This is a genomic window from Dysgonomonas massiliensis, assembly GCF_900240225.1.
GTDB classification, from domain to species: domain Bacteria; phylum Bacteroidota; class Bacteroidia; order Bacteroidales; family Dysgonomonadaceae; genus Dysgonomonas; species Dysgonomonas massiliensis.
This window is the reverse complement of the sequence record NZ_OEPV01000002.1, coordinates 173,015-230,685: the sequence shown is the minus strand read 5'-3', so window position 1 is coordinate 230,685 and position 57,671 is coordinate 173,015. Positions and strand designations below refer to the sequence as shown.

The 57,671-nt window shown below is 38.5% G+C and carries 53 protein-coding genes and 1 tRNA gene (2 of these 54 running past the window's edge); 22 read left to right on the top strand and 32 right to left on the bottom strand.

All coding sequences use genetic code 11. The annotated features are described in order from the left end of the window. From pyk to C1A06_RS03205, 3 genes are all read right to left on the bottom strand, one after another. Positions 1-209 carry the 5' end (the start) of a pyruvate kinase gene (gene pyk, locus C1A06_RS03215; protein WP_101688783.1) on the bottom strand. The gene continues 1,258 nt to the left of window position 1, outside the view, so 209 of the gene's 1,467 nt are visible here — the first part of the coding sequence; its start codon is at positions 207-209; its stop codon lies beyond the left edge, outside the window. Positions 210-235: 26 nt separating this feature from the next. Next, the gene (aroQ, locus tag C1A06_RS03210; protein ID WP_101688782.1) at positions 236-664 is read right to left on the bottom strand and encodes a type II 3-dehydroquinate dehydratase; all 429 of its coding nucleotides are present in this window, start codon (positions 662-664) and stop codon (positions 236-238) included. A gap of 112 nt (positions 665-776) precedes the next feature. After that, positions 777-2,042, bottom strand: a complete 1,266-nt coding sequence (locus tag C1A06_RS03205; protein ID WP_185116808.1) for a PLP-dependent transferase — start codon at positions 2,040-2,042, stop codon at positions 777-779. 191 nt (positions 2,043-2,233) lie between these two features. On the opposite strand from C1A06_RS03205, the gene clpB reads away from it, so the two are divergent. Then, positions 2,234-4,822, top strand: a complete 2,589-nt coding sequence (gene clpB, locus C1A06_RS03200) for an ATP-dependent chaperone ClpB (RefSeq protein ID WP_101688780.1) — start codon at positions 2,234-2,236, stop codon at positions 4,820-4,822. 72 nt (positions 4,823-4,894) lie between these two features. On the opposite strand, the gene C1A06_RS03195 is transcribed toward clpB, so the two are convergent. Continuing rightward, the gene (locus C1A06_RS03195) at positions 4,895-5,287 is read right to left on the bottom strand and encodes a DUF805 domain-containing protein (RefSeq protein WP_101688779.1); all 393 of its coding nucleotides are present in this window, start codon (positions 5,285-5,287) and stop codon (positions 4,895-4,897) included. A gap of 354 nt (positions 5,288-5,641) precedes the next feature. On the opposite strand from C1A06_RS03195, the gene aspA reads away from it, so the two are divergent. Both aspA and C1A06_RS03185 read left to right on the top strand, forming a co-directional pair. Further along, complete coding sequence (aspA, locus tag C1A06_RS03190; RefSeq protein WP_101688778.1) at positions 5,642-7,030, top strand: aspartate ammonia-lyase; 1,389 nt, start codon at positions 5,642-5,644, stop codon at positions 7,028-7,030. A gap of 284 nt (positions 7,031-7,314) precedes the next feature. Next, entirely contained in the window at positions 7,315-8,646 is a 1,332-nt protein-coding gene (locus C1A06_RS03185; RefSeq protein WP_101688777.1) for a DUF4026 domain-containing protein, read from the top strand. Between the two features lie 10 nt (positions 8,647-8,656). On the opposite strand, the gene C1A06_RS03180 is transcribed toward C1A06_RS03185, so the two are convergent. Continuing rightward, a complete protein-coding gene (locus tag C1A06_RS03180; RefSeq protein WP_101688776.1) occupies positions 8,657-8,884 on the bottom strand; it encodes a DUF4834 family protein in 228 nt (75 codons plus the stop codon). 407 nt (positions 8,885-9,291) lie between these two features. Here C1A06_RS03180 and C1A06_RS03175 point away from each other — a divergent pair, with 407 nt between their 5' ends. The 8 genes from C1A06_RS03175 to C1A06_RS03140 all read left to right on the top strand — a co-directional run bounded on the left by C1A06_RS03175 (position 9,292) and on the right by C1A06_RS03140 (position 18,354). Then, the gene (locus tag C1A06_RS03175; RefSeq protein ID WP_101688775.1) at positions 9,292-10,239 is read left to right on the top strand and encodes an ABC transporter substrate-binding protein; all 948 of its coding nucleotides are present in this window, start codon (positions 9,292-9,294) and stop codon (positions 10,237-10,239) included. After that, positions 10,239-10,961, top strand: coding sequence for an ABC transporter ATP-binding protein (locus C1A06_RS03170; RefSeq protein WP_101688774.1), 723 nt, complete (start codon positions 10,239-10,241; stop codon positions 10,959-10,961). Before C1A06_RS03175 ends, C1A06_RS03170 begins: the two co-directional genes overlap by 1 nt. After that, positions 10,958-11,722, top strand: a complete 765-nt coding sequence (locus tag C1A06_RS03165; RefSeq protein WP_101688773.1) for an ABC transporter permease — start codon at positions 10,958-10,960, stop codon at positions 11,720-11,722. The genes C1A06_RS03170 and C1A06_RS03165 overlap by 4 nt, the downstream gene beginning before the upstream one ends. Before the next feature lie 170 nt (positions 11,723-11,892). After that, positions 11,893-13,851, top strand: a complete 1,959-nt coding sequence (dxs, locus tag C1A06_RS03160; protein ID WP_101688772.1) for a 1-deoxy-D-xylulose-5-phosphate synthase — start codon at positions 11,893-11,895, stop codon at positions 13,849-13,851. Positions 13,852-13,871: 20 nt separating this feature from the next. Next, positions 13,872-15,209: a Trk system potassium transporter TrkA gene (gene trkA, locus C1A06_RS03155; RefSeq protein WP_101688771.1), complete on the top strand. Its 1,338-nt coding sequence runs from the start codon at positions 13,872-13,874 to the stop codon at positions 15,207-15,209. Between the two features lie 13 nt (positions 15,210-15,222). Beyond that, positions 15,223-16,689, top strand: a complete 1,467-nt coding sequence (locus C1A06_RS03150; RefSeq protein ID WP_245871992.1) for a TrkH family potassium uptake protein — start codon at positions 15,223-15,225, stop codon at positions 16,687-16,689. 72 nt (positions 16,690-16,761) lie between these two features. Further along, on the top strand, positions 16,762-17,847 hold the full coding sequence (locus C1A06_RS03145; protein WP_101688769.1) for a CapA family protein: 1,086 nt from the start codon (positions 16,762-16,764) through the stop codon (positions 17,845-17,847). 12 nt (positions 17,848-17,859) lie between these two features. Continuing rightward, positions 17,860-18,354 carry a hypothetical protein gene (locus tag C1A06_RS03140; RefSeq protein ID WP_101688768.1) on the top strand — a complete coding sequence of 165 codons (495 nt, stop codon included), beginning with the start codon at positions 17,860-17,862 and terminating at the stop codon, positions 18,352-18,354. A gap of 248 nt (positions 18,355-18,602) precedes the next feature. Here C1A06_RS03140 and C1A06_RS03135 read toward each other — a convergent pair whose 3' ends face one another. The 12 genes from C1A06_RS03135 to C1A06_RS03080 all read right to left on the bottom strand — a co-directional run bounded on the left by C1A06_RS03135 (position 18,603) and on the right by C1A06_RS03080 (position 31,358). After that, positions 18,603-18,977, bottom strand: a complete 375-nt coding sequence (locus C1A06_RS03135) for a hypothetical protein (RefSeq protein ID WP_101688767.1) — start codon at positions 18,975-18,977, stop codon at positions 18,603-18,605. 379 nt (positions 18,978-19,356) lie between these two features. Further along, entirely contained in the window at positions 19,357-20,304 is a 948-nt protein-coding gene (gene cysK, locus C1A06_RS03130) for a cysteine synthase A (protein ID WP_101688874.1), read from the bottom strand. 93 nt (positions 20,305-20,397) lie between these two features. After that, positions 20,398-20,895, bottom strand: coding sequence for a thioredoxin (gene trxA / locus C1A06_RS03125; RefSeq protein ID WP_101688766.1), 498 nt, complete (start codon positions 20,893-20,895; stop codon positions 20,398-20,400). A 131-nt stretch (positions 20,896-21,026) separates the two neighbouring features. Continuing rightward, complete coding sequence (locus tag C1A06_RS03120) at positions 21,027-21,518, bottom strand: GNAT family N-acetyltransferase (protein ID WP_101688765.1); 492 nt, start codon at positions 21,516-21,518, stop codon at positions 21,027-21,029. 11 nt (positions 21,519-21,529) lie between these two features. Further along, positions 21,530-23,851: a cation:proton antiporter domain-containing protein gene (locus C1A06_RS03115; protein ID WP_101688764.1), complete on the bottom strand. Its 2,322-nt coding sequence runs from the start codon at positions 23,849-23,851 to the stop codon at positions 21,530-21,532. 225 nt (positions 23,852-24,076) lie between these two features. After that, positions 24,077-24,862 (bottom strand): acyl-ACP--UDP-N-acetylglucosamine O-acyltransferase, encoded by a 786-nt coding sequence (gene lpxA, locus C1A06_RS03110; RefSeq protein ID WP_101688763.1) that lies wholly within the window; start codon positions 24,860-24,862, stop codon positions 24,077-24,079. A gap of 8 nt (positions 24,863-24,870) precedes the next feature. Continuing rightward, positions 24,871-26,256, bottom strand: coding sequence for a bifunctional UDP-3-O-[3-hydroxymyristoyl] N-acetylglucosamine deacetylase/3-hydroxyacyl-ACP dehydratase (locus C1A06_RS03105; RefSeq protein ID WP_101688762.1), 1,386 nt, complete (start codon positions 26,254-26,256; stop codon positions 24,871-24,873). Positions 26,257-26,279: 23 nt separating this feature from the next. Next, on the bottom strand, positions 26,280-27,320 hold the full coding sequence (lpxD, locus tag C1A06_RS03100) for a UDP-3-O-(3-hydroxymyristoyl)glucosamine N-acyltransferase (protein ID WP_185116810.1): 1,041 nt from the start codon (positions 27,318-27,320) through the stop codon (positions 26,280-26,282). A 120-nt stretch (positions 27,321-27,440) separates the two neighbouring features. After that, entirely contained in the window at positions 27,441-28,448 is a 1,008-nt protein-coding gene (locus C1A06_RS03095; protein ID WP_101688760.1) for a hypothetical protein, read from the bottom strand. A gap of 8 nt (positions 28,449-28,456) precedes the next feature. Next, positions 28,457-29,728, bottom strand: coding sequence for a phosphoribosylamine--glycine ligase (gene purD / locus C1A06_RS03090; RefSeq protein WP_101688759.1), 1,272 nt, complete (start codon positions 29,726-29,728; stop codon positions 28,457-28,459). A 227-nt stretch (positions 29,729-29,955) separates the two neighbouring features. After that, positions 29,956-30,471, bottom strand: a complete 516-nt coding sequence (locus C1A06_RS03085; RefSeq protein WP_101688758.1) for a hypothetical protein — start codon at positions 30,469-30,471, stop codon at positions 29,956-29,958. Next, complete coding sequence (locus tag C1A06_RS03080) at positions 30,468-31,358, bottom strand: LysR substrate-binding domain-containing protein (RefSeq protein WP_101688757.1); 891 nt, start codon at positions 31,356-31,358, stop codon at positions 30,468-30,470. The genes C1A06_RS03085 and C1A06_RS03080 overlap by 4 nt, the downstream gene beginning before the upstream one ends. A 231-nt stretch (positions 31,359-31,589) precedes the next feature. Here C1A06_RS03080 and C1A06_RS03075 point away from each other — a divergent pair, with 231 nt between their 5' ends. Next, entirely contained in the window at positions 31,590-32,615 is a 1,026-nt protein-coding gene (locus C1A06_RS03075) for a YeiH family protein (protein ID WP_101688756.1), read from the top strand. Between the two features lie 69 nt (positions 32,616-32,684). Here C1A06_RS03075 and C1A06_RS03070 read toward each other — a convergent pair whose 3' ends face one another. The 7 genes from C1A06_RS03070 to C1A06_RS03040 form a co-directional block, all read right to left on the bottom strand. Then, complete coding sequence (locus C1A06_RS03070; protein ID WP_101688755.1) at positions 32,685-33,365, bottom strand: YiaD family glycine zipper/OmpA-like lipoprotein; 681 nt, start codon at positions 33,363-33,365, stop codon at positions 32,685-32,687. Between the two features lie 57 nt (positions 33,366-33,422). Then, on the bottom strand, positions 33,423-33,752 hold the full coding sequence (locus C1A06_RS03065; RefSeq protein ID WP_101688754.1) for a hypothetical protein: 330 nt from the start codon (positions 33,750-33,752) through the stop codon (positions 33,423-33,425). 101 nt (positions 33,753-33,853) lie between these two features. After that, on the bottom strand, positions 33,854-34,519 hold the full coding sequence (locus C1A06_RS03060) for a rhomboid family intramembrane serine protease (protein ID WP_101688753.1): 666 nt from the start codon (positions 34,517-34,519) through the stop codon (positions 33,854-33,856). Positions 34,520-34,531: 12 nt separating this feature from the next. Continuing rightward, entirely contained in the window at positions 34,532-35,305 is a 774-nt protein-coding gene (locus C1A06_RS03055; RefSeq protein ID WP_101688752.1) for an SDR family NAD(P)-dependent oxidoreductase, read from the bottom strand. A gap of 174 nt (positions 35,306-35,479) precedes the next feature. Further along, positions 35,480-36,652, bottom strand: coding sequence for a mannonate dehydratase (uxuA, locus tag C1A06_RS03050; RefSeq protein WP_101688751.1), 1,173 nt, complete (start codon positions 36,650-36,652; stop codon positions 35,480-35,482). Between the two features lie 33 nt (positions 36,653-36,685). Continuing rightward, positions 36,686-37,501, bottom strand: coding sequence for an SDR family oxidoreductase (locus tag C1A06_RS03045; RefSeq protein ID WP_101688750.1), 816 nt, complete (start codon positions 37,499-37,501; stop codon positions 36,686-36,688). Positions 37,502-37,524: 23 nt separating this feature from the next. Next, positions 37,525-38,577: a LacI family DNA-binding transcriptional regulator gene (locus C1A06_RS03040; protein ID WP_101688749.1), complete on the bottom strand. Its 1,053-nt coding sequence runs from the start codon at positions 38,575-38,577 to the stop codon at positions 37,525-37,527. Between the two features lie 183 nt (positions 38,578-38,760). Between C1A06_RS03040 and C1A06_RS03035 the strand changes: the two genes are divergently transcribed. The 5 genes from C1A06_RS03035 (at position 38,761) to C1A06_RS03015 (ending at position 45,279) form a co-directional block, all read left to right on the top strand. Beyond that, positions 38,761-39,318: an NUDIX hydrolase gene (locus C1A06_RS03035; protein WP_101688873.1), complete on the top strand. Its 558-nt coding sequence runs from the start codon at positions 38,761-38,763 to the stop codon at positions 39,316-39,318. A gap of 75 nt (positions 39,319-39,393) precedes the next feature. Further along, a complete protein-coding gene (ffh, locus tag C1A06_RS03030; RefSeq protein WP_101688748.1) occupies positions 39,394-40,710 on the top strand; it encodes a signal recognition particle protein in 1,317 nt (438 codons plus the stop codon). A gap of 293 nt (positions 40,711-41,003) precedes the next feature. After that, a complete protein-coding gene (gene uvrA, locus C1A06_RS03025; RefSeq protein ID WP_101688747.1) occupies positions 41,004-43,796 on the top strand; it encodes an excinuclease ABC subunit UvrA in 2,793 nt (930 codons plus the stop codon). Between the two features lie 2 nt (positions 43,797-43,798). Beyond that, positions 43,799-44,143, top strand: a complete 345-nt coding sequence (locus C1A06_RS03020; protein WP_101688746.1) for an MGMT family protein — start codon at positions 43,799-43,801, stop codon at positions 44,141-44,143. A gap of 344 nt (positions 44,144-44,487) precedes the next feature. Continuing rightward, on the top strand, positions 44,488-45,279 hold the full coding sequence (locus tag C1A06_RS03015) for a peptidylprolyl isomerase (RefSeq protein WP_245871991.1): 792 nt from the start codon (positions 44,488-44,490) through the stop codon (positions 45,277-45,279). A 94-nt stretch (positions 45,280-45,373) separates the two neighbouring features. On the opposite strand, the gene C1A06_RS03010 is transcribed toward C1A06_RS03015, so the two are convergent. After that, positions 45,374-45,895, bottom strand: coding sequence for a hypothetical protein (locus tag C1A06_RS03010; RefSeq protein ID WP_101688745.1), 522 nt, complete (start codon positions 45,893-45,895; stop codon positions 45,374-45,376). 7 nt (positions 45,896-45,902) lie between these two features. After that, a complete protein-coding gene (locus C1A06_RS03005; protein ID WP_185116807.1) occupies positions 45,903-46,988 on the bottom strand; it encodes a mannose-1-phosphate guanylyltransferase in 1,086 nt (361 codons plus the stop codon). Between the two features lie 152 nt (positions 46,989-47,140). On the opposite strand from C1A06_RS03005, the gene C1A06_RS03000 reads away from it, so the two are divergent. Then, positions 47,141-47,224, top strand: a tRNA-Leu gene (locus C1A06_RS03000). Between the two features lie 444 nt (positions 47,225-47,668). On the opposite strand, the gene C1A06_RS02995 is transcribed toward C1A06_RS03000, so the two are convergent. Both C1A06_RS02995 and C1A06_RS02990 read right to left on the bottom strand, forming a co-directional pair. After that, positions 47,669-48,025, bottom strand: a complete 357-nt coding sequence (locus C1A06_RS02995; protein WP_101688744.1) for a hypothetical protein — start codon at positions 48,023-48,025, stop codon at positions 47,669-47,671. 102 nt (positions 48,026-48,127) lie between these two features. Next, positions 48,128-48,478, bottom strand: coding sequence for a hypothetical protein (locus C1A06_RS02990; protein ID WP_101688743.1), 351 nt, complete (start codon positions 48,476-48,478; stop codon positions 48,128-48,130). A 272-nt stretch (positions 48,479-48,750) separates the two neighbouring features. Here C1A06_RS02990 and C1A06_RS02985 point away from each other — a divergent pair, with 272 nt between their 5' ends. Genes C1A06_RS02985 through C1A06_RS02975 form a run of 3 tightly spaced genes read left to right on the top strand, consistent with a single transcriptional unit; the run spans position 48,751 to position 51,143 of the window. Next, positions 48,751-49,539, top strand: coding sequence for a prolipoprotein diacylglyceryl transferase (locus tag C1A06_RS02985; protein WP_185116806.1), 789 nt, complete (start codon positions 48,751-48,753; stop codon positions 49,537-49,539). Then, positions 49,529-50,884: a radical SAM protein gene (locus C1A06_RS02980; protein WP_101688742.1), complete on the top strand. Its 1,356-nt coding sequence runs from the start codon at positions 49,529-49,531 to the stop codon at positions 50,882-50,884. Before C1A06_RS02985 ends, C1A06_RS02980 begins: the two co-directional genes overlap by 11 nt. Positions 50,885-50,897: 13 nt before the next feature. Further along, the gene (locus C1A06_RS02975) at positions 50,898-51,143 is read left to right on the top strand and encodes a hypothetical protein (RefSeq protein ID WP_101688741.1); all 246 of its coding nucleotides are present in this window, start codon (positions 50,898-50,900) and stop codon (positions 51,141-51,143) included. A gap of 63 nt (positions 51,144-51,206) precedes the next feature. On the opposite strand, the gene fbp is transcribed toward C1A06_RS02975, so the two are convergent. From fbp to C1A06_RS02960, 3 genes are all read right to left on the bottom strand, one after another. After that, a complete protein-coding gene (gene fbp, locus C1A06_RS02970) occupies positions 51,207-52,265 on the bottom strand; it encodes a class 1 fructose-bisphosphatase (protein WP_245871990.1) in 1,059 nt (352 codons plus the stop codon). 125 nt (positions 52,266-52,390) lie between these two features. Then, on the bottom strand, positions 52,391-53,767 hold the full coding sequence (tnaA, locus tag C1A06_RS02965; RefSeq protein WP_101688740.1) for a tryptophanase TnaA: 1,377 nt from the start codon (positions 53,765-53,767) through the stop codon (positions 52,391-52,393). Between the two features lie 360 nt (positions 53,768-54,127). Further along, positions 54,128-55,588, bottom strand: a complete 1,461-nt coding sequence (locus tag C1A06_RS02960; RefSeq protein ID WP_101688739.1) for a POT-type proton-dependent oligopeptide transporter — start codon at positions 55,586-55,588, stop codon at positions 54,128-54,130. Between the two features lie 300 nt (positions 55,589-55,888). Here C1A06_RS02960 and C1A06_RS02955 point away from each other — a divergent pair, with 300 nt between their 5' ends. Beyond that, positions 55,889-56,572, top strand: a complete 684-nt coding sequence (locus C1A06_RS02955; protein ID WP_101688738.1) for a DUF4145 domain-containing protein — start codon at positions 55,889-55,891, stop codon at positions 56,570-56,572. A 4-nt stretch (positions 56,573-56,576) separates the two neighbouring features. On the opposite strand, the gene C1A06_RS02950 is transcribed toward C1A06_RS02955, so the two are convergent. After that, positions 56,577-57,671: the 3' portion of a sensor histidine kinase gene (locus C1A06_RS02950; protein ID WP_101688737.1), read on the bottom strand. It continues 51 nt past the right edge of the window; the window shows 1,095 of its 1,146 coding nt (coding positions 52-1,146); its start codon lies beyond the right edge, outside the window; the stop codon is at positions 56,577-56,579.

The window sequence follows — 57,671 nt, the reverse complement described above, 5'->3', positions numbered from 1 at the left end:
ATTTCAGGACCTTTAGTATCCATAATGATACCAATATGTTTTGAAACTGAACGTACATTGTTGATTACTTTAACAAAGCCCTCTTCTGTCATGTGGGCAGAGTTCATACGCACTACGTTAATTCCTTCGTTATACAATGAACGGATGAAATCAACATCACAACGCAAGTCTGAAATTGTAGCTACAATTTTCGTCTTTTTCTGAATCATAAATTTTAGAATCTTAATTTATATGGTTATTTAATCTCATTTTTTACAAAATAGTCTATTGCCAGTCGATACGAATCCATTCCGAATCCAACAACAGAACCTTTGCATGCTGCTGCAATCACAGACTTATGCCTAAACTCTTCGCGAGCATGTATATTGGACATATGAACCTCTATTACAGGAGTTTTAATTGCTTTGATAGCGTCTAGCAATGCTATCGATGTATGTGTATATGCGCCTGCGTTTATTACAATCCCATCGTAACTGAAGCCAGTCTCATGTATTTTATCGATCAGATTTCCCTCGTGATTTGATTGATAATATGATAATTCACAGCCTTCGAAAATAACTTTTAGTTGTTCAAAATATTCTTCAAACGAGTAATTTCCATATATAGACGGTTCTCTTTTTCCCAGCAAATTGAGGTTCGGACCGTTTATTATCTGTATTTTCATATATACCAAACTGTTATGAGCAGCAACTGCTATTTTTAATAACGAGTGCAAAGGTAGAATTTTTTACCATATACCGAAAGCTTTTAAGTACAATAATTGTGAAAAAGTAAGTCTAAATAATAGATTTAAATCCTTTTATCAAATCGGCCTTCAAATCCTCAAAATCTTCTAATCCGACCGACATGCGCAGCAGATTATCTTCGATGCCCATAATTTTCTTCATTTCGGGCGTAAATGTGCCATATATTGTCGATTCGGGATGAATAATCAGACTTTTATTGTCAAAAAGGTTTGTAGCTAACCTCACTAGTTGCAAATTATTCACGAAACGATAGCAAGCCTCCTTACTCTCAAGATTGAACGTTAACATAGCCCCAGGATTCCCCTTGAATAATTGATCCGAGATTTGTTTATAAGGCGAACTTTCAAGCCTTGTATATTCAACTTTGACAACATGTGGTTGATCTTCCAAAAATTTAGCCAGCTCGTATGCTGTTTGAGAAGCTCTATTGTATCGCAACTCCAGAGTCTCCATACCTAAGGCCTGCTGATAGGCAGTATCTGCATCCATGCAAGCACCCAGATTACGAGCGACTTCTCGTTTGATCTTAAACATGAAAGGCGACAATTCTGCATTTCCTTGCACTTTACCTAAACGTTTGTGAGTCGACCAATCAAATGAACCATAATCCAGAATAGCACCTCCTATACTGGTTGCACCACCCGAAACGTATTTTGTGGTAGACATTACCTCAATATCTACTCCTGCTTTTCGTGCATCGAATCCGCACCAAGGAATTATCGTGGTATCCACTATCATCGGGACACGACGTGCCTTCAATATTTCCGAAATCTCCAAAAGATTAGCAACCTCCATATGAGGATTAGTGATCAACTCGCAGAAAAAAGCACAGGTATTTTCATCAATAGCCGAAGCAATCTCCTCAAGATTATCCGTATTTACAAATCTTGTTTCTACGCCAAATTCAGCTAAAGTAAATTTTAAAACTGAAAAAGTGTTTCCGAATAAATGGGGCGATGTTACAATATTAGCTCCAGCCGAAGCAATAGCCATAAATGTATTTGTTATGGCAGCCATACCCGAAGCTACACACTGCACATTATCGGCACCCGAAGCAACTTTTATCTTTTGTTCAAGGTTATCGACCGTCGGGTTCGTAATTCTGGAGTATGTATGCGAAGTAACCGACTCTCTATTCTGAAAAGCTGAAGCAATGCTTTCTGCATCTGCAAACTCAAATGCCGCGTTGCGATAAATAGGCATCGTTATAGCCCCATGAATATCTGGTTTGGTAAACTTTTTATCAATTATTCGCGTAGTAAAACACGCAGAATCTTCATTGTTTTTTGCTGCCATATCAATAATAATATAGAATAAAGAAACAAATATATGAATATTAAAAGAAAATAAAAGAACTTTATTTAAAAATACGCAGCAAATAATTCAAGTAAAAATGCAGCATGACAAATTGGCACAAAATTCAAGTTTGGCAAATACTTTGAAGTATTCAATATACAATTAACAATGAAAGAAAGGAGACCTAACATATGAATTTCAACAACTTTACTATTAAATCTCAAGAAGCTTTACAGAAAGCGATAGAGATAGCAAAAGAAAAAAATCAACAGTCAATAGAACCGGCACACATCTTATTAGGTGTATTTCTGGTTGGAGAGAATGTTGTGAATTTTCTTTTTCAAAAACTCGGAATCAATTCGAGACAATTAAATGATATACTCAATAGAGAAATAGATTCATTTCCGCGAGTTTCGGGTGGCGAACCCTATTTGAGTCGCGAGAGCAATGCCGATCTAGACAAAGCCGTAGATATAAGCAAAAAAATGGGTGATCAGTTCGTATCGCTCGAACACCTATTATTAGCTATTCTTGGCGGAAAGAGTTCTGCATCGCGCATCATGAAAGATGCAGGCGTAACTGAAAAAGAGCTGGAAGCTGCTATTGTCGAACTCAGAAAAGGAAATAAAGTAGACAGCCAATCGGCTGAAGATACCTATCAATCGCTCGAAAAATATGCGATAAACCTTACTCAACGTGCTCGTGACGGTAAACTCGACCCGGTAATTGGACGTGACGAAGAAATTCGTCGTGTACTACAAATTTTGAGTAGACGTACTAAAAACAATCCGATTCTTATCGGTGAACCAGGTACCGGTAAAACAGCCATAGCCGAAGGATTGGCACATCGTATAGTTCGTGGCGATGTTCCTGAGAACCTGAGGAGCAAGCAAATATACTCGCTTGATATGGGAGCTCTGATTGCCGGAGCCAAATATAAAGGAGAGTTCGAAGAACGACTAAAATCTGTCGTAAACGAAGTAACTAAAGCCGAAGGCGAGATCATTCTGTTTATCGACGAAATACACACATTGGTTGGCGCCGGAAAAAGCGAAGGTGCTATGGATGCTGCCAACATCTTGAAACCAGCATTAGCACGTGGCGAACTTCGTTCGATAGGAGCTACAACTTTGGATGAATATCAAAAATATTTCGAAAAAGACAAAGCGCTCGAACGTCGTTTCCAGATCGTGATGGTTGACGAACCTAGCGAAGTAGATGCTATATCTATTCTTCGTGGATTGAAAGAAAAATACGAAAACCATCACAAGGTTCGTATTCTAGACGAAGCAATCGTTGCAGCAGTACAATTATCATCACGTTATATTACCGATCGTTTCTTGCCCGACAAGGCAATTGACTTGATGGACGAAGCAGCAGCCAAACTCAGAATGGAAGTTGATTCTGTCCCAGAAGAGTTGGACGAAAAGAGTCGTCGTATTGCACAACTCGAAATAGAACGCGAAGCCATCAAACGTGAAAATGATAAAGATAAAGAAGCTCTGCTTTCGAAAGAAATCAGCGATCTGAAAGAGGAAGAAAAAGCCTTGAAAGCAAAATGGCAAGCCGAAAAAGAAGTTGTAAACAAAATACAGCAGAACAAAGTCGAAATAGAAGAAGCCAAATTTCAAGCTGAAAAAGCCGAACGTGAAGGCGATTACGGAAAAGTAGCCGAATTGCGTTACGGAAAGATCAAATCGCTTGAAGAAGGTATTGCTGCGCTTCAAAAAGAATTGCACGAAATGCAAGGCGGTTCGGCAATGATAAAAGAAGAAGTAGACGCCGTAGATATCGCTGATGTAGTATCACGTTGGACTGGGATTCCGGTCAATAAGATGATGCAGAGCGAACGTGAAAAGCTATTGAATTTGGAAGACGAACTTCACAAACGTGTGGTTGGTCAGGACGAAGCTATAGTTGCTATTTCGAATGCTATTCGTCGTAGTCGTGCCGGTCTGCAAGACCCTAAACGACCTATCGGTTCGTTCATTTTCTTGGGAACAACGGGAGTCGGTAAAACCGAATTAGCGAAAGCTTTGGCCGAATTCTTATTCGATGACGAAAATATGATGACTCGTATCGACATGAGCGAATATCAGGAAAAATTCAGTGCAACCCGTCTAATCGGAGCACCTCCGGGATATGTTGGCTACGATGAAGGCGGTCAGTTGACCGAAGCCATCAGACGCAAACCATATTCTGTTGTGCTGTTCGATGAAATCGAAAAAGCGCATCCTGATGTATTCAACATTTTGTTGCAAGTGCTAGACGATGGACGATTGACCGACAACAAAGGACGTGTCGTAAACTTCAAAAATACGATCATCATCATGACTTCGAACATGGGATCGAATGTTATCCGCGAGAACTTCGCACAGATGACACCCGACAATCATGGGGAAGTAGTTGAGATGACAAAACTGCAAGTTCTGAACATGCTGAAATCGACAATACGACCAGAATTCTTGAATCGTATCGACGAAATAATCATGTTCGAACCATTGAAAGAATCGGAAATTGAAAGCGTAGTTCGTATCCAATTGAATGGCATTAAGAAACTGCTCGAAGGTAATGGATTCAAGCTTGAATTTACCGAAGAAGCTATCAAATTGATTGCCCGATTGGGATACGATCCTGAATTCGGAGCTCGTCCGGTGAAACGTGTTATACAACGTACTGTTCTTGATTCATTATCGAAGAAACTATTAGCCGGAACAGTAGATCGTTCTCATCCGATTGTGGTAGATGCAAAAGATGGCGAACTAGAGTTCAAAAACTAACAAAACCTCAAATAATAGAAAAGCTCAGGAAAATAGTTCTCTGAGCTTTTTTTGTTTATACTTTGATGCGAATTAATTATCAACTCTAGTACCAATACTTGCAATAATATCCTCTACCGTTTCACCCAAACCTTTAGGATTGGGGCCATATTCGTTAATTCCATAATCTCCATCACCAAACAGCATCACCAGATTATAAAAAGGAATAATCTGATACCACCCCGAGTTGCCTCTATCATGACAACGCTTTGCTCCTTGAGCAAACAGAAACCAATAAAGAGGAATGCTAAGAGGCAACATCATAAACATCATATAACCACTTCTAAATTCTGTAGTCGCAAAAAGACTATGCAAAAAAACTACAATAAAGATACACGCAAATACATATAAGTACATTATAATAATGCTAAGTCCATATTCAAGACGTCTGATACGTCCATAAAAAGAAAAAGGATTTTTAAACATGTGTAGTTTTTATAATATTTTATTTAACAATTGGTTAATGTTTCAAATGTACAATTTTTCACGTGCAAACAAAAAAAATAAACCTCTATACACCACACTTTATCAACGAGAGTGTTGAACTCACATATTTTTTAGTCATTCAAAATGAATATCTTTTAATATAAAGATGAAAAAAAAGACATAAAAGACACATCACGTACAAAATCGCTCTTCATTATTTACAAAATGAAATCAACATCAAAGAATACACCTAAAATAAAAGGCATTTTATATCATTTTGTCAAAACAATATTGTAATTTAGAGTCCAAATTTGATGAATCTAAATAAAAACGAAATACAAAACAATTACAATTATGAAAAGAACCGAAAGAGACCTGATTGGAGAAGTACAAGTACCTGCCGAAGCTTATTATGGCGTACATACTCAACGTGCATTAGACAACTTCCACATTTCTGGAATTAAAATCAACAGCTTTCCAGAATTCATCAAAGCAATGGCTTATGTAAAATGGGCTGCCGCTGCTGCAAATAGAAAAGTAGGTATTTTGGATTCGAACATTGCTAACGCAATAATCGAAGCTTGTAAAAAAATTATTGCAGGCGGATATATCAACGAATTCCCTAGCGATATGCTACAAGGAGGTGCAGGAACTTCGACAAATATGAATGTAAACGAAGTAATTGCAAACATCGCACTCGAATCGATGGGATTCCAAAAAGGAGAATATCAACACTGCTCGCCATACGATCATGTAAACTTGTCACAATCGACAAACGACGCATACCCAACAGGTGTGAAACTTGGAGTTTTGTTTTATAATAAACACTTGACCGAAGCATTACAAAAACTGATCGATGCATTCCACGCAAAAGGCCGTGAATTCTCGAAAGTAATGACAATGGGACGTACTCACCTTCAAGATGCTGTTCCTCTTCGTTTGGGACAAACATTTGAAGCATGGGCTGCTACATTAGAAAAAGAATTGAAATCAGTAAACAACGCTGCTGACCAATGTCTTGAAATCAACATGGGAGCAACTGCCGTTGGTACTGGTCTGAATGCAGCTTCAGGATACGACAAAGCTTGTACTGAAATGCTTGCCGAAATCACAGGTTTGAAATTCCGCGAAGCTGACAACTTGGTCGAAGCGACTTCAAATACGGGAAGCTTCGTAGCTTACTCTGCAGCAATGAAGCAACTAGCGGTTAAGCTTTCTAAAATATGTAACGACCTTCGCCTATTGGCATCAGGACCACGTTGTGGATTGTTCGAAATCAATCTTCCTCCACGTCAAGCTGGTTCATCTATCATGCCAGGGAAAGTGAATCCGGTAATTGCTGAAGTAACAAACCAAACTTGTTTCCGCGTAATAGGTAACGATCTTGCTGTTACATTGGCAGGCGAAGCTGGTCAATTGCAACTTAACGTGATGGAACCAGTTATGACATACAGCATGCTTGAATCGGCAACATTGTTGACAAATGCAATGACTACTCTTCGTGTCAACTGCATCGAAGGTATCACAGCTAACGAGGAACATTGTAAAGAACTTGTTGTTGGTAGCGTAGGTATCGTAACAGCACTTAACCCACACATCGGTTACAACAATAGTACAGCTTTAGCCCAAGAAGCTTTAGCATCGGGCAAGAGCATCTATGATCTAGTTCTTGAGAAAAACATTCTTCCAAAAGAACAACTAGACAAAATTTTCAGCCCTGAAAATCTACTTGGCGAAAAATAACCAATTATAAAGAACAACGCATTTAAGCAGCATTTAAGCAGCATCTAACTTTATCAAGATAAGGATGCTGCTTATTTTTTACAGAATTATCACCTATACCATAAATAACACTCTGTCCGTGAATTATCCCCAAGAACAAACATCAATCAGTTCTGATAAACCAACAATTGCGTTCAATGATCGCTTCATGTAAAAAAAGTTAAGATAAATCTATTACGCTTCGACGCTCATTTTCTGAGCAAAAATTTGTGTAAGTTTGTAATTAGACCTAGTCAATTTTGCAAATGAATAATTCTGAAAAATATAATCTTCTGACTGAATCTGAGGTTAAAATGGAATCTTGCATGGCCATTATTCCTCGCTACAGCCAGACGAATGCCTTTTCTGAAAATTATATCCGCAGATCTTTATCAAATCATGCGGGAATTAAACTCGAACAACTTAGTCAAAACGAAGATACTTTCAATGCGAAGATTAGTTATCGCGATGTCAGTTATTCTGTAGATATATATACTCTTGAGATTGCTAATCTAAATCTGCAAAGTTACGGATTTGCCAATCACATCGACGATGAATCGTTTCGTCTGGCTCGTCTACAGAAGAGATGCATATGCGTATCACTTTATTTCGGGGCAGATAATCTTGATTCATTTTTGTTTCAGCTCAAACTCCTGGATGCGCTGGTTCCAAGCGCTAGTTTGGTTATCGACTTTGTATCTTACCGCCTCCTGTCACCGCATTGGCTGAAGATGACCGCGCAATCGGACACACCACCATCACCTGATTACCTATATACACTGCATTGTGTATTTGACGAAAAAGAAGATGGCGAACGACGTTACTGGTTTCACACGCATGGCCTACTCAGATGCGGTTCAGTTGAACTCGAAATGATCAATATAGGCAAAGGATACGAGCAGATGCAAGTACTGATTAACACCACCGTCAAGAAATTCCTGACATCTCCGTCCATAGAATGCGAACGTTTTACTATCGGTTACGATGGGATGGGAATCAACCTTTGCTGGTTACGATGGGAAGAAGCCATTAAGCAATTCCCTACAGATACACTAGGCGGAGCTAATGATCGGAAAGGAAAAGAGAATGTACATACCGATCCGGGAGGAGTTATCTTTGCCGTCGAAGATGGCAACATGATTTCGCCCGAGATATATGCATCTACTTTGGCCGTAAATCCTATTTACTACATCAGTACCGAAGAGACTAATCGCATGAGCGCATTGGCTAAAGAGCGTTACAACCTCTTCTTGAAAGCATACAAAAAAAAATATATTAGTCCGGGTAAAAGAAATATATTCAAAAAAATATTCCGTAAAAACAATGACGAACAATACTGGGCTTTCTTGGTAAAGCTTGGTTTAACAGTAGACAACGCGCAATCGTGGGACGAACGCGAACACTTGTGGTTCGAAGTTCTTTCGAGCAGCGAACGCTGGATTAAAGGAAAGCTATTAAATCAGCCTTATTGGATTACCGAGCTCAACGAAGGAGACGTACGCGAATTTCCGATCGAATTGCTTACCGATTGGGTTATCTATGCACCGGGAACGAGTTATACGCCCGATACGATCTACGATTTAGAGGTGGAAAATTAGAATAAATGGATTACTTGTCTTCTTTGATTTCTTCAAAATCGACATACTGACCTTCATCTTCCGAAATAAACTTTTTAGTACCTGAGGCAGACTTTTGCTCTTCTTCATACTGCTGTTGTCTGGCCTGATGACGTTGGTTACTTCCTCGGAAAAGGTTTGCTACTTTGCCGATGAATGATAAAACCAACACAACGACAAAGAAAATAATAATCAGAAAAAAGAATAGTATAAACTTCATTAGCGAAGAATAGATTATGAAAACTTTTTACTAGTTAATACCTAACAACACAAAGATACAGTTTTTTATATTCTTTCCGATTTAATCTGATTTCGATTTAATCTTTTTGCATTTTATTACGATTCTTTGTTAAGTTTGAGGACTCAAAGCTGGATTAGCACAAAAAAAGCGACGCCGTGATTCAACATCAAAGCGCCGCGAACTATCATCAAAGTTATGTTATAAAATTAAACTAAAAAATCATTTATCAGATATTACAAAGGTCAAGCTTTTTGCCAAAAGACACAATCACAATTAATTGCTATTTTACCCACAGCAGGTCACTATTTATTGCTAGTACCATTTAATATGGTTATTCTGAAAAAATACAGTAATTTTGTATACTCAACAACATAAAGCCTACTGATATGAAACTCTTCAAAATGGCGCTTATTGCGCTACTAGCTTTGGTTAGCGCATCTTGTACACAAAATAAGCAGAACGATATTCCTCAAATAACTTTCGGAACAATGTCGTCAATGGACTACCTACCGCTTGCGGTTGCTCAGCGCGAAGGTTATTTTGAAAAAGAAGGTATTAAAGTTGATTTGCAGAAATTTCTTTCGGCTAACGACCGCGATGCAGCCATCCAAGGGGGAGCTGTAGATGGTGCAATTACCGACTACACAAGTGCCGCATTGGTTAATGCTGCCGGATTCGATATCAAGATAACATCAAAATGTCAGGCTCCGTTTTACATCATTGCGGGCGAAAATTCAGGAATCAATACATTAAATGAATTGAAAGGCAAAAAAGTTGCCGTATCGCAAAACACAGTGATCGATTTTTGTGTGGATATGGCTCTCAAAAGTGTAGAAATGTCGGCATCAGACATCGAGAAGGTTGAAGTCAACAAAATACCTCTTCGTCTGGAGATGATGCGCAACAACAAGATAGATGCTACCGGATTACCTAATCCTTTCGCGCTAATTGCACAAAACGATGGTTGTAAATCGCTCGTTTTGATGGAAGATCTGGGATATACAGTTACGGGTATAGTATTCTCGCAAAAAGTAATAGACGAAAAAGGTGCTGAGACAATCAAAAAATTCTACCGCGCTTACAATGAGGGAGCAAATTACCTTCGCACACATTCGGTTGAAGATATCAAAGATATATTGACTAAAGACTTGGGATTCCCAGAACCTCTACTCGGTCAGGTACAAATACCCAACTACACAAGTGCAACAGCCGTACAAGCGACCGACAAAGATATAGTAGCTGTGATAGAATGGCTAACAGAGAAAAACTTGATCAACGATTCGTTCGATATCAATAAGCTAGTTAATACCGAATTGGCAAAAACGGAAGAATAATGCTATCTATCCGCAATCTCAAGGTCAGTTATGGCAATAATGAAATATTGAGCGATTTTTCGCTTGATATGCTTGATGGCGAAATATATTCGCTAATTGGTCCTTCGGGTTGTGGAAAATCGACACTATTGAAAGTCCTCTGCGGAATTATTACCAATTATTCGGGTGAATTGCTACTCGATGGTAAACCTCTTGATCGTAAAAATATTCGGATAGGGTATGTTCCTCAGCAATATGGACTTTTGGATTGGATGAAAATCAGAGACAATATTTTCTTGTCAGAACGTATCAACAAAGGATTCAAAACCGAAAAACGAGAGAGTCAGGACATCATTCAATCGCTTGAAATTGAAGATTTACTGGATCGTTATCCATCACAGCTTAGCGGCGGTCAGAAACAACGCGTTGCTCTGGCTAGGGCTTTTGTGTCTAAACCAGATCTTCTGCTGATGGACGAACCATTCTCGTCGCTCGATACATTTACCTCGCAGGCTTCGCAACAAGTATTTCTAAGGCTTTGGGAAAAATACAAAGTGACAACACTTTTCATTACTCATAATATACACGAAGCAGCGGCCATAGGGCGTCATATTCTGATGATGAGTAAGCTACCAGGCGAGATTATTGACCGTGTAGAAAATCAATGGTTTGGAGCCGATATGAAAGCCGAAGACAGACTTAAATTCGTTGCCGAAATCATTCATAAAGTTGGATATCAATGACCAGACAACAACATAGAAGATTTAACTACGTGACATATATTGTTGGCGGATTCATCGTCCTCAACATTGTCTGGTATCTGGCGTACATTATACTGAATATAAAAGCACTACCATCACCTTTCGATGTATATTCTAGTTATCCCACAGCCATCGAAGATGGAATATTTACCCATTCGCTGGCCAGTCTGCGTCGCATAGCCATAAGTTTGGGAATATCGCTCCTGATAGCCATCACACTTGGCCTATGGATGGGATACAAACCAAAAGTGAATCGTGTATTGGGGCCTATGGTGTATTTCTCCTACCCTATACCAAAGCTTGCATTGCTACCTATTATTATGGTATTGTTCGATATCGGCGAGACGTCAAAAATCATTGTCGTTGTACTGATAGTCGTTTTTCAGTTAATTATTACTATCAGAGATGCCGTCACCAATATTCCGCACGAGCATTATCACGTACTGACGTCTTTCGGAGCTAGTGGACTACAGAAAATGAGATACATCACTCTGCCTGCTATACTTCCCGAATTGCTGTCATCACTGCGTGTGGCATTGGGAATTATAACTTCGGCATTATTCTTTATCGAAACCTTTGGAACTGATGAAGGGTTGGGATATTATATTACCGATGCACAGAACAAAGTAAACTATCTGCAGATGTATTTCGGTATAATCGTCTTGTCACTTATCGGCTTCGTTCTGTTTCTCATTATCGACTTGATCGACAGCATAGTATGCTCGTGGAAATATAACTCATAGCCATTCGCAACAGCACAAACTCATTTATTTAGCTACAAACCAGAATATTAACAGTAGGAGACTCAACATATAAAAAAAAGAAAAATAACACAAAAACTAGCTTTTGTTTTATATCTTTGTTACCTTAACGGCTACTTTACAGCCTTAAAATAACATTTTGTAAACGACCTATGGATAACGAATACAAAACATCTATATTAGATCATATAAACTATCCATCCGACATGAAAGGGCTTACAATCGAGCAACTCGAAACCCTTTGTGCGGATCTGCGATATTTCATCATCGATCAGCTAAGCCAAAATCCGGGGCACTTTGCTTCGAGCCTTGGTACTGTTGAGCTGACCGTTGCACTTCACTATGTTTACAACACTCCATTCGATCATATCGTTTGGGATGTTGGTCATCAAGCATATAGTCATAAAATTCTGACCGGACGAAAAGACCGTTTCTATACAAATCGCCAGTATGGTGGTTTGTCTGGCTTTCCGAATCCAGAAGAAAGCGAATACGACTCATTCATAGCCGGACACGCTTCAAACTCGCTATCGGCAGCATTAGGTATGGCCGTAGCATCTGAATTGAAAGACGAAGACCGAAAAGTTGTAGCAGTTATCGGCGATGGTTCGATGACCGGAGGTATGGCTTTCGAGGCATTAAACAATGCCAGTTCGCAGCCAAACGACATGCTAATAATATTGAATGACAACGACATGGCCATCGACAACAATGTTGGTGGACTTCGTGATTATTTGGTAAAACTGACTACATCGCCTACATACAACAAAATACGTAACAACGTTTACCAAAAATTCAAGAAAGAGAAACTAATCTCGGAAAGCGAAAAAAATATTATTCTACGCTTCAATAACAGCTTGAAATCCCTCTTGGTAAAACAACATAACTTATTCGAAGGATTCAATATCCGCTACTTCGGTCCAACCGACGGGCACAATCTTGCCGAACTAATTCGTATTCTTCAGGTTCTGAAAGATATGAAAGGTCCTAAGATGCTACATATCCATACAGTGAAAGGTAAAGGATACGAACCTGCTGAAAAAGCAGCTACTATCTGGCATGCTCCGGGAAAATTTAATAAGGAAACCGGTGAGCGAATTGTTGCCAGTAAAACAGATCAGCCTCAGCTCTATCAAGACGTATTTGGTCATACGCTAGTAGAACTCGCTAAACAAAATGAGAAAATAGTAGGTGTAACTCCGGCTATGCCTTCGGGATGCTCTATGACTTACCTGATGGAAGAAATGCCTAACAGATCTTTCGACGTGGGTATTGCCGAAGCTCATGCCGTTACATTCTCGGCAGGGATGGCTAAAGATGGCTTACTGCCTTTCTGCAACATCTATTCATCATTTATGCAACGTGCATACGATCAGGTAATACACGATGTCGCATTGCAAAAACTTCACATAATATTCTGTCTCGATCGCGCTGGACTTGTCGGCGAAGATGGGCCTACGCATCACGGAGCTTTCGACCTTGCATATATGCGCTGTATTCCAAATCTGACAATTGCTTCGCCATACAACGAGCATTATCTCCGCCACTTGATGCACACTGCTGTATATGCAAATAATGGCCCATTCGTTATCCGCTACCCTAGAGGTAAAGGCGAACTCGTGGATTGGAATGTAGACATGATGAATCTGGAAATAGGCAAAGGCCGCAAACTGAAAGATGGTAAAGATCTGGCAGTACTAACCCTAGGTCCTATTGGCAATTCAGCAAGCAGAGTAATAGAAAAATTAGAAGCCGAAGGATATAGTATTGCTCATTACGATATGATATTCTTGAAGCCGCTGGACAAAGATCTACTAAACGAAGTTGGTCAAAACTTCAAACGAGTAGTTACTGTCGAAAACGGAACTCTGATGGGAGGTTTAGGTAGTGCCGTGCTCGAATTCTTTGCTGATAATGGGTATAATAATGTTTCTGTTACGCGCATCGGTTTACCGGATGAATTTGTGACACACGGAGCTGTGGATATTCTAGCCAAAGTATGCGGCATTGATGAAGAAGGTATCAGCAAACAAATAAGAAAAGCACTTGCCGATTGCCCGGCACATAAGCCTGAGGCAAACAAACATGTAGAAGAACTACAAGGTCAGTAGTAAAATAAACGTTCAATGATATGAAGATTGTTGTATCAGGCGCAGGAGCCGTTGGAACACATTTGGCGAAATTGCTTTCGGCCGAGAACCATGATATAGTAGTTATTGATCCGGACAGAGAAAAACTCAATTTTTCGAAAAATAATCTGGAGATGATTACAATGGTAGGATCATCAACATCATTGACCGACTTAGCCGAAATTGGCATAAAAAATACAGACTTATTTATCGGTGTGACGCCCGACGAGTCAGTCAACATCACATCATGTATGTTAGCTTCCAAAATGGGAGCTAAGAAAACTTTTGCGCGTATCGATAACTACGAATATCTCTTACCAAAACATAAAGAGTTTTTCGAGAATCTAGGTGTCGATTCGATGGTTTACCCCGAGATGCTGGCAGCCAGAGAAATTGTTTCGGCAATAAAACGTCCTTGGTTGAAAATGTGGACCGAGATGTGCGGAGGTGTATTGATATTGATAGGGGCAAATGTAGTAGTAGGGGCACCACTTGATAAGAAATTCTTATACGATTTCAGCAGCGAACAAAAGAAATTCCATATTGTTGCCATCAAACGTAACGATATAACCATAATTCCCCGAGGTGATCATCAAATACTGGCCGGTGACACCGTATTTTTCATGACAACAAAGGATTTCGTGAACGATCTCCCTGAACTGATCGGACGTAGAAATTACGACGTAAAGAACGTCATGATCATGGGAGGTAGCCGTATTGCAATCCGAACAGCACAATACCTATCTGATAGTATAGATATAAAACTGATCGAGTCGGATCGCGAAAAGTGCGAAACACTGCTCGATGTACTTCCGCCAAATGTGACAATATATAATGTAGATGGCAGGGACGTTGGTGCTTTGGTTGACGAAGGTATAGATCATATGGATGCCTTTGTTGCCGTGACCGGTAACTCCGAAGCAAATATTCTGGCATGTATGGCAGCGAAGCGCAAAGGTGTGATCAAGACTGTAGCCGAAGTGGAAAATATGGACTACATATCACTGGCTGAGAATCTGGATATTGGTACAATCATTAATAAAAAGCTGATTACGGTAAACAATATTTACCGATTCCTGCTTAATGCCGATGTCAGCAACATCAAATCACTGATGGTTGCCAATGCCGATGTAGCAGAGATAGTAGCAGCACCTAATTCGAGAATCACACAAAAAGAAATAAAGAAAATATCTTTCCCTAAAAATGTAACACTGGGAGGATTGGTTCGCAACGGAGAGCCCGTCATTATTGATGGTAATACCGTTATCGAACCATATGACCGCGTTGTAGTATTCTGTCTGGGAGAAACCCTGAAAGATGCCGAACGTCTGTTCAAGTAATACAAGCAGTAGAATGGGAACCTTAAATTTTAATTATCGATTTGTCCTAAAAACAGTTGGTTTCATACTCATCATCGAATCGATGTTTATGATGCTATCTACTATTATTTCATTCTATTCGCATGAAATGGCAGGAGACGCCATGCTTCTAAGCTCTGTAATCACTTTCTTTTCGGGAATATTTGTCCGCCTGATTGGTACAGATGACTACGAACGCCCTATTACCAAACGCGAAAGCTTCCTTACCGTAACTCTTACATGGGTGTCATTATCTTTATTCGGTATGTTGCCTTTTTATTTAAGTGGCGTTATACCGAACATAACTGATGCTTTTTTCGAAACAATTTCGGGTTTCACAACCACAGGTGCAACCATCTTAACTGATATAGATAATGTACCTCGAGGTCTTTTGTTTTGGAGAAGTCTTACGCAATGGATTGGAGGTATTGGAATTATCGTCTTTGCCTTGGCTATTATTCCTATTATAGGTGGTAATGCATCCGTTCTGTATGATGCCGAAGCTACGGGTATAGTCCATGAACGGTTTCAGCCACGCGTAACACAAATTGCCAAGCATCTTTGGATTATCTATATAATAATAACAGTCACATTGACGCTCTTGCTATGGGTTGGCCCGATGAATCTGTTCGACTCTATTTGCCATGCCATGTCGTCGGTTGCTACAGGAGGATTCTCTACCAAACAAAATAGCATTGCTTATTGGGATTCACCATACATACAATATGTACTAAGTATATTCATGTTCATCGGAGGTATAAACTTTGCGCTCATTTTCTTCCTTATAAAAGGTATGCCCAAAAAGCTGCTCAAAAACGAAGAGTTCAGATGGTATGCATGCATTGTTCTATTTTTCACGATAGTATTTGCTATCTGCCTGCTTGCATCAGGCAAGTTTACGAATGTAGAAGAAGTATTCCGAACCTCTCTTTTCCATGTGATTTCGGGTATCAGTTCTACGGCATTCACCTTCCACAATTATGCCGGATGGGGTTCGTTTTATGTTTTCATGATGCTTATTCTGATGCTATTCTGCGCCTGCTCAGGTTCAACATCGGGAGGTATAAAGATTGTCCGCGTAATAGTTCTTTTCAAAAACACAATCAACGAATTCAAGCGTCAGGTACATCCCACAGCCATACTTCCGGTACGCATCAACAAACAAGTAGTACCAGTAGATACAGTAACCAAAGTTTTGGCATTCATGTTTCTTTATGTTGGTATATTGGTTATCAGCTGTGTCGTTTTGTCGTTGATGGGAATGAACTTCGAAAGTGCTATCGGTGCTTCCATTGCTTCGATAAGTAATATTGGAGCAGGATTGGGATCTGAAGCCGAAACCGGACATTTCGCCAACGTATCGGCCGGAGCGAAATGGTATATGGGATTCATCATGCTGGTAGGCCGTCTCGAAGTATTTACAGTACTATCGCTATTCATGCCTACTTTCTGGAAGAAGTAATCACTCTACTTTGTTGATATTTAGATTATTTCGTTATTTTTACGACTTAATCGAAATCCTTACACTTTATTTATGCACAAAAGCGCACTTACAATAATACTCGCATTAATATATTTTATCGGGATACATGCTCAGAAAAAGGAAGTCAGTTTCCTTTTTGCTGGAGATGCTATGCAACATCAATCGCAGATAAATGTTGCCCGAACCACTGACGGGTTCGATTATTCAGCTTATTTTGAAAAAGTCAAGGATAAAATAACAGCTGCTGATATTGCAGTAGTGAATCTGGAGGTTACTTTAGCAGGAAAGCCATACAGAGGTTATCCTCAATTCTCAGCTCCCGACGAGTTTGCATCAGAATTGAAAAACAGTGGATTTGATATTTTTCTGACGGCAAACAATCATTCATTGGATAGAAGAAAAAAAGGTCTGGAGAGAACTATCGAGGTGCTTGATTCCTTGAAAATACTACATACCGGTACATTTGTAGATTCGACAAAGAGAGAACTCTACTATCCGTTGATGATGATCAGAAATGGTATACGTATAGCTATGTTAAACTATACATATGGCACAAATGGAATAAAACAAACATCACCCAACATTGTCAACTATATTGATAAGCCAACCATACTAAAAGATATTGCTGCAGCCAAAGCCATGAGAGCTGATATAATCATTGCAAATATGCACTGGGGATACGAGTATAAACTTATGCCCAATAAAGAGCAGAAAGAGCTTGCAAACTTCCTTATAGCAAATGGAGTAAAGATAGTAGTTGGCAATCATCCACATGTGGTGCAACCGATCGATATCCGTTATAATGAAAACGAAGAGATTGATGCAGTAATTATTTACTCGCTGGGCAATTTTGTTTCAGGAATGAAACTTGTAAATACCACCGGTGGCATGATGGCAAACGTATCAATCAGCAAAGAGAAGGATAAAAAAGTAACAATAGAAGATTGCAGCTATTCACTAGTCTGGGTACACAAAACAAAGGATAAACACGGGAACTTCAATTTTTTCGAACTATTGCCAACTGAGAAATATGAAGACGACAAAGGCAAAGAATACTTAGGAGAGGAAAATTACAAGCTTATGAAAAGTTTCTCGGAAACAGCAAAAAAGACTGTAGAAGCATATTGGAATCAATAAATATGACCTATTATGAAAGACCAATTAATAATAGCCCCATACGAAGGATTAGGTATTTTCAAATTTACGGATAATGTAGAAGCTATACTTTCGAAATGTCATAATCTGACAGGAAAAGGGATAAAGAGTGAGTTACTCAACGAAATAGGCACTATATACCACTCAGTATATGTAGAAGATTACATGCTGCACATAATACTTTATGAAGATGGCAATTCTGTTAGATATTTTGAAATATTTAGTGATGTACATCACATGGATATAAATCTGCATAGAGAGAAATATAGTAATATCCGTCAATACTACACTGAAAAAGATGAAAATATTATTATTAATGAAATCGATGAATCTTTCGATACTCCTCGCTATGGATTTATTGTTGCTCCTCAAACTGGTAGCAGATCAAACTCAGTATTGATTTACAGCAAAATCTATAAGCAAGAGCCATCCATCACTCCTGATGATATTATACAATATTGTTTAGGATATAATCCTCTTAATGAATAAACTTTATCTATACAGAAAAGAGAGATCTTTGATAAATTGGATATTGATATAGAAAATAGAGTGTCAGATTGTAATTATTCGGAAAGTTGTACACAAGTGTTACTTTTTAACAAATAGCCAAGTAGAGGGATAAAAAATCGGATAATATTCTGTAGTAAAGTGTTACTTTTTATCAGGAGAAGGACAAAAAATAAAGGTTGTCTCATGCATTGAAGAAACAACCTTTCTGATATGTATTTGTAAAACTCTTATTGTTTGTTAGCAAGTAGTTCATTTTCGCTGATTTTTTTAGTGTTATTCATTGTTACATTGATCAAGGATAGGAATTTGTGGTATTGTTCTTTTGATAAAACTACTTTTGTATTAGCTAAGCTGAAATTTAGTGCTTTTGAAGCAGCTTCTTCTGATGAAAGACCTTTTTTCATATAGCTTACATATTTTTTGTTAGCTAGTTCGAATACGTAGTTTAGATCACTTTTTTGAGAATAGTCAGCTGACAAATAACGAGATATACGATCTACAGTTTTTGAGTTGTCTAATTTAGCTACTAGATCACCTTCGCTTGCAAAAGAAGAACTTACCAACGCTAAAGCAAATACACTTGATAATAATAAACGTTTCATAATTTAAAAATTTAATTTGTTTTTAATATTTCATATTTGTAGCAAAAAAAATAAGGACACCATGACTTGCTTAGTCATTTCATGGTATCCTTAAGTGTTTTCTTTTTCTACACTACAAAGATACAAATATGTTTTATAACATACAAATTATTAGTGACATTTTTACACTGAAAACTTGAAGGAAGTATCATTTTGACAAAACACAAAACGCAACAACAGGAACAATATATCTAAATATCAAGAAATTACAAGGAACAGACAAAGATGAATAAACTCTATATATGAGATATAAACTGTATCAATTTATCAAGCATATAAAAATGGGACAATCGTTATTTTAACAATTATCCCATCATATAGATACCTAGAAATGAGTTTACTACAACGGATATGTATCAAATGCGTACAAGTCAGTCGACAAATATCGTTCGCCTGTATCAGGTAGCAATACAACTATATTTTTACCAGCGAATTCTGGTCTTTTCGACAATTGCAAAGCCGCATAAGCAGCTGCTCCTGAAGAAATACCTACTAACAAACCTTCTTCGCGAGCAAGCTCTCTTCCGGTTCTCATAGCATCGTCATTCGTCACACGAAACACCTCGTCAACTACAACAGGATTATAATTCTTAGGCACGAAGTTAGCGCCAATACCCTGAATTTTATGAGGTCCAGGTTGTCCACCCGACAATATAGGAGAAGCATCAGGTTCAACGGCTACAATCTTAACGTTCGGATTGTATTTTTTAAGCACCTCACCTACTCCGCTAACTGTACCACCAGTACCTACACCAGCTACAAAAACATCAACCTGACCATCGGTATCTCTCCAGATTTCTTCGGCCGTAGTTTTCTTATGTACTGCAGGATTAGCCGGATTGATAAATTGCTGTAGAATGATAGCCTTAGGATTAGTAGCCTGCATCTCCTCAGCCTTGGCAATTGCACCATTCATACCTGCTGCACCCGGAGTCAATACGATATTAGCTCCTAACGCTTTCAACAGATTACGACGCTCTATACTCATAGTTTCTGGCATAGTAAGTGTAAGCTTATAGCCTTTAGCTGCAGCCACGAAAGCCAAGCCTATACCCGTATTACCACTTGTAGGTTCTACGATCTCGCTATCTGGCTTCAATAAGCCAGAAGCTTCTGCATCTTCTATCATTGCGTTAGCTACACGGTCTTTCACACTCGAAAGCGGATTGAAATATTCTAGTTTCGCTATAAGGTTCGCTCCTGCATTATGTCCTTTTTCGAAATTATTTAGCTTCATCAAAGGGGTATTCCCTACTAGGTCTGTTAATTTTTGTGCGATTTTTTTCATAATCATTTATATAGTTATAGTTAGTTTAAACAAAAATCCCTTGTCTGCATTACTGCAACAAGGGATCGTATATAGTTAATTGTCTGAGTTATATTATTTCTTCAATAATAAGACTTCATCAATTCCTTGTTTCAGTTTATCCTTCGGTAATGCTCCATGAGCCATTTGTGGCTCACCTTCCATAGGTACAAATAAAAGTGCCGGTATCGATCTTATGCCAAACAAAGAAGCTAGAACTTGCTCTTTGTCAGTATCTACTTTGTAGATATATATTTCTTCGGCATATTCATTAGCCAACTCTTCTAAAATAGGAGCTATCTTTTTACAGGGTCCACACCAGTCTGCATAGAAATCTATGATTGCCGGTTTATCGCCCAAATATTTCCACTCCTTAGTATTACGATCAATATTAGCAATCTTCTGACGAAACTCATCTAAAGTTAAATGAACAATCTTTGTTTTTCCTTGGGTCTCAACTACGTCCAATGCTTTTGCTTCCTTATCACGCGCTTTTACATCAGAAGACACTCCTCCGATACACGATACTAAAGTTATAACAAAAAGGGCGGTAAATAGTAATATTTTTTTCATTTGTCTTTCTATATCTTTAACAACTACTACAAAGCACACATATACATGCTTCTAGCATTTATAGTTTGTAAATAAAGGTAATTATCACGAATCGATCAAATTATTCACAATAAATATCGCATATATAATTTCTATAAGGTCTTTTCAAAAATATAGTCTTCCATCAGATATCCGCTACCAATATCAATATCTTCTTCACCTACTACAACAAATCCCAGATGGGTGTAAAAGTCGTAGATTTGATTATTTCTATTCATATTTAAACGGACAGCTACAGCTCCTAACTCATGTCCTTTTTGCAAGACAGCTTCGACAAGGATCCTACCTAAGCCTCGCCCTTTATATTGCGGAAGGAGATACAATTTATGCAACTTCATAGCACCTCTGCCATCATAATTGGCTTCGTATGAAACAAAGCCCAAGTATGTATCAGCCTCACTTAGAAGTATAAATTCTTGTCCTTCTCTCAGTTGTCTTTCTAATGAAGAAGTACTATACATCATATCTAGCATATAGCTCAATTGCTCAGCTGAGAGTATCGAGCTATATGTTTCTCTGAAAGCTATTTCAGCAATTTCTTGTATAACAGATATATCTTCTATATTAGCCTGCCTCAAGTTCATTCTCGTCTGAATTAGCAGTGAAAATTCTCGTTGATTACCGCATATACACTTTCTTTATTTCCTACGATCCAAACCAAGTCATCCTCTTCGAAGATAGTAGCTGCAGAAGGATTAATCTCATAGCCGCTACTTCGCTCTATTCCGATAACGAAAGCACGACCTCTCTTACCCATCTCTGATTGAAGAAGACTTTTACCATAAAGACCTGAGTCCTTTTCTACAATAAACGAAATGCACTTCATTTGCGAGTTAGGGTCTTCATCTTGAATTTTAGCAAAATCGTGTATTGTCTTTAGAGATGTCTTATCTAGGTCTATCTGATTCTTTTCAGATGACAATTGGTTAATCTGCATAATATTACCGACAACAGTTATCTCATCTCCTCCTAACAATACAAACTCTCCGTTTGGATAGAAAAGATCTGTTGAGTTGCGAAATACATCTATTATAATCAAACCATAACGCGATCTGAAGTCTGTATCTTTCAACATTACTCCTTCATAGACTGATTCTTTTTCTATCTTAAATTTGCCAACATATAGATTCTGCTCTATCCAGCTCTCAGACGTTAGCTCAAATGTAGTAGTTGTACCTTCCTGTTCTTTCGAACTTTTGCGTTTATCACTAATAATTCGCTGATTGAAGTTCAGTACAAATCTATACTCCATATTCCAGTATAGCTTCAACAAATATTTCGAGCGAAGCAATAAGAACAATAGAACAACGGCCACTACTCCAGATACCCATACTGGAATATCAAGATAAGTCCAGAAGATATAATACACAAAAGCAAAAGCTATAAGATAACGTAACACGATCAATATTGACAATACAATACGATGCTTAAGGTGCTGCTTCCAAAGTTTCAAGATCAAGAATGGTTGTTCTCCTCCACGATACACCAGACCTTTCAATATTGGTGCTATTACAACCAATGTTATAGCCAAGCTAATCAGACTTGCCCACAACTGATCTATGTGTTCCAAAAGATAAGGATATATAAACTTAGTAGACATTACAACCACCGCAATAGCAAGAGATATGAATATTATAATATTATAGATATAATTCTTCACAAATTCACCCCATGTAGTAGTTTCTTTAGGAGTCGCTAATTCTTTATCACGAGCCAATATCTTTTCTCTCATAGATGGTGAGACTGTCTTCATCATCAAATTATAAGCTCCAGTACTAGCCGACATCAGATAAGGAGTAGTAAAGGTCGTCAAAATAGACACTGCAATAATTATTGGATAGATAAAGTCATCAGCTAATTTATAGCTGATTGCTGTACCGGCAACAATAAAAGCAAATTCACCTACCTGAGCCATACTAAAGCCAGATTGAATAGAAACATGCATTGACTCGCCCGATAGGCGTGCTCCCCATGTAGTGAATACAATCTTACCAACAAGAACCAATATAGTTATGAGAATGATGCTATTGAAGTGTTCTACAACAATCATCGGATCCATAAGCATCCCTACCGATACAAAGAAAATCGCACCAAAGAAGTCTTTTATAGGCTTGGTCACTCTTTCAATATTCTCTAAGGCTACAGTTTCGGCAAGGATAGATCCCATAATGAAGGCTCCTAAAGCCGAAGATAAGTCAACACTTACAGCAAAAACAACCATCCCCAGGCACATACCAAGAGATATGATCAACAATGTTTCATCGTTTAACCAACGCTTTACTTTCTTCAAGAAAGTTGGAACAATAAAGATTCCGCAAACAAGCCATACAACCATGAAGAAGATAAGTTTACCTGAGCTCATCAACATCTGCGAACCTTCTACATGGTGGCTAATCGCAACTGTACCCAAGAACACCATCACTAGAATTGCAAATAGGTCATCAAATATCAGGATTCCAAATACTACTTCTGTAAAGTGTTTGCCTCTATATTTAGGATCTTCAAAACCTTTAACAATAATAGTCGTTGATGACAGACAGAGCATACAGCCTAATATCAGACTATTCCAATGACCCCATCCCATCCAGGTTCCGAGAAAATAACCTGTAACACCGAGCCCCAGGACAATCATCAACAAGGTTATGAAACCAGTTTTCCCGTTTTTAATAAGCTTTTTAAAGCTGAATTCCAATCCCATCCCAAAGAGCAGGAAAATAACCCCAATTTCTCCCCAGATATTAATACTTTCTGTGTCAGTTACGGTCGGGAATATATCAAAGTGAGGTCCTGTCAGGAAACCTGCAATAATATACCCTAAAACAATAGGTTGTTTTAACCATTTAAAAATTATTGTTACAATTCCAGCAACGATTAGCATAAAAGCCAAATCGCTGATAATAGGCGGCATATGAGTCATAATGATCGTCTAGTTTTATTATAAATTAGCAATGAGAATAACAATTCTACTCAGGAAATTCAGATATTGAAGTCATTGAAAATCCCCATTATATGTAGGTTGTTTTGTATTTTCTCAAAAATAGTAAAATTGTAGCACAAAATTTGTCTTGGTTCGTGTTTTATATTAACAAAGAAGCCACATATTTTATTATGCAGCTTCTTTGTATCTAATATCAGGCTAGAATTAGCCCAAATATCCTCTTACAATACCACGACTTGAAGTCTTGATAAACTGCGTAATATTTTCCAATTCAGGAGTTCTTTCATAATCCCTCTCCAATACTGCTACTGCATCCGAGAAGTTATGACCCGATTGATAAATAACACGATATATATCTTGTATTTCATTAATCTTATCATTCGAGAAGCTATGTCTTCTCAAACCTACGATATTCACACCCGAGTAACAAACCGGTTCGCGACCAGCTATTATGTAAGGAGGTATATCTTTACCAAGACGCGTTCCGCCTTGAATCATAACATTACGTCCTATACGTGTAAATTGGTGAACCAAAACACCGCCGCTTATGATAGCGAAGTCGTCCACTTCTACTTCTCCGGCCAATTGTGTTGCGTTTCCTACAATTATATTGTTTTGTAAAACACAATCGTGAGCAATATGAGAATAAGCCATCAACAAGCAGTTGCTACCTACTATAGTAGTACCTTTCGAAGCTGTTCCACGACTAATGGTCACACATTCTCTCACTGTTGTATTATCACCTACAACTGCAGTGGTTTCCTCTCCTTTGAACTTCAAATCTTGAGGTACTCCAGCTATAACAGCTCCCGGATGAATAATACAGTTTCTACCGATGCGTGCTCCTTCTCTAACATTTGCACCTGACATGATCAATGTTCCGTCGCCGATTTCGGTATTTTTATCAATAAAAGCAAAAGCTTCAACTGTGACATTATTACCTAATTTAGCTTCAGGATGGATAAAAGCTTGATTTGATATGCTTGACATAAAATTCGTTATTTATTTTTTACAATTTGCGCTGTAAATTCTGCTTCCGATATTAACTTATCGCCAACAAAAGTAAATCCTTTCATATTGGCAATACCTCTACGGATCTCTGTCATCATCTGAAGGCGGAAGATTAGCGTATCACCCGGAACTGCTTTGTTACGGAATTTAACGTTATCTATCTTCAAGAAGTATGTCGAATATCTTTCAGGCTCATCTACTTGAGACAATACCAAAAGTCCTCCAATCTGAGCCATAGCCTCTACCTGCAATACTCCAGGGAAAACCGGCTCTTCAGGAAAATGCCCTTGAAAGAGTAATTCGTTTACACTTAAATTTTTAACACCGACAATATGACGTTGGCCAATTTCGATAATCTTTTCGACCATCAGGAATGGATATCTATGAGGTAATAGTTTCTTGATCTGATTGATATCAAATACAGGTTCTGCATTTGGATCATAGATTGGCGGTTGAACTTCATTCAAGCGAATTTGCTTACGGATAGCTCTTGCCAACTGGTTGTTTATTTTATGACCCGGACGAGTCGCTATAACACGACCTTTAATTGGCTTACCAATCAAAGCCATATCACCAATAATATCTAGCAATTTATGCCTTGCCGGTTCATTCGGATATTGAATCTCTTTATTATTCAGATATCCTAGTTCGTCAGCTTTTTTACGTGGCACACCTATCAAGTCTGCTAAATCGTCAAGTGCATCTTGAGAGATTTGTCTTTCGTAAATAACAATTGCATTATCCAAGTCTCCTCCTTTGATAAGACCTGCTTCGCGTAGTTTTTGTATCTCGCGTACGAATACAAATGTACGGCAGCTTGCAATTTCTGTTTCGAACTCCGATATATCATCTAATGTAGCCGATTGATTCGGAATATATTTCGATTCAAATTCGATAAAAGAGTTTACACAGAATTGATCATCCGGAAGAAGGATCAACTGAGAACCAGTTTCCTCATCCTTAACAACCATTTTCTTACGTACTATATAATAATCTCTATCAGCATTCTGCTCTTGCAGACCTACTCTTTTTATTTCTTCGACATAGCGTATTGAGCTTCCGTCCAATATTGGAAATTCAGGAGCATTAACTTCTATCAAACAGTTATCTACACCTAGTGCATAGAGTGCTGCCATTGCATGTTCGACAGTACTTACTGCCACATCCCCTTTCATAAGAACGGTACCACGCTGAGTGTTACCTACATTCTCCGCCAAAGCATCTATTATTGGTTGCTCGGGCAAGTCTACACGCTTGATTTTATACCCTTCATTTATATCTGCAGGGTTAAATTTTATTATGATTGGCAGCCCCGTGTGGAGGCCTTTGCCTTCAAGCGTAAAACTTTCTTTGAGTGTATGTTGTTTATCCATAATCAAGTGAGTTAAGTTTTGGATTATTTGTTTCTTTCCTGCTTAAGCATTTCTACTTCTTTTTGCAGTTGAGCCAGTTGTTTATACATTTCTGGCAATTTAGGGAGTACAACACTGGCTTTGAAAAAGTCTTTAACAGGCATAGCCGGTGATCCTAATATTTTAGCTCCCTCTTTTATATTACTTATAATACCCGACTGTGCACCAATGTTTACATCATCAGCAATAGTGATATGACCACCAAGACCGACCTGCCCCCCAAACATACAGTTTTTACCAACTTTAGTAGATCCAGAGATACCTACCTGGGCTGCCATTACTGTATTTTCGCCGATCTCGACATTGTGCGCAATCTGTATTAGATTATCTAGTTTAACACCTTTATGAATGATGGTTGCATCCATCACTGCACGGTCTATAGTTGTATTTGCACCTATTTCTACATCATCCTCAACAATAACATAACCTAACTGAGGTATTTTCTTATAAACACCATTTTCAGGAGCAAATCCAAATCCATCCGATCCGATAACTGCACCCGAATGGATGATACAGTTTTTACCGATACGACAGCCTGAATATATTTTTACACCCGAGTATAAGATTGTATTATCATCAACAACAACACCGTCTCCGATATATACTTGAGGATAAATTTTTACATTGTTTCCGATTTTCGCATTACTTGACACATAGCTGAAAGCCCCAACGTATACGTCAGTTCCTACAGTTGCATCAGGTGCTATAAAAGACATCTCTTCAATACCTTTTTTCTGCGGTTTCATCTTATCAACCATATCTAACAATATAGCTAAAGCTGCATAAGCATTTTCGCATCTTATAAGTGTAGTTGTAATTGGATGTTCTGCAACGAAATCGTTGTTAACTAAAACAATACTTGCTTTAGTTGTATATATATATGGTGTGTATTTGGGATTGGCCAAGAAAGTCAATGTACCAGGTTTACCTTCTTCTATCTTCGAAAAGCTATTTACCTCTGTCTGAGGATCTCCCTCTACAGTCCCATTCAACACTTGAGCAATTTGCTCCGCCTTAAAGGATATATGCATAACAAGTTTTAAAATACAAAATTCGCAAATTAAACGCGAATTAAACAATAATTTTCCAAATATAGCTTTTTTATGGCGAAAATAAGCTATACGCCTCAAAATATTTATATCAAATTACTCGACAAAAGAGATATAGGAAACTAATAAACAAATAGTTAGTATCAGCCAGAATACAAAAATCATAATTCGCTGCACTGTAACTGTAAAATAATGAGCTAATAGTATTGAACCTATAGCTATTCCTATATAGATATTCATCAAATAATTGTAATTGAGCAAATAAAGCCCCAGTACTGTAAACAATTGCACTATCCCTAAGAAAGAGATAAACACGCGTGTCCGGATCTTATCTTTATAGCTTGTCATGTAATTATGTATACACAACCAGCCAAAAACAAATACAGAGATCAAAGCTAATACCAATTCAAAATACCCAAAGGTAAGAACCGGAATTTGCGATAATGCATTGATGTTTAATCCTTCAAATGCGCTAAGAAACAGAGCCTCTGTATTCGTAGTCACACTAATAAAATATGCAGGTACCAACACAAAAGCAAAACCCAGTAATGCAGATATCAAGCTTTTGATATCTAATATATGCATCATCGAAAATCCCACTATGAATAGCACGAAATAAAGGACTAAGATCGGCTCGAACAAACTCCCTAAAGCAATAACTGCGCTTATATTGGCTGTAGGTATTGCCCGGACGTCCGAATGGTAAGCCGCAAAAAGCTCATTGATAGCCCATAACATCAGTAAGACTGCCACATAGTAAGGGCTCATCTCGAAGAAAGTCACATGCGAACTAAACAAGAGTATTATAAATGCAGGAGCCAACGAAGATTTCTCGCGTAATATTACATTTCTTACATCCAGATAATTACACAGCAAGGCTAACAAAGCCACACTAATGGTTGCAACCAATACCGAATAAATCTGTTCGCTAAAAAAAGGTGCTATCAACTGCCAAAGATACCCTGCATCGGGATATTGCTTTGCTTGATAATTATCATTCGACAAATAGTAATACAGTATTCTGACAAGAACAGCAAAGACGATAGAAAAGACAAGAAGTCCTTTTCCTTTAGCTATTCTACGCTGTATTGCTATATATGACATTCGATACGTTATTTCAGGTCGAAACCTATATCCTTACGATAATATTTGCCTTCAAATTTTATAGCCTCAGCATTAGCAAAAGACAATGCCAATGCGCTGTCTTTATCCGAACCATATGAACTAACTGCTATTACTCGCCCTCCATCAGTTACCACATTACCATCTTTGGTTGTTGTTCCAGCATGGAAAGCAATGCTGTCTTTCACATTTTCAAGACCGGTAATAACTTTACCTTTCTCATAATCGCCAGGATAGCCACCCGAAACCAGCATAACCGTTACTGCATAGCGAGGGTCTTCTTCCAGTACTTTAGCTGATAATGTTTTGGTAGCAACTCCTTCTAGCAAATCAACCAGATCAGACTTGATACGCAGCATTACAACCTCAGTTTCCGGGTCACCCATACGAACGTTATATTCAATTACTTTAGGCTCACCTCCAACGCTTATCAAACCGATAAAAATGAAGCCACAGTATTCTATTTTATCTTTCTTAAGACCTTCTACCGTAGGTATTACGACACGGTCTTCTACTTTTTTCATAAAATCGGCATCAGCAAACGAAACCGGAGAAACTGCTCCCATACCTCCGGTATTGAGACCGGTATCTCCTTCACCAATACGTTTATAATCTTTGGCTACCGGCAATATTTTATACGATTCGCCATCGGTCATCACAAACACCGAGCATTCAATTCCCGATAAGAATTCTTCGATTACAACCGTTTTACTAGCATCGCCAAACATTCCTTCGAGCATTGTTTTCAACTCACGTTTAGCTTCTTCGATATCTTGGATAATCAATACTCCTTTTCCTGCTGCCAAACCATCTGCTTTCAGTACATATGGCGCTTCCAACTCTCCTAAAAACTCATAAGCCTCATCCAACTGATCAAGCGTAAAGCTTTTGTAACGGGCAGTCGGTATATTGTGCCGAATCATGAATTGTTTAGCAAAGTCTTTACTTCCCTCCAGACGAGCACCTTCTTGTGACGGACCTACAACCGGAATATGCTTCAATTCTTCATCTTGTTTGAAAAAATCATACACTCCGCGCACTAACGGATCTTCGGGACCAACCACTACAATGTCTATCTTCTTTTCGATAGCTGCCTGCTTGATTGCTTCGAAGTCTGTTACTTTTACTGCTATATTTTCGCCTACAAGCGCAGTGCCGGCATTACCGGGTGCAATATATAGATTGTCAACTTTCGGACTTTGTTTGATTTTCCACGCTAAAGCGTTCTCGCGACCACCGCTTCCTAGTATGAGAATATTCATAGTGAGTTGATATTTTATTGAAAGCTACAAAAATACGAAAATATGTCGTACAAAAAGTAACACTTGTGCACACATTTAGCTTTTTTCATGATATTATTCAAAATCGATCTCCTTCAAAACCATATGAATAGAAAAAGTAACACTTCTGTACACATTTTCAGGTTTTCGCTTACGTCAGTCTAATACCCCCCAAAACAAAGATCGCTTTAGGGTATAGATAAAGTTATCTAATCTTGCATATCTCTATAACGAAGAAATCTTTGCTTCGTTTTTTCTAGATTATTCTTTTCTGCTATTGCTATTATTTCTATCATAGTCTCTTTAGATACCTGTCCCTTTGGCATATCAAAAGTTATTGAATCATTAGTGTCTTTTATCAGAACACGAAAGCTACCAGAAGCACCGCTATATGTATCATGATTCACATAATTAAATCCAATCAAAGTCTTTTTAATATCCTCATACACCAATAAAGGCACTTCTTCTATATTTGAATCAACATAGTTCTCCCAAGCTTCCAAGATTATAGCTATGCCATCATTTTCGTTCTTTACCTCTTTCCATTTATATTGCAAATATGAAGTATCATTACCTTGCGAAAAAATAAATGTAGGAATTGAACTATTTTGTTCTCCAATATGCAAAAATATAATATGACCTTGCATGCTGTCTTTCTCTTTATTACAACCGATAAAAATAGACAGCGAAAGAACAAGAATACAAATAACACTCAATCTATTCATAACTCTCTCTTTTTGGCAAATTCAATAAACCGATCTACTAATCCATTTTGAAGACCTTGCGGATAAATAAAATTAAATGTACGATTTATTTCTAAACCATCGATTTCGATAATTCTAAATTCATCGCGAGCCAACTCGTTCAGGATGGCATGGATAGATACAAAGCCAATACTATTGTTCGACCGAAGGTATGTCTTTATACTTTCAGTACTTCCCAACTGCATACCTATCTTCATATCTTTAATCTTAAGCCCACACTTATGAAGCTTAGCCGAAATAACATCCAGACTGCCCGAACCCGATTCGCGCAAGACCAAAGGTGTTAACTTCAACTCAGTCAGTGTCATCTTTTCGATACGACCCACTGTCTGCGAAGAATGCGCTATAGCAACAATTCTGTCCTCGAGAAAAGGCACATAACGCAGCTCTTTGAATCGCGAGCTGCCTTCTACAACTCCTAGATCTATTTCTTTAGATAATACCTTCTCTTCTATTTCGTGTGAATTCTGACTGATCAACGAGACTTTAATATCAGGATTCTGTTTAATAAATTCGCCTAGCGTAGTAGGTAAAATATATTGCCCTATGGTTGTACTTGCTCCAAGACGCAATTCTCCCGAAAGCGAATGACGCAACTCTCCCAGTTTGTATTCGAGTTCCTTCTCTTGCTCAATCAGCTTCTCGGTATATTCCTTAAGCAACTTTCCGGCTTGGGTCAACGATATCCCACTTTTCGACCGATTGAATAAGTCTATTTTAAGTTGACTTTCCAACTCTTTAATATTTTTAGTGACTGCAGGTTGTGTCACAAAAAGCTCTTCGGCCGCTTTCGTAAAGCTCAGATGATTGGCTACCGAATTGAAAACATGTAATCTGAAATGAAACATATTTAATTTTTTAATGTATTCATCTTTGAGATTACCCCAAACCCCTAAAGGGGCTTTTCTCTGTATTCTTCCCCTTCAGGGGATAAGAGGGGTAAAAGTTTTATCATTCTCAAATATACAAGAAAAAGACGATTGCTCATAACTTTTAGTTATGACTGATAAAAATAAACAAACTCACATTTTACCATCTGACAAAGCTTATAGCCTACTTTTGTATAAAAAATTTCAATTATGTTCAAGAAAGGAGAGCGTTCGCACACTATTCACGGGATATTATTCGTAGCCTTGTTTTCATGCTCGGCATTCTACATATCCGACACAGCACTGATGAAATACCTTTCATTCAGCCCACTTATTATAGGTATCATACTGGGTATGGCTTATGCCAACACCTTAAAAAAGAATATGCCCGAGGCGTGGATTCCGGGAATCACGTTCTGTTCCAAAAAAGTACTTCGTGCAGCCATTATTCTGTATGGTTTTCGCCTTACTTTCCAAAACATTGCTCAAGTAGGCCTATCCGCTGTTGTCATCGACTTGATAATCATCTGCGGAACAATTATTCTGGGTATGTTCTTAGCTAAGATCTTAAAAATAGATACCGGAATTGCCTTACTTACATCTACTGGTAGTGCTATTTGCGGTGCTGCAGCTGTATTGGGAACCGAACCTGTGCTGAACGACAAGCCTTTCAAAACTGCCATTGCAGTTTCCACAGTAGTTATATTCGGAACAATTGCTATGTTTCTCTATCCTATTATGTACCGGACCGGATTTTTTGATCTTACACCTCAACAATGGGGAATCTATACCGGTGCAACCGTTCACGAAGTGGCTCACGTGGTAGGCGCAGGCAATGCTATGACAGCCGAAATCAGTTCGAATGCAATCATCGTAAAAATGATTCGCGTCATGTTTCTTGCTCCCGTACTTCTTATTTATGCATTGGTATTATCTAAATGCAGATCAAGAAACGGAGAGAATTCTTCTACCATGAAAATTACTATTCCTTGGTTTGCTTTCGGATTTATTGCCGTTATCGGATTCAACTCACTCGATCTGCTTGCCGTAGAAATTGTTGATGCAATAAACTACATCGATACATTCATGCTGACAATGGCAATGACTGCACTGGGCATGGAAACCAATTTCAAACGATTCAGAGAAGCAGGTTCAAAACCTTTCCTTTTAGCTTTCATTCTTTTCTTATGGCTAATCTTCGGAGGATATTTGTTAGTCAAATATCTACCTTTCTAACCTTACAGCCACAAATAAAAAAGGTCTTCCCAAAGCAGGAAGACCTTTTTCTATTTCAGTGATTACTGATTAGTTACCAGCTTGACGCTGAGCATCACGAATCATTTTTTCGTTTGGAAGGATGTAGATTTCTACACGGCGGTTTTGTGCTTTACCTGCAGAAGTATTGTTGTCTGCAATTGGCATAGACGAACCTAAACCTTGAGAAGCCATACGAGTTCCTGCAACTCCTTTAGATAGAAGGAAGTTGTAAACCGATTGAGCACGACGCTCTGATAATGGTTGGTTGATAGCATCATTACCCGAGCTATCAGTGTGACCATAAATTTCAACATTTGTGTCTGGGTTGTTGATCAATGATTGAGCAAAGCTAGTCAAACCTCCTTGAGAAGCAGCGTTCAATGTGCTAGAGTTAGTAGCAAATAAGATACCTGATTCGAAAGTAACTTTAATAGCTTGTCCGTCATTAATAGACTCAACTTGCGCTCCGTTGATTTTTTCCAACTCAGCTTTTTGTTTGTCCATCTTGTTTCCGATAACAGCTCCGGCTCCACCACCTACAAGGGCACCTATACCAGCTCCCCAAGCAGCACCTTTACCGCCACCTATCAAAGCTCCGATACCTGCTCCTAATGCAGCACCACCTCCGGCTCCGATACCTGTTCCTTTAGCTGTATTGCTAGCTCCACAGCTAGAAAAAATTACTGCTACGCTTAAAAATAAAGCTGCAAAAAATGAAAAATTTTTCATACGTAATAATTTTTAAACTTCTTAATGTGTTTGTCTTGTTTTTTACTTAGTTCTATCTTACTCGAAGATGCCCAGCGAATCGCAATATGCAAGTTCGCCTTGTACAATGGACATAACTTCTTCGTCAGCAAATTCTTTATATTTGTCTTTACGGATGCTCTTCATGATATAAGCCATCATCTCGTCCTCATCGATTTCGATTGTTGTTTCGTCATCGGCGTCTTCATCCAACAAGCCTTTTGTTTCGTAGAAATCGTATACAACATCAATCACATAATTGATATCGTCGGCTGTTATTTTTTCTTTCATTTCCTGAGGCAGATAATTTTGGATATATTTTACCGCTTCTTCCTCATCGTATTGTAGCATGTCGTTGTTCTGACTCATAATGATTCATTTTAGTTATTATACAACAAAGATATAACATTAATAAGACTTCGCTTGTTCAAAAAGGTTAATTTTAAGAGATGACAATTTGCACTTTTTAACTATTTGCGAATATCTTTCAAGACCAAAACGGTCAAATATACAAGCGGAATAAGCATTATTCCAATGTACAAACCATTAGCGATTAGCGAACTTGGATGCATCAGTAATGACAAGCCAATACCAATCACAGCTCCTCCCAGATGGGCTTCGTGCCCGATATTATCGGTGTTGCGCTGCATTCCATATATCGAATAAAACAAATAACCAATTCCAAAAAGCCAACCTGGAATATAAAAATTAGGAATTAAGAAGAACCCAATCCCAATATGAGGATAGAGTGCAATAGATGCAAACAGAATTCCAACGACTCCGCCCGAAGCTCCAAGGGCTGTATAATAATTATCACGACGATGTACCAATAATGACAATAAACCTCCACCTAGTACAGCAGCAAAATAGATCAATAGGAATTTACCAGCACCAAGAAATGACACAACAGTTCCCCCAAAGAAAAACAATGTCAGCATATTGAATATAAGGTGCATCGAATCGCCATGCAGAAAAGCCGAAGTTATCAGTCTGTACCATTCTTTCCCTCTCAGTATAGCACCTACGTTAAAAATCAGTTTATTACGCAGATCAAAATTACTAAAAGCCATAATACTTGTTATAGAAGTCAGAACGATGATAAGTAATGGTAAATAGTCTTCTGAAGAAATGTTCATATTTGTTGGTTCTTATTTATTAATCACTTTATTTACTTTGCTTCTCTCGCGCAGCGAATACAATTTCATCAAACACGGAAAAGCTCGCCCGATAGGATAAGCTATACGAAATAACACTGATGGAAAAACTCGCTTTCTACTTCGTTCAATTCCGCGAACGATTGATTTTGCTACAGTTCCAGCCGATTGTTGCGGAAATGGTAGTGGAGTTTGCTCTTCGCCCGAAGCTTTATCGAAAAAGTCGGTACGTGTTGCCACTGGATAAACAGCCGTTATCTGCAAATTATCAGGCTTTTCGTATCGATATGTTTCGATAAATTGATGCAAAGCCGCTTTGCTGGAACAATAGAGCGAATAGCCCGGCAACGAAGCCATTGCTGCTCCCGATATGGTACACACAAATGCTTTCGATTCCGACTTTGTTTGAGCGACAAGCTTCTGCAACGAATAGATCGGCGAAAACACGTTCAGATTGAAGATATCTTCATTGTGTTTCCAATCTGCTTCGCCTAGTTTTTCGAGATAAGCAAATCCCGCATTTGCGATGAATATATCAATCTCGCCAAACAATGATTCAGCATATGCAAAAAGGGAATTTACACCTTCCTTATTGCTTAAATCTGCCGAGAAAGGAAATATTACTCCATCCATATCTGGTATCGAGTCTATATGACGAGCCACGGCTACAATCTTTACGCCTTCGTAAGCCGACAATAATGTCAGTAACTCGCGCCCGATTCCCGACGAAGCCCCAGTCAATATAATACGTTTACCTTTTATTTGCATAAGTTACCAGCAATACTTAATCGTGTAAAAGTACTATTTTTTTCGGTTCTCTTTAAATAGTGACATAGACAACTATCTAGCTTTTGTAAATAACACCACTCCTTCAAATGAAAAATCTGCAAAGAGAACCTTTCGGCATCTCCCTGCAGATTTCAAAAAAATAAACTCTGATTTTTATTTATATAGCGTTTTTGCTATTCCCATTTCAAGGCCGCGCAACTCGGCAATACCACGCAAGCGGCCAATGCCCGAATAACCCGGATTTGTTTTCTTATTCAAGTCGTCTAGCATCTGATGTCCATGATCGGGACGGAAAGGAATAGAAATTCCACGTTTGTTTTGGATCTCCAAATAACCTTTCATCACTCCGTACATATCCACATCGCCTTCCAAGTGATTTGCTTCGTAGAAATTACCTTGGTCGTCACGTTGCGTAGAGCGAAGATGAACGAAATTGATACGATCGCCCAATTCCACGATCATTTTCGGAAGATCGTTATCGGCACGTACTCCGAACGAACCAGTACAGAAACACAATCCGTTAGATTTGTTTGGCACTGCTGCTACCAATGCTTCGAAGTCTGCTTTCGTGCTTAGTACACGAGGTAAACCTAAGATTGAATATGGAGGATCATCGGGATGGATTGCCAATACAGCGCCAACTTCATCGGCTACGGGAGCAATTTCTTTCAAGAAATCGATCAAATTTCTGCGAAGTTTATCGGCATCAATACCATCGTAACGATTCAACTGAGCTTGGAATTCTTCGATTGTAAAGCTTTCTTCAGCTCCCGGAAGTCCTGCAATCATATTGCGTACAAGCAGGTCTTTATCAGCTTGGCTCATACCTTCGAAGCGTTTTTTTGCTCTAGCTATTTCTTCGGCTGTATATTCTTTTTCAGCATTCGGACGTTTCAACAAATAAAGGTCGAAAGCCATAAATGCGTCACGCTCGAAACGCAAAGCACGTGATCCGTCTTCTACTTCGTAAGCCAAGTCGGTACGTGTCCAGTCAAGAACCGGCATAAAGTTATAAGTGATAATCTTCACTCCGCACTGAGCCAGATTGCGGATGCTTTGTTTGTAATTCTCAATGTATTTTTTGTAATCGCCTTCCTGCGTTTTGATATGCTCATGCACCGGAATACTTTCTACAACCGACCATGTCAAGCCAATAGCCTCGATCATTGCCTTACGTTTTTCAATTTCTTCGACAGTCCATACTTCTCCGTTTTTTATGTGATGAAGTGCAGTCACGATGCCCGTTGCACCTGCTTGTTTGATATCTGACAGAGAAACCGGATCATTGGGTCCGTACCATCTCCATGTTTGTTCGCTAAGTATCATATATATAGTCTTTTATATTATTAATTTGATTTCTTAAATTGAAAATGCATCAAAACCTCCGTCTACAACAAGCACTGTACCTGTCACAAATTTAGAAGCATCGCTTATCAGATAATGAACTGCACCATGCAATTCGTCAGGCGATCCGAAACGGCGGAAAGGCGTATGATTGATTACGGATTTTCCACGATCGGTAAATGTTCCGTCTGCATTTGTCAATAAAGCGCGATTTTGCTCAGTGATGAAGAAACCCGGAGCAAGTGCATTGACACGGAATTTCTCACCGAATTTAGTAGCCAATTCTCCTGCCATATATTGAGTATAGTTTGTCACAGCAGCCTTAGCAGCTCCGTATCCGGCAACACGGCTCAACGGACGAAGCGCCGACATCGACGAGAAGTTAAGGATCACTCCTTCGCCATTATCCACCATTGCTTTGGCAAATACTGATGTAGGAAGTGCAGTACCGAAAAGATTAAGATCTACCACTGTTTTGAAATCCGAAATATTCAGATCAAAGATATTTTTATCAGGACCGATAGTTGCACCAGGCATATTTCCTCCGGCAGCATTGATCAGAACATCTATACGACCGAATTTTTCGATAATATCTTTTCTGTTCTGGATTAGTGAAGCCTCATCCATTACATCCGACTCGAAGAAAGAAGCCTTATTACCTGCCGCTTCTATCTCAGCAACTAGTTCTTCGCCTTTAGCTCTATTACGACCTAATATTACGATCGTAGCACCCTCGCCCGCAAGGTATTTCGAAAGACTGCGTCCTAATACTCCGTAGCCACCGGTGATGACCACTACTTTATTTTCAATACTAAAAAGAGATGTTTTCATTTTATTTTGTTTTCTGGTTGTTTTCAAATATCCTGGTAATATTTTAGGTTTGCCGCAGTAATAATATCTATCGGCATATAGTTTATATTTTTGATTTCTGCTTTCAAAATCGTATGACCGAACAAAGCTTCAACAGCACTGTATCCTTGTTTTTCGGGATGTTGCGATATAAGAAACGATACAACTCGCTTTTCAAGGAAATCTACATTTTTCTGAATCAAATCGAAGCCTATCATCTTGATGCCTTTTTTATTTTTCTTTTTAAGATAATCGGCCACATAATACGAACGGCTATTTAGCGTAACCAAAGTCTGAATAGCTACATTCGATTCGAACAATTTGTCCAAACGAGATTCATAATCTTTCAGATTTGTATTCAGATTAAAGAATACGAGACGGTCTTTCTGTCCGTTCTTCTCAAAACAATCAACAAATCCATTACTACGTATAATTGATTGCGTCGAAGCCTCTCCCTCAGTCAGTTTAAAATCGACTAATACTACCGCCCCTTCCGCCTGTGTAACGTTCAAAGCCAGTTCTGCCGTTGCATAACCGCTATCGTATGCATCCAGACCGAAATAAGCCAGCTCGTTGCAACCTTCAATATTCGAATCGACAAAGACATAAGCAACTTCTTTTTCATCCAGATAGGCAGTAAATTCTCTGACCATCTCTTCAAAGTGGGTAGCCAAGATTACTCCGTTTACATCGTCTTTACTTTTTACTGAATTTACAGCCTCAGCAAACGATCGCGATGAATATTGATCGTAATAAACAACATCGAGGTTCAGATTGCTATACTCTGTATTACTGACTGCCTTATAAAGACCTTTCTCTACACTTGCCCAATAATCGCCTTCCGAATTGGAAGGGATGACGGCACAAATATTCAGATTTTTTCGGCTCACCAAAGCCCTTGCAGTCATATTCGGTTTATAACCCAGTTCTTCTATTGCCTTCTCCACTTTCTGCTGATTTTCAACAGAAACACGACCGCGGTTATGCAATACGCGATCTACAGTTCCGGCCGAAACTCCAGCTTTTTTAGCAATATCCGATATGGTTATATTTGACATTTTAATTCTGTTTACAAACAAGTGTGTACGTACACACTTTGCAAATATACAACAATATCTTTACGATGAAAATAAAATCTATATTTTATAATTCATTAATAATCAAAACAGAGCATTGATCTATTTATTCTTTGTCACCGAATAATGAATCTTTATCTTTGTGAAAGCCAAAAAAAGATTGAAATGGAGACAGATAAAAAGAAGTGGAAGGTATTAAATTCCGAGTATCTAATCAAAGAGCCTTGGTGCACAGTCCGTAAAGACTGGGTTAAACTTCCAAGCGGAACCGAAATTCCTTCTTATTATATATTGGAATATCCGATGTGGGCTAATATCCTCGGCATCACTAAGGACAAACAATTTGTATTTGTCAAACAATACCGTCACGGATTAGGAGCAACAACTTACGAACTTCCTGCCGGAGTGTGCGATGATACAGACGCTTCATTTATGGATGCAGCCAAGAGAGAATTACTCGAAGAAACCGGCTACGGGAATGGCAATTGGTCACTACTGACAACCATATCGGCCAACCCGGGTACGCACACCAATATGTGCTACTGTTATCTGGCAACTGACATCGAAAAAGTAAGTGAACCTCATCTTGAAAATACCGAAGATCTGGATGTAGAATTACTATCACTCGACCAAGTGAAGCAAATACTTCTGAACGACGAGATTAAGCAGGCCCTACATGTTGCACCAATATGGAAATATATGGCCATAAACAAACTAATGTAAGTATTTCACTTTACAACAAAAGTTTATATCTTTGTGCTCCTGAAAAAACAATAAGAATCAAACAAGTAACACATTATGTTCGAAAGTTTAAGTAGCCGATTAGAGCGATCGTTTAAAATATTGAAGGGTGAAGGCAAAATCACCGAAATTAATGTTGCCGAAACACTGAAGGACGTACGCCGCGCATTGTTGGATGCCGACGTAAACTTTAAGACAGCAAAACAATTTACCGAAGTTGTTAAGGAAAAAGCGATGGGTGCAAATGTGCTCACAGCTGTAAAACCTCAACAATTGATGGTAAAGATCGTTCACGACGAACTAGCTACCCTGATGGGTGGAAAATCGACCGATATCAACCTGAAAGGTAATCCTGCAATCATCTTGATGTCGGGTCTTCAGGGTTCGGGTAAAACTACTTTCACAGGAAAACTAGCAAACATGCTGAAAACCAAAAAAGGCAAAAGCCCGCTTTTGGTTGCCGACGATATTTACCGTCCAGCTGCTATCGAACAATTAAGAATATTAGGAACTCAGATTGATGTTCCGGTTTACTCGGAAGAAGGAAATAAAAATCCGGTCGAGATTGCGAAAAATGCAATCAAACAAGCAAAACAAAACGGGAACGATGTGGTTATCATCGACACCGCTGGACGTTTGGCTATCGACGAGCAAATGATGAACGAGATTGCATCGATCAAAGAAGCAATCAATCCGGACGAAATCTTGTTCGTTGTTGACTCGATGACTGGTCAGGATGCTGTAAATACAGCTAAAGAATTCAACGAAAGACTAGACTTCGATGGAGTTGTACTAACAAAACTAGATGGTGATACACGTGGTGGTGCCGCGCTTTCTATCCGTTCGGTTGTAGACAAACCAATCAAATTTGTCGGAACCGGCGAGAAGATGGATGCAATCGACGTATTCCACCCCGATCGTATGGCCGATCGTATCTTGGGTATGGGTGATATCGTTTCGCTAGTTGAACGTGCACAAGAACAATACGACGAAGAGCAAGCTAAAGAACTGCAACGTAAGATTGCGAAGAACCAATTCGACTTCAACGACTTTATCGGACAGATACAGCAAATCAAAAAGATGGGTAACCTGAAAGAACTTGCTTCGATGATCCCTGGAGTTGGTAAAGCAATCAAAGACCTAGATATTGACGACGACGCATTCAAAAGCATCGAAGCGATTATTTACTCGATGACTCCGAAAGAACGTACAAATCCGGAAATCATCAACGGAAGTCGTCGCGAACGTATTGCCAAAGGTAGTGGTACCTCGGTTCAGGAAGTAAACAAACTGATGAAACAATTCGATCAGACTCGCAAGATGATGAAGATGATGACTCAGAACAAAGGCAAGATGCCTAAAATGAGAAGATAAGATTACCTAAATAATATACAGAAGGAGATTGCACACAACGTGTAATCTCCTTTTTATTTTCAGAAACTTTATCTATATAATAAAGCTCTTTGACACCTCTAACCTCAAAAAGTGAACCATCGTAAAAAATGATTTTTCTGTACACAAGTGTTACTTTTTAACAATTTGAAAAGAGTACAGAACGAACTTGTATGGATTTAACAAACAGAGATTTCAATATAAAATGCTATCTGCTTTATTTTTTGTAATTTTGTAGCTCCTTTTTCGGAAGGCACTAAAGTTTCATATCACATATGTCAGAATCAAGCAGTATATTTATAAAAGGAGCTCGCGTCAATAACTTAAAGAATATTGATGTTGAAATCCCACGCAATAAATTCGTAGTTATCACTGGACTTTCAGGCTCGGGTAAATCATCATTAGCTTTCGATACGCTGTATGCCGAAGGTCAACGTCGCTATGTAGAAAGCCTTTCTTCGTATGCCCGCCAATTCCTAGGCCGTATGAACAAGCCCGAATGCGATTATATTAAGGGTATTCCGCCGGCAATTGCTATCGAACAGCGTGTCAATTCGCGTAACCCACGATCGACTGTTGGAACTTCGACCGAGATATACGAATATCTGCGTTTACTATTCTCACGTATCGGAAAAACCATATCACCCGTATCGGGGCAAGAAGTCAAAAAACATCAGGTAAGCGACATCAAAGATCAGATGCTGAGTTATCCTGAAGATACACGTTTGAAAATTCTGACACGAATTGTTCTTCCCGAAGATCGCTCTTTGCACGAACAACTTGATATCTTACTGAAAGAAGGATATTCACGTGTAGAGATCAACGGAGACGAAGAATATATCGAAGATATACTGAAAGATAAGCAAAAGCTCAATCCAAGCATGACTTTGCTTGTTATCGACCGCTTGACAAGCGATCCAGACAATGCTAATCTAAATCGTTTTGGCGAGTCGGTAGAAACTGCTTTCTACGAAGGTAACGGCGAATGTATCGTTCGCTTCTATCCTCGTGATAAAGAGCCGGAAGAATTTCATTACTCGAAACATTTCGAAGCCGATGGCATCGAATTCGAAGAGCCTAGCGATATGATGTTCAGTTTCAATAGTCCAATCGGGGCTTGTCCGGTATGCGAAGGATTCGGTAAAGTATTGGGCATAGACGAAGATTTGGTTATTCCCAACAAAAGCCTTTCGGTTTACGAAGATGCTGTTCTCTGCTGGCGTGGCGAGAAAATGGGCGAATGGAAAATGAATTTCATCCGTAAAGCGGCAAAATATGATTTTCCTATACATCGTGCATACTACGACCTAACAGAAAAGGAAAAGGACTTCCTTTGGCACGGAGCTAAAGACGTGGAAGGAATCGACGCATTCTTCAAGATGGTCGAAGAAAACCAATACAAAATACAATACCGCGTGATGATGGCTCGCTATCGCGGGAAAACAACTTGTCCGGCATGTAAAGGATCGAGATTGAAACCTCAGGCACTTTATGTCAAAGTGGGAGGTAAATCTATTGCCGATCTTGTTGTGATGCCTGCTACCGAGCTAAAAGACTTTTTCGATAATATTGAACTATCTGAACAAGATGCTCTCATAGCAAAACGCCTGCTGATAGAAATAAAGAATCGTATAGATTACCTGATTAAAGTCGGATTAGGATACTTAACTCTAAACCGCTTATCCAACACTCTATCGGGCGGCGAAAGCCAGCGTATCAATCTGGCTACATCGCTTAGCAGCAGCCTTGTAGGTTCGCTATATATTCTTGACGAGCCAAGCATCGGACTACATTCACGTGATACCGACCTACTGATCAATGTTCTGCGTGAACTTACAGCTTTAGGTAATACGGTAGTTGTCGTTGAACATGACGAAGAGATCATCCGTGCCGCCGATTACATTATCGATGTCGGTCCCGAAGCAGGTAGTCATGGAGGGCAAATCATCTACCAAGGTGATGTAGCAGGATTGCAACTGAAATCGGATAGCTACACAGTTAAATATCTGACCGGAGAAGAAAAGATTCCACTTCCAGCAATTCGTCGTAAATGGAATAATTACATCGAAGTACATGGTGCCCGTCAGAACAACTTGAAAAATATCAGTGTTAAGTTTCCTCTGAACATTATGACAGTCGTAACAGGTGTCAGCGGATCAGGAAAATCATCTCTTGTCTGTGATGTTCTTTGGACTGCTCTGGAGCGCGAATACAAAACTCGTGGAGGAGAACAAAAGATAGACTTCGACCGCTTGGATGGCGACCTTGGCATGATTAAAAATATCGAGATGGTTGACCAGAATTCAATTGGAAAATCTACCCGTTCGAATCCGGTAACCTATATAAAAGCATATGACGAAATCCGCAAGCTATTTGCCGAACAGCCATTGGCCAAACAGTTACATTTCACACCAGCATTCTTCTCATTCAATGTCGAAGGCGGCCGTTGCGAAGAATGTGCCGGCGAAGGAACTATCACTGTCGAAATGCAGTTCATGGCAGACGTCACACTCGTTTGTGATGCTTGTAAAGGCAGACGCTTCCGTAAAGATATCTTAGATGTCAAATATCAAGACGCAAGCATATACGACGTTTTGGAAATGACTATCGATGATGCAATCGCATTCTTCGAACGAGGAAAAGGCAATACCGAGAAGAAAATCGTTAAACGTCTGAAACCCCTGCAAGATGTAGGTCTTGGATATATCAAGCTGGGGCAATCATCATCTTCACTTTCGGGAGGAGAGAATCAACGCGTAAAATTAGCTTCACATCTTGCCGAAGAAAAAGCCGTTCCTACCCTATTCATTTTTGATGAACCCACAACAGGATTACACTTTCACGATATTCGCACACTACTCAAAGCATTCGATGCGCTTGTAGCACGTGGACATACACTTATCATCATCGAACACAATATGGAAGTTATAAAATGTGCCGACCACATTATCGATATAGGTCCTGAAGGTGGTAAAAATGGAGGTCGTGTAGTGATAGAAGGAACACCAGAGCAGGTTGCAAAATGTAAAGACTCTCATACCGGAAGGTTTCTTATTGATAAGCTATAAGTATGGACCATATAGATCATACTGCAGTCAAGCAAGCCGTATATGAGATCGTACGTATGATCCCTCGAGGGAGAGCTACTAGCTACGGAGCCATTGCTAAAGCGATTGGTTATCCCAATCAATCGAGACTGGTAGGACGAATAATGAGCCAAGCAGCCAACGAATCAGAAGCTGTTCCGGCTCATCGTGTAGTTAATAGCCAAGGTATACTATCAGCCAAAGCTGCATTTGGTCCGGCCAATCAGATGCATCAACTCCTGGAGGCCGAAGGCATCACTATCATCAACGATAAAATACAGCACTGGAAAAAGGTATTTTGGAATCCTCTCGATGAGATCCTACTCTAAGAAGACAAAACCGATCTGACACTTTTACTCAATTTGTCAACTGTAAGTGACAAATCACACCCACTTTTTATGAAAATTTATCGAAAAGAAGTTAACTTGATTTAGGTTTTGCCACACTGTTGTTAAACAAATTTAAATAAGTGTGATTTCGACTCTTAACGTTTGGATTTTACCTTTCGGCCCATTACCTTTGTAATGTGTTTTTCATAGTATTAGATTTAAGGTTAACAATGAAGATTGGTTGTCGTGAGACAACCTTTTCTTTTTTATATAAACACCATCTCTTAGGTCAATTAAAAAATCCCCTATCTTTGCAAATGAACAATAGAAAAATCGGAGCAACGATGAGAAAAGGAATCTTTATTCTGACATTTATACTAACAACAATATCTATGTACAACTGTAAAGCAAAAGATCAAATTGTAACTATACAAACTAGCTATGGCGACATAAAAGTCAAATTATTTGATGAAACACCACTCCATAAAGAAAACTTCCTAAAGAAAGCCAAGGAGGGCTATTTTGACGACCTCACATTCCATCGTGTCATCAAAGACTTCATGATACAAGGTGGAGGAGCTAAGAATCCGGAAAACGAAAGAGAAACCGTTGATGCCGAATTCAGATTCCCTGAAATGATACACAAACGTGGTACACTAGCTGCAGCCCGTTGGGGAGATGACGTAAATCCTGAAAAAGCATCAGATGCAGGACAGTTCTATATAGTTACGGGTAAAACTTTCAGCGACGAGAAGCTTAGTGAATTTGAGAAACAACGTTTCGAACGATTGAGGCAAGCAATATACAACAAAATACAAAGCGAAAGCATGGATGTACTAAAGGCTTTGTATAAAGAAGGAAATAAAGCAGCTATGAACGAACTACGCGAAAGCTGGCGTACACAAGCTGACAAAATTGCAAATGAAGCAAAACCCAAGACTTTATATAGTACCGAACAACGCGAGATATATAAAACAATAGGAGGAACTCCTCATTTGGACGGAGAATACACAATATTTGGTGAAGTATTAGAAGGGATGGATGTAGTCGACAAAATACAAAATGTAGAGACTAATGAATACGACAAACCTTTGAAACCTATCGTATTAAAAGTATCCATAGACAAGCAGAAATAATACAAAAATCAGATAATATACTCTGATACATGCGAATACATAAGAAGGAAAGGCAACTGTTGTTGCCTTTCCTTTATTATACTACAATATTGAATTATCTTGAGTAATAGTTCTTAGCTGAATAGGCCTCGCCATTTTTCGAGACAAAGGTAATCAACCACCAATCGTCCGATTCGGGAATGTCTTTAGTCCGAGCTCGCAGAAAATTATCAAACTTATTCATCTGTATAGCATCAAGAAAAGTTAGAGCCTCGTATGGCGTATCCGTAACCTGAACCTGAGTAAATTCACCCGACAATCTATCTTCTTTCTTTGCATTATGAAATGTTATCATCTTGTTATGATAAACATACGTAACACACTGATAGATTCCATCATCAGCTATGGTTTCGACCAAAACAAGCGAATCAGTATCTAACAATCCTTTGTTTATCGCCTCGGCAAACAATTCACGCGCATTTACAATATCCTCCTTAGAAGCAAACGATTCAACTACGGCATCATTTACAGCTGATAGCAATGCTTGCTCTTCTGCCGTAAGTTTTTCTCCAGAGATACATTGTGTAAAGCCCGTTATGGCCAATATACTAATCAAGAATGCAATTAATTTTCGCATCGAACTATCAAATATATTCGTCTCCGTATTTCAGTTTAGCATCTGTAACAAATTGTTTAATGCGCTGCTCTTCTTCTTTCTTACAAACAAGAAGCACATTATCACATTCTGCTACAATATAGCCATCCAGGCCTTGAACTACAACTAATTTATCTTTAGGAGTCATTACGATATTCTCAGTACTATCGTACATCAAAGCTTTGGACGATAAGCATACATTGGCATCATTATCTTTCTCAGATACGTCATACAGTGATCCCCAAGTACCAAGATCGGACCAACCAAAATCAGCTGCTTGTACACATACGTTCTGAGCCTTTTCCATAATTCCATAGTCAATAGATATATTAGGGCAGAAAGGGAAGTTTTCGTCAATAAACGAACCTTCACGATCAGTACCAAAATGACTTATCCCAAGGTCGAATCTTGTTGTGATCTCTGGGAGGAATTCGCGGAATGAACTTAGAATGGTCTGCATATTCCAGATAAAAATACCTGAGTTCCAAAGGAATTCTCCACTTTCGTAGAAAACTTTAGCCAGTTCGAGGTTTGGTTTTTCAGTAAATACCTTAACTCTGGTTACACCATCTATCTTTGTATCGCTCATCTGGATATATCCATAACCGGTTTCGGGACGGCTAGGACGGATGCCCAATGTCAACAATACATTATTTTTTTCAACAAAATCGTATGCATTCTGAATTACACGCAGAAATTCATCTTCTTTCAAGATAAGATGATCTGAGGGAGCTACTACTATATTTGCATTCGGAGCAATGCTATTAATATGATAGGTCGCAAATGCTACAGCCGGAGCTGTATTACGACGTATAGGTTCTGACAAAATCTGGCTTGGAGTCAATTCAGGTAATTCCTGAGCAATAATATCTGCATAGTCTTTATTAGTTACAATAAAGATATTTTCTACCGGTATTATCTTCTTAAATCGATCGAAAGTCATCTGCAACAAAGATCGACCAGTTCCGAAGAAATCGAGGAATTGTTTCGGTCTAGCTTCACGGCTGAAAGGCCAGAATCGGCTGCCGATCCCTCCGCTCATTATAACGCAATAGTTATTTTTATTTTTCTCCATAATCCAAAATTTTGCTATAAAGGTAATACAAGTTTATTGATAAACTAAACAAATATAAGAATTGAACTAGAGATAATAAGACTTATTTTTCAAAAAAAACTCCTATTTTGTTTGATATTACAAAATTATATGTACTTTTGCAACGCAGAAATGCCCAGATGGCGGAATTGGTAGACGCGCTGGTCTCAAACACCAGTGGATGCAAGTCCTTGCCGGTTCGATCCCGGCTCTGGGTACGTGTACAAGGAGAAGAAGAGCTGAATCTTAATTGATTAGGCTCTTTTTCATTTTTATACATCATCACTCCCCTGTTTAACACAATCTGCAAAAAGTAACACTTTACTACAAATATTCGTTACTAAACTGATCTTACCCCAAACCCCTAAAGGGGCTTTGCCATTTCTTCCCCTTCAGGGGACAAGAGGGGTGTTTTGTTAAAAAGTAACACTTGTGCACAACTTTTCATCGTTTTCTTAACACGTCATTGATATTCGATAAAACTCTTATATATAAAACAATATAGATAAAGCCTTTTGAAAAATATTGAGGATTTATATAGATAGTCTACTTCTAGTAAATAGAACAACAGAGCTTACTTTTGATATAGGCTCTACTCCTTCTATAATTAACTTCTAACAGTCAAACTAATATACAGACAGAAATTTTATTCCCTTAATTGATTATTCAATATAGTAAGGAAAAATCTTGTCGCTTATTTTAAAAACGAAGTCACTTTCTAAAAGCCAATCTACTTCAGCTTTCACGTCATCTGTCACCTCTTTATATTCTATTAGAGAACCAATATTCTCAATCTTATCGATAAAAACAACATCAAATTCTAATTCGCTTAAACCTAAAGATATAATCTCTAGAGCATCATTTATGTTGTTTGCTTTCACGATGATATTAGCCCAAGCTCCATTGTAATCGATATTATCAGGCAAACCATCAAAATCAATTAAATCAGAAAAAACCAATCCGTCTTTTGCTTTTAAATTTACAAATGCCAACCAAAAATTACTATATTTTTTTTTCACAGTTCATTTAGATTTACTTTCCTTGCCCTATTTCAATGATCTTCTTTCTTTTTTTGATAAAGTTCCAATAAACGCATCTAAGTGCGACATCACATATTACTTTTAATACTCATTCTGTAACTTTATAAGTATTTTAGGCCTTTTCCATTCCGAACACCAAAGCTTCATGCGATTATCATCCAGTATTACTAGTGTATATTCACCTTTCGGATTATAAGCCTCGAGGAGTTTTTCAAAACCTGAATTTCCACTAGTATGGCTAATATCAAATATTAACTTGATCTTATTATCCGGCAAATATGTCCATTGACCACAATGTTCAATACTTGCAGATTCTTGAAAAGAAAAAGTATTATCAACATTCAACGTGATATTAATTCCATAATAAGCAGTCAATACATCCGATTTTATTTTTTCTGAATATGTATAAGTACCTGATTCTTCCAATTTCATCCCTATAGACTTATTTACTCTACATGAACAAAACAAAGATGTACAGAACATAAGAATAATCACAACCCATTTAATTTTCATTTGTTCCATCTTGTTTATAACATTTCATTCAACTTAAGGTCAACTTCAAAAATATCCATGTACTTAGGTAAATTTAGACAATTTTATTGGATATAGATAATCTTCTTATTTAAATATCTTTCATAGCATAGAACTTCTCTACAGAAATTTCTTCTATCTTAGTAGCCGAAACTACACACAATACAAACCGAATGAGCATAAACCTCAACTTTCCGATGAAACTACTGATAGGAGAACATCAAATTCTTCTCCACGGAATTATTGAGTTCCTAGCCATATTCATTGCTTTCAGATATTACCTGTATCTGAAAAAAAGACATAATGATCCGGTTAGTCCAATCAATCGTCTTGTTGCAGCTATTGGTGCTACACTGGGTGCACTTATAGGATCACATCTCTTAGGAGCAGCCGAAAATATTCCCGAACTGATAGCTAGTCCAGACAAATTTCAATACATCGTACACAACAAAACACTGACCGGCGGACTTATCGGCGGATTGATAGGTGTAGAATTATTTAAGAAATTTGTCAATGAGCGACACTCTACGGGCGACTTGTTCACATTTCCCCTTTTGCTCGGAATCATCATCGGACGAATAGCCTGCTTCACAACGGGCATCTACGAAGAAACATACGGAGTACCCACAACATTACCTTGGGGAATAGATCTGGGCGATGGACTTTCCCGACATCCGGTTACATTATACGAGATCGTCTTTGCCGTCATTCTATGGATCGTACTCAAATATTTACTGAATAATTATACCTTGCAGTCTGGTGCAATTTTCAAGATATTCATGATTGCCTATTTCTTGTTTCGCTTCCTGCTCGATTTCATCAAGCCCGGATGGCGATTTTACGGAATCAGCACCATACAAGTAGCATCACTCTGTGTATTGATTTATTACGGAAAATACATACTAAATCCTCATCTGTTATTTATAAGTAAAAAACTAAAAACTACAAGCCATGCCAACTAGAGATTATATCTATTACGATTTTACAATCAGCATATGCCCCGAATGCTTAAAGAGAGTCGATGCCAAGATTCTGATCAAAGACGAGAAAGTTTACATGGTAAAAACGTGTAAAGAGCATGGCACTTTCGAAAGCCTGCTAGCGTCTGATGCTACTTACTATAAAAATATTCGCAACTACAATAAAACACCCGACATCCCTCTTCAATTCAATACCGAGGTTGTAAAAGGATGCCCTTACGACTGCGGACTATGTACCGATCACGAGCAGCATAGCTGTCTGAGTATTATCGAAATCACCGACAAATGTAACCTAACCTGCCCTACCTGCTATGCCTCATCTTCACCCAAAGGGAATCATCACAGTTTAGAGGATGTCAAAAAGATGATTGATACGATAGTGGCAAATGAAGGGGCACCCGATGTGGTACAGATCAGTGGTGGCGAACCAACCATACATCCCGATTTCTTCGAAATTCTGGACTATGCCAAAAGCCAACCTATCAAACACCTGATGGTAAATACCAACGGTTTGATGATAGCTCAGGACGAAAAATTTGCCGAGAGACTGGCAAGTTATATGCCCGATTTCGAAATATATCTTCAGTTCGATTCCTTCCGTCCCGAGGTGATAAAAACCATCAGAGGAACTGATCTGCTTGATATCAAAATGAAGGCTTTAGAAAGATTAAACAAATTAAACCTTAGTACAACCCTCGTAGCTACGATACATAAAGGTCTTAACGACGACGAGATAGGCGACATACTCGACTTTGCCAGCAAGCAAAGGTCAGTACGCGGAGTGACATTCCAGCCGGTTCAGATTGCAGGGCGAAATAAGACAGATGCAATGAATCAACGCATCACACTGACTGATGTTAGAGACGAAATTCTCAAACAAAGTAACTTGTTCGAGTCGCACGATATCATTCCCGTACCGTGTAACCCTGATGCTCTGGCAATGGGTTATGCTCTCAAATTTGGAGACGAATTTATACCAATGACTCGCTATGTCGATCCTAAGATATTGCTTGACAATACCTCTAAAAATACAATCGTATACGAACAAGACGAGCAGTTACACAAACATCTGCTTAAAATATTCAGCACCGGAATATCGGTCGATAAAGCTTGCGACGATGTTACCCAATTACTTTGCTGCTTGCCAAAGGTTTCAGCACCTGAACTGAGCTACGATAATCTTTTTCGTGTAATAATCATGCAATTCATGGATGCATATAATTTTGACGTTCGGTCGGTAAAAAAATCGTGTGTTCACATCGTAACTCCCAAAGGGAAATTAATTCCTTTCGAGACAATGAATCTAATCTACAGAAATAACAAATAATAATAAACCTATTATGACAGATATGCTTCTATCCCTATTTCATTTGTTAAGAGTTTCTGAACTGGAGAATATCGGAATTGCAATGTTCTTCCTTGGACCTGTCGTAGCAGTTGTAGGTTTGATAATATCCATTGTGGGAGCTATAACTCAAAATAAAAAAATAGTTTTCAGAGGGCTATGGGTTATTTTGGCAGGTCTATTATGTTCTATCGGAGGCTTCACCTTATGCTCGATGAATATGAATATGAATTTTAGGTAAAAAAAACATCTGCAAAAGCTGTATGATAGGCTTTTGCAGATGTTTGAATAATTTAAAAATATACTAAACCAAGTCTTTATTGGTATCTACACCTTTTGCTTGTCTAATAAACTCTTCCACCTTATCTACCATTTCCGCATTTCCACAATAGAAAGGTGTGCGTTGATGAAGTTCCTTTGGTTTTAATTCCAATATCCGTCTCATTCCATCCGATGCTTTTCCACCAGCTTTTTCGGCCAAGAAAGCAATTGGATTACACTCGTAGAGTAAGCGTAATTTTCCTCTTGGAGCTTTCTGAGATGATGGGTACATATAAATACCACCCTTCAGAAGATTTCTATGAAAATCAGAAACCAAGCTACCGATATAACGGCTTGTATATGGTCTGTCTTCAACTTCTTCCTGACAGTACTTAATATAGTCCTTCACTCCTTGAGGGAAACGGATGTAGTTTCCTTCATTCACCGAATAGATACTTCCTTTTTCAGGGAATCTCATATCAGGATGTGACAAATAAAAACTACCAATAGCCGGATTTAATGTAAATCCATTTACTTTATTACCCGTAGAGTATACAATCATTGTAGATGTTCCATAAAGGATATACCCTGCAGCAACCTGATTAACACCTGGTTGCAAGAAATCATCAATAGTTACGGGAGTTCCTACCGGAGAAATTCTTCGATAGATTGAAAATATGGTTCCAACCGAAACATTAACTTCAATATTTGATGATCCATCCAGTGGATCCATCAGAATAATATATTTATTATTGTGTCCTCCGTCAAGACCTTTGATCGTAATAAAGTTATCATTTTCTTCGGAAGCAATACCGCAAACAATCTCACGGTTTATCAATGTCTGAATAAATACATTGTTTGCATAAACATCCAGTTTTTGCTGATCTTCTCCTTGAACATTCGTAGCACCTGCACGTCCGATGATATCGACCAAGCCAGCCTTACCTACCTTGTAGGTAACAACACGCGCAGCCAATAAAATGGAGTTCAAAAGCCGTGATAGCTCACCCGTAGAATACTGAAAATCTTCTTGTTTTTCGATAATAAACTCGTCGAGGGTCTTTCTTGTTGTTTCCTTTGGAATTTCTTTCATATCTTCCATAGCAATGTGTTTTTAAAGGTTATTATAGTAGTTAGTTCTAATTATGTGTTTCTAAAATTATATCATTTAAAATCGAAAAGCAAATTAAGCAGTATCACTTTTGAGGATGATACTGCTCTTTAAATTTATTTAGCTCTCCTTAATTTTACAGTAAAGTGACGTAAAATTTCAGCCTCCCAGTCTATTTCAAGGCCTTTGGTAATAGTTTCACGTCTGCCGAATACATTTTTCAAGGCAGCGGCAATCACATTCATATGATTGTCAGTATACACACGACGTGGAATTGCCAAGCGAACAAAATCCAATCCGTCAAAACGATTCTCACGCGTTATAGGATCTCTATCGGCAAGGATATATCCTATTTCGCATGCACGGATTCCTGCCTCAAGATACAATTCTACAGTCAATGTCTGAGCCGGGAATTGTTCTTTAGGTACATGTGTTAAAACTTTGGATGCATCAACAAATATTGCATGGCCTCCTGCCGGACGCTGATATGGAATACCATATTCATCCAGTTTTTTGCCTAAATATTCAACTTGTTTAATACGAGTCTCAAGATTCTCGAATTCGGTATTCTCGTCAAGACCAACCGACAGAGCCTCCATATCGCGGCCGCTCATACCTCCGTAGGTAACATATCCCTCAAACGCGATACATTTCACTTTAGCAGCTTCGTACCAGCTTTCTTCATTGGTGGCAATAAAACCACCCATGCTTACAATGGCATCTTTTTTGGCACTCATAGTCATACCATCGGCATACGAAAACATCTCGAGGCAAATCTCTTTGATTGATTTATTTTCGTATCCTTTCTCTCTCATTTTGATGAAATATGCATTTTCAGCAAATCGAGCCGAGTCGATAATAACTTTTTTACCATACTTATTAGCCAGTTCGCGTACTTCACGCAAATTCTGCATCGATACGGGTTGTCCTCCAGCTGTATTGTTGGTACATGTAACAATAACGAAAGGAATTCTGTCTTTATAATCTTCCAAAGCCTTTTCAAGCTTCTTGATATCTACATTCCCTTTGAAAGGTACTTCAAGCTGCGTATCCTTAGCTTCGTCAACTGTACAGTCTAAAGCTATAGCTTTACGAGACTCGATATGCCCTTTCGTTGTATCGAAATGTGAATTTCCGGGGCAAACGTCTCCTTCTTTTACTAGGCATGAGAATAAAACATTCTCGGCAGCACGTCCCTGATGAGTAGGTATGAAATATTTGAATCCTGTTATTTTCTCAACAGTTTCTTTCAGATGGTAATACGAGTCGGCTCCTGCATAGCTTTCGTCGCCGATCATCATTGCCGCCCATTGGCGATCGCTCATAGCTCCGGTTCCCGAGTCGGTCAACAAATCGATATATACTTGTTGAGCTCTTAACTGAAAAACATTGTAATGCGCATCTTCTATCCATTTTTCACGTTCTTCGCGTGTGCTTTTACGGATAGGTTCAATCATCTTAATTTTCCACGATTCAGCAAAAGGTAATTCCATATAATAAAATTTTTAAGGTTGTAAAATAGTTGATAATAGCAGAATAATCGAAATACGAAACATACTGCAAATAAAACAAAATGATAGTTTTAGTCACAATAGCCATCTCTTCTCTTTATATTCAAGAATAGATTTACATATGCTATATCATTGTATTCATGCTTCATAGTATAGAACAACCAATTTTATTCTAAAGCATAAATATAATCAATATTATTTCAATTTGTCAACACTTCGATGTTAAATAGTAAGCTAAGCAAGATAATCAGGCATATGCTATTCGAATACCGGCAATAAAAAAAGCACCTATAGGATTGACCTATAAGTGCTTTATATCAATTGATATTTTTAACTTGCTATTTATACCTTGGCTGCTTTCTGAGCATCAAGTTTCTTTACAACTTGTGAATAGATAATCAGTGCTATTGCCGAAATCAATCCAATACCGAAAAATACCAGCCACAAGTAATGTGCATTAGCTGTTGCAGCTGCATAATCAGTGCCCGGAGGTAGAGTCTTCGGATCTGGGACAAACGCTTCCAACAAGAATCCTGAGATACCAAATGCTATAAGTGAAGAGAAAAACGAATGCAGATGGCTAAATCCAAGATACAAACCTTCTTCACCTTTAGGTGATTGTAACGAGAAATATTCAAGGAATCGAGGCGAAATGAAACATTCGGCCAAAGCTTGAAAAGCAATACCTACAATCATCATAAATGTTATCGGGTGGAAGCCCAGAATATCGCCTTGCACCAAGTTCCCGCTAGCCATAATCAAAGCTGATATTGGAATAATAAACATTCCCACTGTGATAGATGCAATTGCAGAGCGTTTCTTCATCAATGTTGTAACTAAATTCACTAGCAGAAATACCACTAATGGATTTACGTTCGATATCCAAGCCGGAGTAGCTCCATCACCAACCAGACGGATTACATATTTTGGCATCGATGCATACATTTGTTGCTGCACAGTCCAGAATCCGGTAGTGATAAGTATCAATGCAATCAGACGACCATTTGTACAAACTTTAAGGAAAGCCTGCCATATTTCACTAAATGTCTTACCCTGACCTTCTGTCTTAGACGATTGATAGAAGAAGAATACTAGTATCAGGGCTATAAGTGTTGCTGCTGCCGAAAAATAATTCAAGTAGATCATACCCTCATCACCCAGCGCTTTACGCAAAGGATCGACAATAGTCTTTCCTGTAAAGGCTCCGATGTTTACCATCATATAGAAAATAGCAAATCCGCGTGCACGTGTTTCTGCTGTTGTTTCTTTAGCTACTGTACCCGAAATTACGGATTTAATAAATGCTCCTCCAACAACTAAGAACATCAGAACTGGAACTATTGTCCAACGCTGTGCACTTGTCTCCAGACCGGTAAATGTCGTATGACGGCCAAAGTCACCAACTCCGATAGACACGAAAAATTCTTTGAAATTTCCGATCAAGCTATCGATAAAACTGTCGGGATTAAGTTCTGAAGCGTTCGCTGCTCCATACGAAACCAAGCCTGCACTTTCCAGCATAGTTGGAAGCACAGCCAAACCTAAATAACCGATTGTCAATAATGAGAAAGCAATCATAATTGCTTTACGGAAGCCTATCTTGTCTGAATATGCTCCCATAAAAGTAGGAAGTAGATAAAGACACGCCGAGAAGATTCCGGAAATAATACCTGCTTCGATATCCGAAAAACTCCAGATATTCGATAAATAAAGTGTAAGTGAAATGAAAACTGCGTAGTAAGCCAATCGTTCCAGAAGCTCGACTGAATTGGCTACCCAAAATGCTTTAGAAAATTTTGCCATTGTTAATTTTGATAGTCAATATTGATATTAGATCTTATTTGCTAATTCAAGAACCGTCAAAAATACAAAAAAAAGGCTTCGGCACAAGGCTAAAAAATATTCAATCAACTTTTCTCGCTGATTAGATGATAAAAAGTAACACTTGTATACATAGTTTCCAAAATTTCTCATCATACGCTTTCTTGCTTGAAGTCCAATATTAAAACAATATAGATAAGCTTATTACTCTTAAATAGAGGATCAATCATATAGTTTCCTTTGTTTTGTTATATTTGTAATACAATTATAAATTAAATTCGTATGGAATTAGTTGAAATCGGTTTTTGGTATAATCCCAAAAGTGCTGTGTTTTATAAAATTGAAAATAAATCCCTTTGTTGTCCTTTTTGCCAAACAACAATTGTTCCCCAATATATATTTTCCATTAGAGAAGATTTTGGTTCTGGATATGCCGATGTTTTTTCCAGATGTACAAATAGTTCCTGCCAAAAAGTATTTATAGTTCGTTTCAATAAAACTAATCAGGGATATGGACATTTTGAGAAAATATTACCAACAGCTAGTCCTACATCAAAGGATTTCTCCAATACTATTGCAGAGCTATCTCCCAATTTTGTCATAATATACAATCAAGCCTATGCTGCCGAACAAATGGGATTGGATCAAATTTGCGGAACAGGGTATAGAAAAGCATTAGAGTTTTTGATAAAAGATTACTTAATATCAACACAACCCGAAGATAAACACGATGCGATAAAAAACAAATTTCTTAATAATTGTATTAGAGAGGATATAGAGAACGCAAATATTAAGAATGTTAGTGCAAGGGCCGTATGGTTAGGAAATGACGAAACTCATTATACTAGGAAATGGGAAAACAAAGATGTAAATGACTTAAAAGCTCTAATATCATTAACCCTACATTGGATCGAATCTGAAATCCAGACAAAAAAGCTTTTGGAAGACATGACAGAGTTTAGATAAAAACTTACTTCTTTAACTCGATTCTGAATGTAGTTCCGATATTTATTTCTGATGATTTTACATAGATCCTTCCCCCATGATACTGCTCTACAATACGCTTAGCCAAGGATAAGCCCAATCCCCACCCTCGCGACTTGGTTGTATATCCGGGTGTAAAAATTTCTTTGAATTTCGATTTCAATAATCCTTTTCCGGTATCCGAAATATCAATAAATACACGATCTTCTATTTTTTCCAGAGTAAATATGATTTCGCCTTGACCGCTCATAGCATCAACAGCGTTCTTCGTCAGATTCTCAATTACCCATTCGAAAAGTGTTGTACTAACTTTAGCATAAATCGGCTCGTCTGGCATCTGAAAAACGAAGTTGACCTTTTTAGATATTCTACTGCTCAGGTAATCGACTGTAGATACTATCAGTTTCCCCATATCAGCCGATTCGAGAGCCTGAGCAGAACCTACTTTCGAAAATCGGTCGGTAATCATTTGCAGGCGGACGATATCTTTTTCCATACTTTCCAATATCGACGGATCGGTATGCTTCATTCTCAGATATTCTATCCAAGCCATCAGTGAAGATATAGGTGTACCAAGTTGATGTGCTGTTTCCTTAGTCAAACCAACCCAAAGACGATCTTGCTCTAATCGTTTCGAGCTAAGAAATGCGAGGATAGATGTAAGAACAAACACAAAAAGAACACCCATCTGAATATAGGGATATGCTTGCAATTGCTTCAGGGTATACGAGTCGTCGTAATAAACATATTGCTCGAAATCCTCTGCCGCGATGACAATAGGTTCGTTTTTATGCTTAAACTTCTCGGCTTTTTTCCGCAGAAAATCCTGTTCCGCAGTTTCCGGAAGATCGATATTTACGGATGTGAAACAATCTTCTTTCGAATCGTGTAAAATAACGGGAATCGTAGTATTGCTCTCAAGGATCTTGATGATCAGATTCATATTATTCTGTCCGTCTTCGCTGCTCGCAACTTCTTTGGTGGCCTCGGCCCAGATACTTATTTTATTGCGTTCTTCTTTGGCAAGATCATTTACCAACAGATTGGATACAACTACCGACCCGATAGCTATAAACACAGC

Excerpts from the sequence above, each read along its gene's own strand:
- aroQ (WP_101688782.1), bottom strand. The coding sequence starts at position 664 with ATGAAAATACAGATAATAAACGGTCCGAACCTCAATTTGCTGGGAAAA.
- C1A06_RS03205 (WP_185116808.1), bottom strand. The coding sequence starts at position 2,042 with ATGGCAGCAAAAAACAATGAAGATTCTGCGTGTTTTACTACGCGAATA.
- clpB (WP_101688780.1), top strand. The coding sequence starts at position 2,234 with ATGAATTTCAACAACTTTACTATTAAATCTCAAGAAGCTTTACAGAAA.
- C1A06_RS03195 (WP_101688779.1), bottom strand. The coding sequence starts at position 5,287 with ATGTTTAAAAATCCTTTTTCTTTTTATGGACGTATCAGACGTCTTGAA.
- aspA (WP_101688778.1), top strand. The coding sequence starts at position 5,642 with ATGAAAAGAACCGAAAGAGACCTGATTGGAGAAGTACAAGTACCTGCC.
- C1A06_RS03185 (WP_101688777.1), top strand. The coding sequence starts at position 7,315 with ATGAATAATTCTGAAAAATATAATCTTCTGACTGAATCTGAGGTTAAA.
- C1A06_RS03180 (WP_101688776.1), bottom strand. The coding sequence starts at position 8,884 with ATGAAGTTTATACTATTCTTTTTTCTGATTATTATTTTCTTTGTCGTT.
- C1A06_RS03175 (WP_101688775.1), top strand. The coding sequence starts at position 9,292 with ATGAAACTCTTCAAAATGGCGCTTATTGCGCTACTAGCTTTGGTTAGC.
- C1A06_RS03170 (WP_101688774.1), top strand. The coding sequence starts at position 10,239 with ATGCTATCTATCCGCAATCTCAAGGTCAGTTATGGCAATAATGAAATA.
- C1A06_RS03165 (WP_101688773.1), top strand. The coding sequence starts at position 10,958 with ATGACCAGACAACAACATAGAAGATTTAACTACGTGACATATATTGTT.
- dxs (WP_101688772.1), top strand. The coding sequence starts at position 11,893 with ATGGATAACGAATACAAAACATCTATATTAGATCATATAAACTATCCA.
- trkA (WP_101688771.1), top strand. The coding sequence starts at position 13,872 with ATGAAGATTGTTGTATCAGGCGCAGGAGCCGTTGGAACACATTTGGCG.
- C1A06_RS03150 (WP_245871992.1), top strand. The coding sequence starts at position 15,223 with ATGGGAACCTTAAATTTTAATTATCGATTTGTCCTAAAAACAGTTGGT.
- C1A06_RS03145 (WP_101688769.1), top strand. The coding sequence starts at position 16,762 with ATGCACAAAAGCGCACTTACAATAATACTCGCATTAATATATTTTATC.
- C1A06_RS03140 (WP_101688768.1), top strand. The coding sequence starts at position 17,860 with ATGAAAGACCAATTAATAATAGCCCCATACGAAGGATTAGGTATTTTC.
- C1A06_RS03135 (WP_101688767.1), bottom strand. The coding sequence starts at position 18,977 with ATGAAACGTTTATTATTATCAAGTGTATTTGCTTTAGCGTTGGTAAGT.
- cysK (WP_101688874.1), bottom strand. The coding sequence starts at position 20,304 with ATGAAAAAAATCGCACAAAAATTAACAGACCTAGTAGGGAATACCCCT.
- trxA (WP_101688766.1), bottom strand. The coding sequence starts at position 20,895 with ATGAAAAAAATATTACTATTTACCGCCCTTTTTGTTATAACTTTAGTA.
- C1A06_RS03120 (WP_101688765.1), bottom strand. The coding sequence starts at position 21,518 with ATGAACTTGAGGCAGGCTAATATAGAAGATATATCTGTTATACAAGAA.
- C1A06_RS03115 (WP_101688764.1), bottom strand. The coding sequence starts at position 23,851 with ATGACTCATATGCCGCCTATTATCAGCGATTTGGCTTTTATGCTAATC.
- lpxA (WP_101688763.1), bottom strand. The coding sequence starts at position 24,862 with ATGTCAAGCATATCAAATCAAGCTTTTATCCATCCTGAAGCTAAATTA.
- C1A06_RS03105 (WP_101688762.1), bottom strand. The coding sequence starts at position 26,256 with ATGGATAAACAACATACACTCAAAGAAAGTTTTACGCTTGAAGGCAAA.
- C1A06_RS03095 (WP_101688760.1), bottom strand. The coding sequence starts at position 28,448 with ATGTCATATATAGCAATACAGCGTAGAATAGCTAAAGGAAAAGGACTT.
- purD (WP_101688759.1), bottom strand. The coding sequence starts at position 29,728 with ATGAATATTCTCATACTAGGAAGCGGTGGTCGCGAGAACGCTTTAGCG.
- C1A06_RS03085 (WP_101688758.1), bottom strand. The coding sequence starts at position 30,471 with ATGAATAGATTGAGTGTTATTTGTATTCTTGTTCTTTCGCTGTCTATT.
- C1A06_RS03080 (WP_101688757.1), bottom strand. The coding sequence starts at position 31,358 with ATGTTTCATTTCAGATTACATGTTTTCAATTCGGTAGCCAATCATCTG.
- C1A06_RS03075 (WP_101688756.1), top strand. The coding sequence starts at position 31,590 with ATGTTCAAGAAAGGAGAGCGTTCGCACACTATTCACGGGATATTATTC.
- C1A06_RS03070 (WP_101688755.1), bottom strand. The coding sequence starts at position 33,365 with ATGAAAAATTTTTCATTTTTTGCAGCTTTATTTTTAAGCGTAGCAGTA.
- C1A06_RS03065 (WP_101688754.1), bottom strand. The coding sequence starts at position 33,752 with ATGAGTCAGAACAACGACATGCTACAATACGATGAGGAAGAAGCGGTA.
- C1A06_RS03060 (WP_101688753.1), bottom strand. The coding sequence starts at position 34,519 with ATGAACATTTCTTCAGAAGACTATTTACCATTACTTATCATCGTTCTG.
- C1A06_RS03055 (WP_101688752.1), bottom strand. The coding sequence starts at position 35,305 with ATGCAAATAAAAGGTAAACGTATTATATTGACTGGGGCTTCGTCGGGA.
- uxuA (WP_101688751.1), bottom strand. The coding sequence starts at position 36,652 with ATGATACTTAGCGAACAAACATGGAGATGGTACGGACCCAATGATCCG.
- C1A06_RS03045 (WP_101688750.1), bottom strand. The coding sequence starts at position 37,501 with ATGAAAACATCTCTTTTTAGTATTGAAAATAAAGTAGTGGTCATCACC.
- C1A06_RS03040 (WP_101688749.1), bottom strand. The coding sequence starts at position 38,577 with ATGTCAAATATAACCATATCGGATATTGCTAAAAAAGCTGGAGTTTCG.
- C1A06_RS03035 (WP_101688873.1), top strand. The coding sequence starts at position 38,761 with ATGGAGACAGATAAAAAGAAGTGGAAGGTATTAAATTCCGAGTATCTA.
- ffh (WP_101688748.1), top strand. The coding sequence starts at position 39,394 with ATGTTCGAAAGTTTAAGTAGCCGATTAGAGCGATCGTTTAAAATATTG.
- uvrA (WP_101688747.1), top strand. The coding sequence starts at position 41,004 with ATGTCAGAATCAAGCAGTATATTTATAAAAGGAGCTCGCGTCAATAAC.
- C1A06_RS03020 (WP_101688746.1), top strand. The coding sequence starts at position 43,799 with ATGGACCATATAGATCATACTGCAGTCAAGCAAGCCGTATATGAGATC.
- C1A06_RS03015 (WP_245871991.1), top strand. The coding sequence starts at position 44,488 with ATGAGAAAAGGAATCTTTATTCTGACATTTATACTAACAACAATATCT.
- C1A06_RS03010 (WP_101688745.1), bottom strand. The coding sequence starts at position 45,895 with ATGCGAAAATTAATTGCATTCTTGATTAGTATATTGGCCATAACGGGC.
- C1A06_RS03005 (WP_185116807.1), bottom strand. The coding sequence starts at position 46,988 with ATGGAGAAAAATAAAAATAACTATTGCGTTATAATGAGCGGAGGGATC.
- C1A06_RS02990 (WP_101688743.1), bottom strand. The coding sequence starts at position 48,478 with ATGAAATTGGAAGAATCAGGTACTTATACATATTCAGAAAAAATAAAA.
- C1A06_RS02985 (WP_185116806.1), top strand. The coding sequence starts at position 48,751 with ATGAGCATAAACCTCAACTTTCCGATGAAACTACTGATAGGAGAACAT.
- C1A06_RS02980 (WP_101688742.1), top strand. The coding sequence starts at position 49,529 with ATGCCAACTAGAGATTATATCTATTACGATTTTACAATCAGCATATGC.
- C1A06_RS02975 (WP_101688741.1), top strand. The coding sequence starts at position 50,898 with ATGACAGATATGCTTCTATCCCTATTTCATTTGTTAAGAGTTTCTGAA.
- fbp (WP_245871990.1), bottom strand. The coding sequence starts at position 52,265 with ATGGAAGATATGAAAGAAATTCCAAAGGAAACAACAAGAAAGACCCTC.
- tnaA (WP_101688740.1), bottom strand. The coding sequence starts at position 53,767 with ATGGAATTACCTTTTGCTGAATCGTGGAAAATTAAGATGATTGAACCT.
- C1A06_RS02960 (WP_101688739.1), bottom strand. The coding sequence starts at position 55,588 with ATGGCAAAATTTTCTAAAGCATTTTGGGTAGCCAATTCAGTCGAGCTT.
- C1A06_RS02955 (WP_101688738.1), top strand. The coding sequence starts at position 55,889 with ATGGAATTAGTTGAAATCGGTTTTTGGTATAATCCCAAAAGTGCTGTG.